The sequence below is a fragment of the Micromonospora sp. NPDC048930 genome (assembly GCF_043197935.1).
Lineage (GTDB): Bacteria > Actinomycetota > Actinomycetes > Mycobacteriales > Micromonosporaceae > Micromonospora.
The window spans coordinates 600,366-658,036 of sequence record NZ_JBICUB010000001.1 but is presented as its reverse complement, the minus strand read 5'-3'; the positions used below and the strand labels follow the sequence as shown (position 1 = coordinate 658,036).

Here is a 57,671-nt window from a genome sequence, read left to right as displayed (position 1 = left end):
GATCACCCCGCGCCAGGACCTCGTGCTGAGCTATGACACCTGGACCGACTGGCTGCACGACTGCGGGATGAGCCGTTACTACGGCGGGGTGCACTTCATGCCCGCCATCCGGGCCTCCTGGGAGATCGGCCAGAAGATCGGCGACCACGCGTACGAGTTCGTGCAGCGGCACATCAACGGTGAGGCGGTGCTCCGGACTCGAGGCTGATCCGGAGCGCGGCCAGCGTCCGTCGCATCCCCTCGCGGTTGTGCCGGGACCGGTCGCGGACCCCCGACGTCAGGGCACTGACCCGGCGTCGGGCCGGTCCGCGCCGGTCCCACCAGGACTGGACGACCTCCGTCCCGGCGCCGTCCGGGGCTGAGGTCAGCTCGAACCGCCAACTGGAGACCAGCGTGCCGCCGAGCCGGACGTCGAACCCGAAGCAGCGGCCCGGCTCGGCGGCCGTCACCGTGCACCGGGTCGTCCAGGAGCGCCAGCGGCCCTGCCGGTTGTGGCCCCGGAAGGTGCTGCCCACGGCGAGCGGGGAGCCCGGGTCGTCGAGCGTGGCGCCGACGCACTCCGGGCTCCATTCACCCATCCGCCGGACGTCGCTGACCGCCGCGTACACCGCGGCGGCCGGCGCCCGGATGATGATCCGCTCCTGGACGACCTCCGTCATGCCGCCGCGCGGAGCTCGTCGGACAGGTAGCTCTGCGCGTTGTAGATGGTGCGGGCCGGGTCGAGGATGCGTCGCCGCCCGTGCATCACCCGGGTGTTGTCGATGAGCGCCACGTCCCCATCCTGCCAGGCGAGGTCCTCGGTGAGGGCCGCCGTCTTCTCCTCCACCTCGCGCATCAGCTCGGCGGAGAACTCGGTGCCGTCGGCGAAGGTGATCCGCGGCTTCTCGTAGTTGTAGGACGGACCCAGGATGCTGTTGGCGAACGCGAGGCGGGAGCCGAACAGGGTCGGGTGCGCGGCCGGCACCTGGAACTCGTAGCGGATGGCGCCGTCGTCCAGCGGCTCGATCAGGGTCTTCCCCGGCCCGGTGGCCAGCGCCCGCATGTCGTCCACGGTGATCTCGTCAACCGGCTTGGCGTCGCCGAGCTGGTGCTCGACGAACGCCTTCCAACGGTGCTCCTCCACCCGCCGGCTGTACGCGATGTCCTGCGCGGCGAACTGCGCCCGGGTCTCCTCGCTGAACCCGTCCCAGACCCGGTAGCCGTCGCAGACCGTGGTCTCCGACCCCTCGGCGGCCGCCTTCTCGCAGAAGAACCAGGTCAGGTCGGGAGCGAACGGGCTGTTGCCGTTCTCGATGTGCAGGCCGACCGCGTCCGTGCCGGCGTCCACCTTCTGCGCCACGTCCCCGCCGTGGAACTCGCGGGCCGGGTCGAGGGTGATCCGGCCGGAGACCGAGTGCACCAGCGCGGAGAAGAGCGCCAGGTCGGCGCGGAAGCCGCGGAACACGATGAAGCCCGACTCGCGCAGCAGCCGGACCGTGACCAGCGGGTCGAGGTCGCTGAGCGCGGCGGTGGCCGGGGCGGTGCAGAGCAGCCCGTTGCCGGTGCCGTAGCGGCTCATGGCGAAGGTGGTGGTCAGCATTGCCGTCATCTCCCGAGGGTGGTCTCGAAGGGGGTGGGCGTCGCGGCCGGCCGGTCGGCCGGCGGGTCCAGCGGCCGGCAGGGCAGCCGCCCGTCGGCGATGGCCGCCCTGATCTCGTCCCGCCGGGGCCGGCCGGTCACCGTGAAGTACCGGCCGTACAGGTCGTCGGCGGCGGGCAGTACGCAGGCGGCGGAGACCCGCTCCACCGCGGAGAGCCGCTCCGCGCCGAGGGCGGCGAGGTCGCGTCGGGCGGCCGCCTCGTCGATCCCGTCGGCGACCAGGAAGAGGCCGTGCAGCGTCTGCATCCCGTCGCCGACCACGGCGCCGGCCCGGACGAACGGCAGCGTGGCGTACTGCGCCTCCACCCACTCCGGGGCGATGTTGCGTCCGGCCGAGGTGACGATCACGTTCTTCTTCCGGCCGACGATGCGGATGTGGCCGGTCTCCTCGATCTCGGCCAGGTCGCCGGTGTGCAGCCAGCCGTCCGGGTCGACCAGGCACGCCGACGGGTCGGTGCCGGTGTAGCCGGCGAACAGCGACGAGCTGCGTACCAGCAGTTCGCCGTCGTCGGCCAGGCGCACCTCGACGTGGTCCAGCGGCTGCCCGACGGTGCCGATCCGCCGGTTGCCCGGGACGTTCCAGGAGACGGTCGAGCTGTTCTCACTGAGCCCGTAGCCCTCGTACACGGTCAGCCCGTGCCGGTCCAGGCGGTGCAGCGTGCCGACGTCCACCGGGGCTCCGCCGCAGCAGATCAGCGGCGCCTCGTCCCGGCCGAAGAGTTCCCGGACCACCGGGCGGCCCTTCGCCGCGGCCCGGTCCGCCCGGTCGGCCAGCTCCTCGGCCAGGGCGGGCGTGGCCACCAGCGCGGTCGGCCGGGCGGCCGGGGTGTAGCGCAGCACCGCGCCGGCCGCGAACGACGACGTGCCGACGAGCGGCTCGTCCGGGGGCAGGAGCATCACCGTGCCGCCGTGGCAGATCACCAGGTAGATCGCGGCGACCTGCTCGATCAGCAGGCTGAACGGGACCAGCGACAGGTAGCGGGTGTACGCGCCGGCCGGCATGACCCGGTCGAGCGACCGGATCAGCGCGTCCAGGCCGGCGCCGCGGATGCGGACCCCCTTGGGACGGGAGGTGGTGCCGGAGGTGTGCACGACCTTGCAGATCGCCTGCTCGTCCCGCCAGGGGGAGTCGGGCCTCGGCGCGGCCGCCACGGCCGCCTCGGCCACCAGGTCGGCCAGCTCCACGGGGACCACCCGGCAGCCGGCGGGCAGCACCCGGTCGGCGCCCCACTCCGCCAGCCGCCGCCCGCCCGCCTCGTCCACCAGGCAGATGGTGGCCTCCGGCAGCAGGCTGGCCGCCTGCTCGGCGGAGAACGCCAGCGGCACGGGCACCTCGACGGCGCCGGAGAGCAGCAGCGCGAGGTCGGCGACCACGAACTCGGCGGTGTTGCCGGTGAGCACCCCGACCACCGGCCGGGTCCGCGCGAGCCGGAGCCGGGCGGCCAGTACGCGGGCGGCGCCGACGCCGTCCCGGTAGGACAGCACGGCGCGCGGCCGTCCGTCGTGGTCCAGCGCCTCGACCAGGGCGCGCCCGTCGGCCGCCAGGCGGGTGAGCCGTTCCTCAACGAGCATCGGTCATCGCCTCCCGGGGCGGCGTGCGGCGCAGCGCGACGTCGAGGTTGAGGAACTGGTAACGGCCGGTGCAGGCGCGCACCAGCTCGCCGATCCGGTCCAGCGGCACCAGGCCGGTGGTCGGCGCGTGGTCGTAGTAGGTGCCCCAGCGTCGCCGCTCGCCCGGCGTCATCCACGTCGGCCGGGCCCGGCCCAGGGACAGGAACGGCACCCCGAACTGCGGCAGCGCCGCCGCGAGCGGGCCGGTCGCCGTGCAGAGCGCGTAGCGCATGCCCTGGCACCAGGCCAGCAGCGGCAGCAGCCGGATCAGCTCCGCGCCGCTGCCGCCGACGGCCACGAAGGACCCGACCTCGACCACGTCGTCGCGGGACACCGGCGCCCCGGCGACCCGCTGGAGCGCCTCCTCCAGCGGTTGGTCCAGGTAGCGCTCCGAGAAGAAGCCGCGGGACGAGTTGAACGTCATGCCGCCGCAGGCCACGATCTCCTCCGGCCGGTCCGGGCGGTGCCGCGCGGCCAGCACGAAGCAGTCCGGCGACGGGTCGATCAGGGCGCCGTAGATCTCGGCGTACCCGGCGCGGACGAACGCGGCGGCCGCGTCCCACTCCGGCGACGGTGGGCTGGTGACGCGGACCCGCAGGGGGTCCGCGCCGATGGTCGCCGGCCGCGCGGGGGCGGCGGCGGCTCGGGTGATCGTCATGCCGCCTGCCAGTCCATCCGGATCGGGGATCTGTTCATCCGCAGCAGCAGCCGCGGGGGCAGCCGGTACTGCCGGCGCAGCACCGCGGTCGCGGCGCGGGTCAGCGCGCGGGGTTGCCGGTCGAGCCAGGTGAGCGTCTCCTCGAGCGCGGCGAGGGCCTGGTCGATCTCCTCGGCGGTGCAGGTCAGCGGCGGGTACATGCGCAGCACCGGCTCGGCGATCTGCTCGTTGAGCGAGTGCCCGGTGTGCACGCCCCGCTGCCCCATGCCGATCGACACCATCAGCTCCACCGCGGGGTTGGCCGTCCGCAGGCCGGTCATCAGCCCGATCCCGGGCGCCGCCCGCAGGTGCTTCGGATGCCGGCGTACGGCGTCCGCCAGGCCCTCGGTGAGGCGCGGGCCCAGCTCGGCGGCCCGGGCCGGCAGGTCCCGCTCGCGGACCTCCTCGATGGTGGCCGCCGCGGCGGCCACCGCGACGCCGGTGACCGCCGCGCCCGAGGTCAGCAGGGAGGGGTGCCAGCGGGGGTGCCGGGCGGCGTCGTCCGCCACCGCGGCGCTGAGCGCGCAGACGCCGATCGGCACGAACCCGCCGGTGAGCGCCTTGGACAGCAGCATGACGTCCGGCCGCACCCCGTCGCGCTCGACCGCGAACATCCGGCCGGTACGGCCGAACCCGGTCTGGATCTCGTCGGCCACGAAGAGGGTGTCGGTGGCCGCGCAGGCCTCGGCGACCGCGCGGACGTACCCGGGTGGCGGGACGGTGAGGTGCGCCCCGCCCAGCACCGGCTCCAGGAACACCGCCGCCACCGAGCCGTCCGCCACGGCCGTGCGCACCGCCCCGGCGTCGCCGTACGGCACGACGACGAGGTGGTCGCCGAGCGGTTCGAACGGGGCCCGGTGGTTGCCCTGGCCGAGCAGCGACAGGGCGGCCAGGGTCTTGCCGTGGTAGCTGCCGTCGGCGACGACGATCCGGTGCCGGTCGGGCCGGGCGAGCCGGACGGCCCGCAGCGCCGTCTCGGCGATCTCCGCGCCCGAGCAGCCCAGCACGAAGCGGTCGAGCCCGGCGGGCAGGATCTCGCGCAGCGCCCGGAACAGCGCGGCGGTGGCCGGGTGCACCGCGCCGGGCGGGGTCGCGGGCGCCTGGCGCAGCGCCTCGGTCACCGCCGCGGCCACCCGCGGGTTGCCGTGGCCGACCAGGAAGACCCCGTAGCTGGCGGCGAGGTCGAGGGCGACGGCGCCGTCCTCCGCGTACACCTGGCTGCCGCTGGCGTGGCTCTCCACCGCGCGCCCGGCGGCGGCCAGCATTGTCGCGGCCGTCGGATTCCAGTGCCGGCCGAGCGCGGAGAAGATCCGCTGCCGGTCGTCGAGCGAGGTCATGCGGGTACCTCCCGCCCGGCGTCGGGCCCGGTCGGGGCGAGCCGGTCACCGGCGGTGGCGACCCGGTCGAGGAGCTCGGCCACGTCCTCGGGCGTGGCGGTGAGCGGGGGCAGCACGGCGACCACGTCGCCGTCCGGCGGGCGCACCAGGACGTGTTCCCGGGCCAGCTCGGTGACCAGCGCCCGGGCGGCGGCGGGCCCGGCGGCCCGCAGCCAGACCAGCGCGCCGTCGGCCCCCACCTCGGTCACCGCCCCGGCGCCGGCCAGCGGCGCCAGCCGGGACCGGGCGAGGCTCTCCACCTCCCGCTGCCGGTCGGCCAGCCGCTCGTCGGCGCAGGCGGCCAGCACGGCGGCGACGGCCGCGGCGGAAAGCGGGTTGGCGCCGAAGGTCGACCCGTGCAGGCTCGGGTTGCGGCGGGCGTAGACCCGGTCGTAGGTGGCCCGGCTGGTGATCACACAGCCGACCGGCACCGCGTCGGCGCCGAGTGTTTCGCCGAGCACCAGGGCGTCCGGCATGACCGGCAGCCGCTCGGCCGCGACGCCGACGCCGAGCCGGGCCGGCCCGGTGAGCCGTTCGTCGAGCACCAGCAACGCCCCGCTGCGGTCGCAGGCCGCCCGGAGCCGGCGCCACCAGTCGGGGGACAGGTCGGCCAGTCGGCGGCCGGGGGCGGCCGGCGCCACCACCACTGCCGCGATGTCGTCGCGGATCCGGGCGACCAGCTCGTCGGGGCGGTCGCGCGGCACGGCGACCGGGCGCAGCGGCTGGTCGGGCAGGAGCGGGAAGCCGTGCGTCAGTGACAGCCCGTGCAGGAGGGTGCCGTGGTCGGCGCCCGCGAAGCCCGCGACGAGGCGCCGGCGCCGGTGGGTGCCCTTGGCGAGCTTGAGCGCGGAGTCCAGCGCCTCGGCGCCGCTGTTGCAGAGGTAGGAGACGGTCAGTGGGTCGGGGCAGAGCCGGTGCAGCGCGGTCACCGCCTCGGCCAGCGGCCGGCTGACCAGGATCCGGCTGGACAGGGCGGTGCGCCTGGCCTGCGCGACGAGTCGTTCGGTCACCGTCGGGTGGCCGGGGCCGAAGCCGGCCGAGGCCGCGTCGAGCCAGGAGGAGCCGTCGGCCGCCTCGATCCGGGCGCCGACCTGGCGCCGGATCACCGGCGCCTCCGGTCCGGGGGCGCCGAGCAGGTGCCGGCGGACGACGGCGACGTCGTCGAGGTCCGGCGCGTCGCGGGTACCCAGGTGCGAATTGGTCGTCATGAGGTCACCAATCACGGCCGCCGACTCGAGCGAAAAGGGCAGGGTGGCGCGGACATAGGCGCTGCGGAATGGACGCGGGGTGCGCCGACGGCCCCGTCGACCCGCTTCAGCATGTCGTCCGAGCCGCGAAAAGTCTTCGCGCAAATTGCTGTCTTCGGGGTGTCCGGCGGTGCGGATCCGGCCGCCGGAGCGCTTCCTCGGCAGTGGACGGATTCGCAGGTGGTCGGCAATGTGCGTGGTCGCGGCCGGATCGATGTCGGCGCGGCGGCGACAGGCGTGCGTCGCCTTCCGGACAACTGAGCGACAGCTGCCGGCCGATCGGCGTACGCTACCCCTTTCTCGGGGTCGGAAAAAAGCCGACAGAGTATGTTCGTCACGCGGGTTAAGTAGTCTCGGATCGTCCGGCCGCCCATTATGGTTGCTGCCATGAATGGGATTTCGGGAGCCGTCCACCGTCCCGGCGACGCCGGCTACGACACGCACCGCTCGGGCTACAACCGGGTCATCGAGCACAAACCCGCGCTGGTGGTCGAGGCGGCGGACGCCGACGACGTGGCCGCCGCGGTGCGCCTCGCCGCCGCCGAGGAGCGGCCGGTCGCCGTGCAGGCGACCGGGCACGGTCCGGCGGTGCCGGCCGACGACGCGGTACTGGTCCACACCGGACGGATGACCGGGGTACGGGTCGACCCGACCGCGCGTACCGCCCGGCTGGCGGCCGGCGTGCGCTGGCGCGACGTGCTCGCCGTGACGGTCCCGCACGGCCTCGCGCCGCTCAACGGCTCCAGCCCGGTGGTCGGCGCGGTCGGTTACACCACCGGCGGCGGGATCGGCATGCTCGGCCGGCGGTACGGCTTCGCGGCGGACCACGTGCGGGCGGTCGACCTGGTGACGGCCGACGGCCGGCTGCGCCGGCTCACCGCGACGCAGGAGCCCGACCTGTTCTGGGCGGTGCGCGGCGGGAAGGGCAACTTCGGCGTGGTCACCGCGCTCGAGGTCGACCTGTTCCCGGTCACCCGGCTCTACGGCGGCGGCCTCTACTTCGGCGCCGAGGCGGTACCCGACGCGCTGCGCGCGTACGCCGAGTGGACCCGGACCGTGCCGGACGAGATGACCTCCTCGGTGCTGATGGTCCTGGTGCCGGACATCGAGGCCGCGCCGGCGCCGCTGCGCGGGCGGTACGTCATGCACCTGCGGATCGCCTGGTGCGGTGCGCCGGAGGAGGGGGAGCGGTTGGTCGCGCCGCTGCGGGCGGCCGCCCCGGCGCTGATGGACAGCCTCGGGGTGCTGCCGTACGAGCGGGTCGGCTCGATCCACCACGAGCCCACCGACCCGGCGGCGAGCTACGGGCGGAACGTCACGCTGCGCGCCCTGGAGCCGGACACGGTGGCGGCGCTGCTGGCGGCGGCCGGGCCGGACGCGGGCGCCCCGTACGCGGTCGAGCTGCGCCACCTGGGCGGTGCGTACGCCCGCCCGCCGGCGGTGCCGAACGCGGTCGGCGGCCGGGACGCGGCGTTCAGTCTCTCCACGATGTCGCTGGCCGACGGCGCCGACCTGGACGCGTTGCGGGCGGCCCACGAGGGCCTGCACGGGCGGCTGCGGCCGTGGCTGGCCCCGGGCCTGTTCAACTTCCTCGGCGTGCACGACGCCACCGAGGAGACGGTGCGGGCCGCGTTCGACCCCGTCGCGTACGAGCGCCTGGTGGCCGTCAAGACCGAGCACGACCCGGGGAACCTGTTCCGGATCAACCACAACATCCCGCCGCGTACGTCCGCGTAATGTGCCACGGGAATTAGCGGGAAAGGGTTCACCTCCCATTTCCCCTGCGCTCGGCAAGCTTTTCGTAAACTCTGCCGACAGCAATGTTGCCGGCAGATGTCCGGTCCGGTCGAATGCCGCATACTCCGCATGCGACGTTTGTCGGGAGTGCGACACAAATTGCCCGTAATCGATGGCTACGCTGCGCAGGTGACCCCTCGCGCACAGCAATATGGGAGTGGTTGCGGGTGAGCCGTGCCTGGCAGAGTCTTCTCCGATCCTGCCGATGCCGCCGGCGTCCCGGGTCGACGTTCCGCCGTCGCCACCGCCGACCCGTCCCGCCGCGCATCGCCGAAAGGAAACGCAGGGACACAATTAAATAGGACCAGAATCAACAACACGTGATTGGGTCGCCCGGTTCCGGACCGGGATCCTGCCGGTCCCCGGACGACCCATTCGACAAGCCCACCGGAATGACGTTCCGGACGGCCGGCCGAGTGCCCGCACAGGTCGACCGTCCGGGCGTGGGGAGGCAGTGGGCAGCAACGACGGTGGTGGTCTGCCGCCGGGCCCCGCGGGCCGGGTCGTCACCCGGACCTCGGGACCCCGCGCGGACGCTGGGGGAGGCGTTCGGTGCGACAACTGAGGGAATCACTGTGTCTGGCCGTGCTCGGGCCCATGCGCGCCTGGCGGCACGGGGACGAGATCACGCTCGGCCCGCCGAAGCAGCGGGCCGTGCTCGGCCTGCTGGCCAGCCGGGTCAACGACGTGGTCGGCTTCGAGGAGATCATCGACGCGGTCTGGGGCAGCGAGGTGCCACCGACCGCGGCCAACGGGGTGCACACCTATGTCGCGGGTCTACGCCGGGTGCTGGAACCGGGGCGCAGCCGCCGCGAGCTCGGCGACGTCCTGGTCTCCACCGGTGGCGGGTACGCCCTGTTCATGGACCCGGACGACCTGGACACCACCCTATTCGCGGCCCGGCACCGCCAGGCCCGCCGGCTGCGCGAGGCGGGGGAGGGCGCGGAAGCGGCCGAGGTCTACCAGGCGGCGCTGCGGCTGTGGCGCGGCGAGGCGTACTTCGGCGTGCCCGGGCCGTTCGCCGCGGTGGAGCGGACCCGCCTGCAGGAGCTGCGGCTGACCGTGGTGGAGGAACTGGCCGAGCTTCTGCTCGACCTGCACCGGCCGGCCGACGCGGTCACCGTGCTCTCCGAGGCGGTGGCCAAGGAACCGTTGCGCGAGAAGCTCCGCGGCCTGTTGATGCTCGCCCTGTACCGCAGCGGCCGGCAGGCCGACGCGCTGAGCCTCTACCGGGAGACCCGGCAGCTGCTCCGCGAGGAGCTGGGCATCGAGCCGGTGCTGGAACTGCGCGACCTGCACAACCAGATCCTGGCCGGGCACCCCGACCTGGACGACCCGGCGCCGCCCGAGCCGCCGGCCGAGGTGCCGGCCGCGCCGGAGCCGCGCCTGGGCGACCTGCGGCGTCCGGCCCAGCTGCCCTGCCGGACGCGCGGCTTCGCCGGTCGGCACGCCGAGCTGACCCGCCTGCGCGACGTGGTCGAGCGGGACCGCCAGCACCGGGGCGCGACCACCGTCGCCGTGCTCGAGGGAGGACCGGGCACCGGCAAGACGGCGCTGGCGCTCGAGCTGGCCCACGAGATCGCCGCCGGCTTCCCGGACGGGCAGCTCTTCCTCGACCTGCGCGGCTCCGCCCCGGGTGGCGCACCGCCACTGTCCCCGCTGGACGCCCTCACCTTCGCCCTGGACAGCCTCGGCATCGACCGCCGGCGCATCCCCGACGAGCTCCCGGCGGCCAGCGCGCTCTACCGCAGCGTGCTGCACGAGCGGCGGATGCTCGTGGTGCTCGACGACGCGGCGGACCCGGAGCAGGTCCGCCCGCTCATCCCGGGCGGGCCGGCCTGCGTCCTGGTGACCAGCCGGCGGCGGCAACGCGGACTCGGGGCGCGCGACGGGGCGTACCGGTTGACGCTCGGGCCGGTGTCCACGGCCGAGGCCACCGACCTGCTCGCGAACCTGGCCGGCGCCGGCCGGCTGACCGGCCGGCCGGACGAGGTCGCCGAGCTGGCGGAGCTGTGTGGACGGCTGCCCCTGGCGCTGCGGATCGCGGCCGTCACGCTGGCCGCCGAGCCCACCCTCACCCCCGGCGAGCTGGTCCGCCGGTACCGGCTGCCGCACACCCGCCTCGACCATCTCGCGGTACGCGGCGACTCGAGCACCGACGTCCGCGCCGCGCTGGCCGTCTCCTACCAGGGGCTGCCGCCCGAGGCGGCCCGGATGTTCCGGATGCTGGGCTGCTGCCCGAGCACTGCGGTCACCACCCCGATGGCGGCCGCCCTCGCCGGGCTGACCCGCGCCGAGGCGCACCACCAGCTCCAGATCCTCGTCGATCACCACCTCCTCGAGGAGGTGACCGGCTGCCTGCACCGCTTCCCGGCACTGGTCCGGGTCTACGCCACCGAGTGCAGCGAGACCGAGACCCGGGCCAGCCGGATGGCGGCCCTCGGCCGGATGCTCGGCCTCCAGCGCCGCGAGGAGGCCCTCCGCCAGTACGAGGAGAGTGCCGCCTGAGCCCGTGCAGACATCGCCCAGAAAACCTCCAGACCAGCGACGGCAGACTCGGCACACCCGGCGGCGCCGCCGAGCTGCGCGCCACCCGATGGTCTCGCTTCCCGACAGCAGCCCTGAGGAGAGTCCGTGAGCATGATCGGTAGCCATGCCATCGTCGTAGGTGGCTCCATCGGCGGGATGGCCGCGGCCACCGCCCTCGCCCGCCGGTTCGACCGGGTCACCGTCATCGACCGGGACAGCCTCCCGACCGAACAGGCCCGGGACCGCCGCGGCGTGCCGCACGGCATGCACGCGCACGCGCTGCTCATCAGCGGCCGGCTCGCCCTGGAGGAGCTGTACCCGGGCCTGACCGAGGAGCTGATCGCCGGCGGGGCGGTGCCCTTCGACCCCGGCGCCGACCTGCTGTTCCACCAGATGGGCGCGCTGCGGGTGCGGTTCCGCAGCGGCATGCTCGGGATCAGCCAGACCCGGGCGTTCCTGGAACTGACCGTACGCCGGCGGGTCCTGCGGATGCCCAACGTGACCGTCCACGACCAGCTCGCCGTCTCCGGCCTCACCGGCGTCAGTGGCCGCGTCACCGGGGTGGAGCTGGACGATGGCCGTACCCTCGCGGCGGATCTCGTGGTCGACGCCACCGGCCGCAGCGGGGGCCGGTCCGACCGCTGGCTGGAGAAGCTCGACTGCCCGGCGCCGGAGAACGCCGTCGTCCGGATCGACGTCGGCTACACCAGCCGGATCTACCGCCGCCAGGCCGGGGACCTGCCCGACGGCGCGCTGCTCGCCCTGATGGCTGCGGTGCCGCCGCACGACAAGAAGGCCGCCGCCGCCTTCGCGGTCGAGGGTGACCGGTGGGTGGTGACGATCGGCGGTTGGCACAAGGAGCACGCGCCGGGCGACCCGGCTGGCTTCCTCGCCTTCGCCGAGGGGTTGCCGTCGCCGGCCATCGCCCACCTGATCAAGAAGGCCGAGCCGCTCAGCGACCTGGAGACCCGGCAGTTCCCGGCCGCCCGCCGCCGGTTCTTCGAGCGCCTCGACCGGCTGCCCGCCGGGTACGTCGCCCTCGGCGACACCATCTGCAGCTTCAACCCGCTGTACGGGCAGGGGATGACCGCCGCCACCCTGGAGGCGCTCGCGCTCGGCCGCAGCCTCGACCAGTTCAGCAGCGCCTCGGCCGAGATGGCCCGGCACTACTACCGGGCCGCGGCGAAGGTGCTGGAGACGCCGTGGCGGATGGCGACGGGCGGCGACTTCGCCTACCCCGAGACCACCGGCCCCAAGCCGTTCGGCACCGACCTGATCAACCGGTACGCCCGCGAGGCGATGCTGGCCAGCCACACCTCGCCCGAGGTGCACAAGGTGCTGCTGGAGATGCAGCACCTGCTCTGCCCGCCGTCGGCGCTGTTGCGGCCGGCCACGGTGCTGCGCTCGCTGGTGGCGGCCCGCCGGTCGCCGGCCCGGGCCGAGGTGGTCGCGCAGGCCGCCACGCCCGTCCGCTGAGCCCACCCGGCGGGCCGGCGCCGCCCGGTCGCCCGCCCGCGGGGTCGCGACCCCGCGGGCCCGTCAACCGTCCCGTGAGGAGCTGCCGTGCCACCGACCCCGCCCCGGTCACGTCGCTGGTGGGCCCTGGCCGCGGTGGTGGCCTGCCTGCTGCTGATCGGTCTCGACACCACGACCGTCTTCCTGGCGTTGCCGGAGCTGATGACCGCGCTGCCGGCGTCGGCCGGTCAGCTCCAGGGCGTCTTCGTCGGCTACCTGCTCACCTTCGGCCTGCTGATGGTGCCGCTCGGCACCCTCGCCGACCGGCTCGGCCGGCGGCGCGTACTCCTGGCGGGCCTGCTGGTCCTCGGGCTCGGCGCGGGCGGCGCGGCGCTGGCCGACAGCGTCGCCGCGCTGCTGGTCGCCCGGGTGGCCATGGGCGTCGGCGCGGCGGTCGTCATGCCGACCGCGATGGCGATGCTGCCGGTGCTGTTTCCGCCGGAGGAACGGGGACGGGCGTTCGCGGTGGCCTCGGCCGCGGTGAGCCTCGGCCTCTGCCTCGGCCCGCTGGTCGCCGGCGCCCTGCTGGAGCGCTACTGGTGGGGCTCGATCTTCCTGGTCGACCTGCCCATCGTGGTGGTGGCCGTGCTGCTCGTGGCGGTGCTCTTCCCCGAGTCCCGGGTGGCAGCGGGCCCGCCGGTCGTGGCCGGCCCGCGGCTGAGCCGCCCGGTCCTGGTCCTGGCGCTGGTCTACGTGCTCATGACCGGCTTCCTGTTCGTGCTGACGCCCTACCTCGACGGGGTGGGTTCGGCCCGGGGACTGGCCGCCGGTCTGCGGCTGCTGCCGCTGGTCGGGGCGCTCCTGGTGGGCGCGGGCCTCGGCGAGCGGCTCGGCGCCCGGGTCGGCCCCCGGGCACCGGCGGTGGCCGGGGCCCTGCTGCTCGGCGCCGGTCTGGCGCTGTTCGCCACGGCGGGCACCGCCACCGCCGCCGCCCGGGTCACGGTGGGGCTGGTCGCCGTCGGGGCGGGCCTCGGCGCGATGCTGACCAGCGCGCTGCGGGCGGCCACCGCCGAGACCCCGGACGACCTGCTCGGCGTGGTCCGCTTCACCACGGCCGTGCGCCAGGTCGCCGGGGCGGTCGGGGTGCTGCTCGCCGGCACGGTGCTGACCCTGGCGTACCGGGACGGCTCGTCGGGGCTCGGCGCCCACCTCGGCGCCGCCCTGCGCCGGGCCCAGGAGGCGGGCCCCGCCGGTGCCGAGCTGCGCGCCGCGGCGCGACTGGCGTACGTGGACGGTCTGCACGCGGCGGCGCTGGTCGGGGTGGGGCTGGCCCTGCTCGCGGCCGGCATCGCCGCCACCGGCCGGTTCGGGCCGCGCACCGATGCGCCGGTGCCGGGGGCGCGCCCGCCGGCGCTCGCCGCCGCGGAGTACCCCGGCTGACCGTCCACTCGCCGTACTCCTCCGTCCGGCCCGTCCGCGCTTCGACCGTCGCGGGCGGGCCGCGCCGCGCCCGGGGCCGCGCCGTGTTCGATCGGGAGCCGCGGCCGCACGTCGCCGGTGGGGCCACGGTTTCCCCGCGGGTCGGGGCGGATGCCGGGTGCAGGCTGCACGATGCATCGTGCAGCGGGGCGCCGCCGGTCCCGCCGGCGGGATTCCGCCGGACGCCCTGCGAGACAGATTCCGTCCATCATGGACGATCGTTTCGGTGCACCTGCGCAGGGTCTCTGACCTGCTCAAATGCCGCCGGAGTGTCGGTGTCGCAGGTGGCCGTCGGCCTCCGCAACGGGGGACCCGCAGGGTCGAGGGAAGCCCTTAAGAACGCGTCCAGAGGGTCTGCAGAACGGCCTGCGCAGACTGACCTGGCGCACCCGGGAACCAACTCGTCGGACCGCGCGGGGCCGGTTTTCAGGCATCGGTCCGCCCGGGTCGCCCGCCCCTTTCGTGGCCCGATCAAGGGAGAGTTGCGAATGTCGTCCAATCTCTACGGCATCCCAGACGACTTCGACGTCGTCGTCATCGGAGGCGGCCCCGCCGGCGGCACGTTGTCCGCGCTGCTGAGCGAGCGCGGCCGGCGCGTCCTCGTGCTGGACCGCGAGCGCTTCCCCCGCTACCACATCGGGGAGTCGCTCATCCCCGGCTTCATGCGCCCGATGGAGGAGCTGAAGCTCCTCGAGCGGATGGAGCAGCGCGGCTTCGAGAAGAAGCACGGCGGCACCCTGGTCTGGGGCGCGCAGAAGATCCCGTGGGGCTTCTCGTTCATCGAGGGTGGCCCGTACAGCTACTCGTACCACGTCCGCCGGGCCGACCTGGACTCGATGATCCTGGACCGGTCGCGGGAGCTGGGCACGCACGTGATCGAGGAGGCCACGGTCAAGGAGGCCATCGAGGAGGACGGCCGGATCGTCGGCGTCCGCTACACCATCCGGGGCTCCGAGGAGGTCCAGGAGGCTCGGGCCCAGCTGGTGATCGACGCCTCCGGCCAGGCCCGCGTGCTGGGTCGCAAGCTGAGCAACGTCAACTGGCACGAGGACATGCGCAACGTCGCGGTCTGGACGTACTTCGACAACGCCGACCGGCTGCCCGGCGACGAGTACACCAACATCCTCATCGAGGGTCTGGAGGGTGGCTGGTTCTGGGGCATCCCGATCGACAAGGGCACGATGAGCGTCGGCTACGTCACCGCCTCGGCGGCGGCGGCCGCCTCGGACGAGTCCCTGGAGGACCTGTTCCGGGCCCAGCTCGCACGCTCCACCCAGCTCAAGGAGCTGCTGAAGAACGCCCGCCAGTCCAGCGGCTTCCGCTCCGCCCGCGACTGGTCGTACACCTGCGACCGGTTCTACGGCCCGGGTTGGGCGCTGGTCGGCGACGCCGCCGCCTTCGTCGACCCGCTCTTCTCCACCGGCGTGGCGCTGGCCACCCTGGCCGGCAGCGCCCTGTCGAAGATCGTCGACAAGGTGCTGGAGCACCCGGAGATCGAGGAGGCCGCGCTGGAGCGGTACGCGACCGCGTACCGCGCGTTCTTCGACGAGATCCGCACCTTCGTCGGGAAGTTCTACGACCGCACGCGGTACAAGGAGTTCTACTGGGAGCAGGCCCAGACGATCGTCGACCCGAAGCGCGAGCGCGACCCGCGGGAGGACTTCGTCACCCTGGTCTCCGGCCTCAGCGGCCGTCACCCGCTGTTCAACATCAACGTGGACGACCTCATCGCCGAGCGCGCCGAGACCGCCGCGGTCGGAGCCTGACCCACCCACGCGGCAGCCGCTGTCCGGCGGCTGCCGCGTGGCCCCGCACCCGGAGCCGAATGGGGCCTGATGTCCAGCCACACCATCCAGATGTTGTTCGTCGACCTGGCGCTGATCCTGCTGCTCGCCCGCGGGTTCGGCGTGCTCGCCGTCCGGCTCGGGCAGCCGCCGGTGGTGGGGGAGATCTTCGCCGGCATCCTGCTCGGACCGACCCTGTTCGACGGCTGGATCGCCGCGAACCTGTTCCCGACCGCCGTCCGGCCGCTGCTCTCCGGCATGGCGGACGTCGGGGTGGCCCTGTTCATGTTCGTGGTCGGCCTCGAGCTGGAACGCGGCGTGCTGCGCGGCATGGGGCGCAACACCGCCGTGGTGGCGGCCGGTTCCACCCTGCTGCCGTTCGTCCTGGGCCTCGGGCTCGGCTGGTATCTGCTGCGCGGCCACGGCCACGGCGACGCCGCCGCCTTCATGATCTTCATCGGCCTGTCGGTGTCGGTGACCGCGTTCCCCGTACTAGCCCGGATCATCGCCGACCGCGGGCTGTCCCGGACCACGGTCGGCACCTTCGCCCTGGCCACCGCCGCGGTGGTCGACGTGGTGGCCTGGGTCGCCCTGGCCGGCGTGCAGGCCGCCATCGGGGGCGAGGACGGGCACTGGCGGGTGCTGCTGCTCCTGCCGTACGTCGCCGTGATGTTCCTCGTCGTCCGTCCGCTGCTGCGGCGCCTGGTGACGGGCGGCGACCCGGACAACCCGGTCAGCGTGCCCCGGCTGGCGGCGGTGCTCAGCGGCGCCCTGCTCTCGGCCGCGGCCACCGAGGCGATGGGCATGCACTTCATCTTCGGCGCGTTCCTGTTCGGCCTGGTGATGCCGACCGGCGGCGCGGCGGAACGCAGCGAGGCCATCCAACGGCAGACCGGCCAGCTCACCGCCGTCCTGCTCCCGGTCTACTTCGTCGTCGCGGGGCTCAAGGTGGACCTCGGCGGGGTGGGACTGGACGGGCTGTTGGACTTCGGCGCGATCCTGCTGGCCGCCGTCGCCGGCAAGCTGGGCGGCACCTATCTCGCGGCGCGTGTCCAGGGCGTTCCGGCCCGCGCGTCGCTGGCGCTGGGCACGTTGATGAACACCCGCGGACTCACCGAACTGATCATCCTGGGCGTCGGGCTGCGGATCGGCCTGCTCGACGGCTCCCTCTACTCGCTGATGGTCGTCATGGCGCTGGTCACCACGGCGATGACCGGCCCGATGCTCGCCTGGATCTACCGCCGGCCGGTCGAGATCACCGTCCCGGCGAGGGTGCCGGATCTGATGCCGGCTGCCCGGTCGTCGGCTTAGGAGGAGGAACAGATGCACCTGGTCGAACGTGGGCCGGAGCTGACCGCCCTGGCGGAGGTGTTGACCGCCTCCGCCGCGGGCACCGGCGGGGCCGTCCTGGTCAGCGGCGGCATCGGCTGCGGCAAGTCCGAGCTGCTCGACGCCGTACGGGGACGGGCCGAGCAGGACGGCTTCGTGGTGCTCGCCGCAGTGGGCTGCTGGGCCGAACGGGAGTCGCCCGGCGGCGTCCTCGGGCAGCTGCTGCGCTACGCCGGCGCGCCGTGGGCGTCGGCCGACCGGATCGCCGACCTGCTCGACGGGCTCGGCGCCGCCGGACCGGTCCCGGAGGCCGAACCGCGCACCCTCGACGCCACCACCAGCGCCGCCCTGCACCAGCTCTGCACCGAGGTGCTGCACGTCGCCGAGCGGGTGCCGGTCCTCATCTGCGTCGACGACGTGCAGTTCGCCGACGCGGTCTCCCAGCACTGGCTGATCCAGCTGCTCGGCCGGCTGCGCAACACCCGGGTGGCGGTGGTCGCCGCCGAGTGCGTGCTGTCCCGGCCGACCAACCCACGACTGCGCGCCGAGTTGCTGCGCCTGCCCAGCTACCGCCGGATCCCGTTGCAGCGGCTCTCGCCGGCCGGGGTGGCCACCGTGCTGCACCGCCACCTGGACCCGGACACCGCCGCCGCGCTGGTGAGTGAGGTGCACCAGGTCAGCGCGGGCAACCCGTTGCTGGTCCGGGCGCTCGTCGAGGACCAGCGCGCCGGCGACCGGCCGCCGGCCGCCGGGGCCCGGATCCGGGTCGGTGAGGCGTACGGGGACGCGGTGCTCAGCTGCGTGCTGCGCGGCCGGCCGGTGCTGATGCGGGCGGCCCAGGCGCTCGCCGTGCTCGACGAGGGCGCCGACAGCGACGCGCTGGCGGTCCGGCTGCTCGACGACGAGGAGCCGGCCACGGTCCGGCGGGGGCTGGACGCGTTGGACACCGCCGGCCTGCTGGACCGGGGCGCGCTGCGGCACCCGGTCGCCACCGCCGCGCTGCGCGCCAGCGTCCCGGCGCACGAGCGGGCCCGGCTGCACCGGCGTATCGCGGAACTGCTCTACTCCGACGGCGCACCGCCGACCCGGGTGGCCCGCCACCTGGTCGCCGCCGACCGGGCGCTGCCCGACTGGGCGCTGCCGGTGCTGCGCGCCGCCGCCGAACGGCACCTGGTGGAGAACCGGGCCGCCGACGCGTACGCCTGCGTGGAGGTGGCGCTGGGGATCTGCGCCGACGAGAGCCTGCGCGTTTCGCTGAAGGCCCTGCTGACCAGCGCGGCCTGGCTGCTGAACCCGTCGATGAGCGTCCGGCACCTGGGTGAGCTGGCCGAGGCGCTGCGGGAGGGGCGGCTCGGCGACCGGCACGCCCTGATGCTGGCCAAGTACCTGCTCTGGCACGGCCGCTTCGACGAGGCGGCGGAGGCGATCGAGCGGATCGTCGCCCGGGGCGAGGAGAACGACCCGGCCGGCTCGGCCGAGCTGCGCGCGACCCGGGAGATCCTCGCCGCGTCGTACCCGGCGCTGGTCTCCGGGCGGCTGCGCCCGCCCGAGCGCACCGCCCGCCCCACCCGTGATCCCCGGGTACGCAGCGCCGCGGCCCTGTCGTCGCTGCTCGCCGGCGGCGACGAGGACGAGGCGGTGGCCGACGCCGAGGCGTGCATGCGGGCGATGCGGCTGACCAAGAAGACCCAGGAAGCGCTGATGTGCGCGGTGGCCACCCTCCAGTTCGCCGACCGGCTGCCGGCCGCGGCGAGCTGGTGCGACCACTGGCTGGCCGAGGCGCGGGCCTGGCAGGTGCCGCTCTGGGAGGCCGAGTTCGCCTCGCTGCGCGCCAGCATCGCGCTGCGGCAGGGCAACCCGCTGCTGGCCCGGCAGCTCGCCGAGGCGGCGCTCAAGCAGGTGCCGCTGGAGAGCTGGGGCGTCTGCATCGGCGGGCCGCTGGCCAACCTGGTGCAGGCCGCCACGGACACCGGCGACCACGAGGCGGCGTCGACCTACCTGGAGATGCCGGTGCCGGAGGGCATGTTCAAGAGCCGGTTCGGCCTGTACTACCTGCACGCCCGGGGCCGCTTCCAGCTGGAGAACGGCCGACCGCACGCGGCGCTCAACGACCTCACCACCTGTGGCCAGCTGATGACCTCCTGGGGCTTCGACCGGCCCGCGCTGGTGCCCTGGCGGGCCGAGGCGGCCCAGGCGTACCTGCTCGCCGGTGACGTGGCGCGGGCCCGGACCCTCGCCCGCGAGCAGTTGGCCCTGGTCGGTCCCCGGGCCTCGCGGACCCGCGGCATGTCGCTGCGGGTGCTGGCCGCGGTCAGCCCGCCGGGGGAGCGCGCCGACCTGCTCACCGAGGCGGTCGAGGTGCTGCGCGGCTGCGGCGACCAGGCCCAGCTCGCGCAGGCGCTGGGCGACCTCGGCTGCCTGCACTACCAGGCCGGCCGCCCGGCCCGGGCCCGCCCGCTGGTCGAGACGGCGGCCCGGCTGGCCCGGGCGTGCGGCGCCCGGCCGATCCTGCGCCGGCTGCCGCTGGAGGCGGGACCGGCCCGGCCCGAGCCCGCCGACCCGGCCGAGCAGGTGAGCCGGGTGGCCGCGCTGTCGCTGCTGTCCGGCGCGGAACGCCGGGTGGCGGCGCTGGCCGCCCGCGGCCACACCAACCGGGAGATCTCCCGCCGGCTGTGCATCACGGTCAGCACGGTGGAGCAGCACCTGACCCGGACGTTCCGCAAGCTCGGCGTCAAGACCCGGGCGGACCTGCCCGAAGAGATCGTGCTGGACATGGCGGTGGCGGGATGACGCCCGCCGGCCGTCGGGCCCCCGCACACCGTTTCCCGACGAGAAGGAGGTGAGAAGATTGCCGCTCGACAGCTCCGGATCGGGACGCGACGACCGGTACGATGTGGCGATCCTCGGCAGTGGTATCGCTGGCGGCATGCTCGGTGCGGTGCTGGCCCGCAACGGCGTCAAGGTGCTGCTGCTGGACGCCGGCGCCCACCCACGGTTCGCGATCGGGGAGTCCACCATCCCCTTCACGTCCGGGATGACCCGGATCATCGCCGACCGGTACGGCGTGCCGGAGATCAAGCCGCTGTCCAGCTTCCGCGGCGTGCAGAAGCACGTCTCCCGCAACTGCGGCCGGAAGCAGAACTTCGGCTTCGTCTACCACCGCGAGGGTTCCCCGCAGGACCCGAAGCAGATCAACCAGCTGGTCGTCCCGTCGATGCTGCGGACCGAGTCGCACCTGTTCCGCCAGGACGTCGACATGTACCTGTTCCAGGTCGCGGTGAAGTACGGCGCGCACACCAGGCTCAACACCCGCATCGTCGACGTGGAGATCGACCCGGACGAGGGCGCGGTGCTGCGCTCGGACCGGGGCGAGGAGTTCCGGGCCAGTTACGTGGTGGACGCCGGCGGGTTCCGCTCGCCGCTGGCGGACAAGTTCGAGCTGCGCGAGGTCCCGACCCGGGCCCGGGTGCACTCGCGCAGCGTCTTCACCCACCTCATCGGGGTACGCCCGTACGACCAGTCGCCGGCCGCCGCGCGCGGCCACGACCAGCCGAACCCGTGGCACCACGGCACGCTGCACCACGTCTTCGACGGCGGCTGGATGTGGGTGATCCCGTTCGACAACCACCCGGACTCGCTCAACCCGCTGGTGAGCGTCGGCCTGACCCTCGACCCCCGGGTGCACCCCAAGACCGACCTGCCGCCGGAGGAGGAGTTCCGGCGGTTCCTGAACCGCTTCCCGGACATCGCCTGGCAGTTCGAGGACGCCAAGCCGGTCCGGCCGTGGGTCTCCACCGGCCGGTTGCAGTACTCGGCCAAGCAGATCGTCGGGGACCGCTTCTGCCTGACCTCGCACGCGGCCGGCTTCATCGACCCGCTCTACTCGCGCGGCATGACGAACACCCTCGAACTGATCAACATCATGGCCTGGCGGCTCATCGCCGCCGCCCGGGACGGCAACTGGTCCACCGAACGGTTCGAATACCTGGAGACCCTCCAGCAGGGACTGTTCGACTTCCACGACGACCTCGTCTACAGCTCGTTCGTCGCGTTCCGCGACTACGATTTGTGGAATGCGGTGAACCGCACCTGGCAGCTCGGCACCATGCTCGGGAACGTCGTCATCGAGGACGCCTACTTCCGCTATTCCCGCAGCGGCGACGACAAGGTTTTCCTCGCCCTGGAGGACAGCCGCCACCCGGGCTCGCCGTTCCCGGTCAGCGAGAAGTTCAGCGAGTTGGGCATCTTCACCCGGCAGACCTGCCAGGCGGTGGAGGCCGGCACGCTGACCGCGAAGGACGCCGCCGGGCAGATCTTCGCCAAGATCGCCTCGGCGGACTACCTGCCCCCGTCGTTCGGCTTCGGCGACCCGCAGAACCGCTGCTTCAGCGCGTCCCCGTCGAAGATGGCACGCAACGCGGTGTGGAGCCGGAGCAAGGCGCCGAAGGAGATCGGCGGCATGATGACCCGGGCCACGGCCGGCCTGGTCCGGATGCGGCTGCGCCCCTGACCGCACCCCTACGCGGCGTGGCGGCGGTCCCGGTGTTCCCCACCGGGGCCGCCGCCGACGTGTGTGCGGGATCACTCCACATTGGTCAACGTCGCTGCGTACGGGCGTCGCGATAGGGGTCGGCCTCGGGTGCGGACCGGTCGAATCGGGGTTACCGCCCATTCGCCGCCCGCGTAGATTCTGGTGGGCGGCGACAATTCCCGCCACCCGTGGAATTCCCACACCGCCGGGCGACGAACGGTCGTACCCCGCAATTTCTGCATTCTCCCGCCGCGGTCCCGTCGACGAAAAGGCAGTGAATGGACGCGATGGCAGACTTCGACACGGCAGACCAGATCGCGATCGTCGGCATGGCCGGGCGGTTCCCGGGCGCCGACGATCCGGAGGCCCTGTGGCGACTGCTGACCGGCCGCGGCGACGCCATCGTCGGCGTACCGGCGCAGCGGTGGGACGCCACGGCCCAGCTCGACCCGGAACGCGAGATCCAGGCCGTGGGGGGCTTCCTCGACGGCGTGGACCGGTTCGACGCCGCCTTCTTCGGCATCTCGCCCCGCGAGGCCGAGGACATCGACCCGCAGCAGCGGCTCATGCTGGAGGTCACCTGGCGGGCGCTGGAGGACGCCGGGCAGCCGGCCGCCGGCCTGGCCGGCACCCGTACCGGGGTCTACGTCGGGGCGTCCTGGCACGACTACGAGATCGCCCGCCGGGAGCGGGGCGCCCCGACCAGCCAGCACAGCCTCGTGGGCAACGCCCTCGACGTGATCGCCGCCCGGGTGTCGTACGCGTTGAAGCTGCGCGGCCCGAGCCTGACCGTGGAGACCGGCTGCTCGTCGTCGCTGGTGGCGCTGCACCTCGCCGCGCAGGCGCTGCGGTCCGGCGAGATCGACGCCGCCGTCGTCGGCGGGGTGAACCTGATCCTCGCGCCCGACGTCTCCGTCGGCCTCACCCACTTCGGCGGGCTCTCCCCGAGCGGCCGGTGCGCCGCGTTCGCGGCCGAGGCCGACGGGTTCGTGCGCGGCGAGGGCGTGGCCGCCGTCCTGGTGAAGCGGCTCGACCGGGCGCTGCGCGACGGCGACCGGGTGCACGGCGTGCTGGTGCGCTCCGTGGTCAACAACGACGGCGGCGGGGAGAGCCTGGTCACCCCCAGCCCGGAGGGGCAACGCGAGCTGCTCCGCCTGGCGTACGGCGACGGCGCCGTGCCCCTGGACCGGCTCGGCTACGTCGAGGCGCACGGCACCGGCACCGGCCGGGGCGACCCGATCGAGGCCGGCGCCATCGGCGAGGTGCTCGGCCGGGCCCGTACCGTCGGGCCGCTGCCGGTCGGCTCGGTGAAGACCAACATCGGTCACCTGGAGGCGGCGGCCGGGATGGCCGGCCTGTTCAAGGTCCTGCTCGCGCTGCGGCACCGCACAGTGCCGCCCAGCCTGCACTCCGCCACGCTCAACCCGGAGATCCCGTTCGACCAGCTCAACGTGACGGTGGTGCGGGAGCCGCTGGCGCTCCCCGCCGACGAGCCGGTCTATCTCGGGGTCAACTCGTTCGGCTGGGGCGGCACCAACGCCCACGTGGTGGTCGGCCCGGCCCCCGCGCCGGCCGCTGGCGCGGTCGCCGAGCCACCGGACACCGGCCTGCCCGCGGTGGTGCCGGTCTCCGCCCGCCAGCCGGCCGCGCTCGCCGCCCTCGCCGGGGACCTCGCCGACCGGGTGCCCGAGACCGAGGCCGACCTGCCCGCCGTCGCCGGGACCCTGGCCTGGCACCGGGACCACTTCCCGCACCGCGCGGCGGTGGTCGCCGACCGGCCCGCCGCGCTGCGGGACGGGCTGGCCCGGCTCGCCGCCGCCGGGCCGGACGCGCCCGAGGACCCCGACCTGCCCACCGGCCGGGCCGTGCCGCACCGCCGTACCGCCTTCGTCTTCCCCGGCCAGGGCTCCCAGTGGCGGGGGATGGGCCGGGAGCTCCACAAGCGCAGCCCCGTCTTCGCCGACGTGGTGCGCCGCTGCGCCGAGGCGCTGCGCCCACACGTCTCCTGGGACCTCACCGCCGTCGTCGCCGACGAGGCGGGCGACGAGTGGACGACCCGGATCGACATGCTCCAGCCGACGCTCTGGGCGATGTCGCTCGGGCTGGCCGAGCTGTGGCGGGCCAACGGGGTGCACCCGGACGTGGTGCTCGGCCACAGCCAGGGTGAGATCACCGCGGCCACCCTGGCCGGCGCGCTCTCCTATGCCGACGCCGCCCTGCTGATGGCCCGGCGCAGCGCCATCGCCCGGCGGGCCTCCGGGCGGGGCCTGATGCTCGCCGTGGACCTGGACCGGGACGGCGCCCGGGAGGCGTTGCAGGGCTTCGAGGAGACGGTGGCCCTGGCGGTGCACAACGGCCCGCGCTCCTGCGTGCTCTCCGGCGACCGCGACGACGTGCTGACGCTCAAGGAACTGCTGGAGGCCGAGGAGGTCTTCTGCCGGCTGGTCAACGTGGACTACGCCTCGCACAGCCCGCAGATGGCGGCGCTCCGCGACGACCTGCTCGCCGCGCTGGAGCCGGTCCGCCCGACGGCCGGCGCCGTGCCGCTGCTCTCCACCGTCCAGGTGGGACTGCTCGGCGGGACGGAGCTGGACGCCCGGTACTGGGTGGAGAACCTGTGCCGGCCGGTGCTCTTCGCCGACGCCATGCGGCAGGCCTTCGACGACGGCGTCACCCACGTCGTCGAGATCAGCCCGCACCCGGTGCTCACCCCCGCCGTCGAGCAGCTCGCCGCCGAACGCGCCGAGCCGGTCGCGGTGCTCTCCACCCTGCGCCGGGACCAGGGCACCGCCGAGGACATGGCCCGCGCGCTGGCCCGGTCGTACGTGGCCGGGCTGGCGCCGTTCGGCGGGCTGCCCAAGGGCCGCCGGGTGGACCTGCCCGGCTACCCGATGCGGCCGGAGAAGTACTGGCCGGCGGCCCGGCCCCGCCGTGCCGGCGGGCGCGGCTTCGAGGTGGCGCTGTCCCCGGCGCCCGGGCAGGTGGACACCTGGCACGCGCCGGTCGGGCTGACGCTGGGCGAACAGCCGTGGCTGGCCGACCACCGGGTGCACGACGCGGTGGTGCTGCCCGGCGCCGGCATGCTGGCGTTGCTGCTGCTGGCCGCGCGGGCGCGGACCGGAGGCCGGCCCGGCAGCCTCGAGGACGTGGTCTTCGACCGGGAGGTCACCTTCGCCGGCGACGACGCGCGGCTGACCGTCGAGTGGCGCGACGACGTCACCGAGGGCGGCAGCGTACGCCTGCTGCACCTGCCCGACGGCGCGGCCGGCTGGACCGCGGCGGCCGGCGGGCGGGTCTCCTACCGGCCGGCCGACGGGCCGGTCCCCGACCACCCCGCCTGGGCCGACGCGGCGGCCCCGACCGACCCGGACGCCTTCTACCAGGACTGGGCCGGTCGCGGCCTGAACTACGGCCCCGCGTTCCGCCCGGTCCGCGACCTGCGGGTGCACCCGGACGGCGCGGAGGCGGTCGGTGAGGTGGTCCTCGCCGACCGGCTGCGCGCGGGCAACCGGCCGTACGCGCCGCACCCGGCGCTCCTCGACGGCGCCCTCCAGGTGGCGCTCGCGCTCTGCCCCGGCGACGAGGCCGTGGTGCCGGTCGCCGTCGACCGGATCCTGCTGCACGCCGACCTCGACGACCCGCCGACCGCCGTCCGGTCGCACGTGGTCCGGCACGATCCCGAGCACTACGACGTGCACGTCTTCGACGCCGCACGGCGGCCGGTGCTGTCCCTGCGCGGGTTGCGCCTGCGCCCGCTGCCCCGGACCGCCGCCGGCACCGACGACGCCGCGCGGCTGCACCGGCTCAGCTGGACGGCGGCCGAGCCGCCGGCCGTGCCGGCGGACCCGGGCCGGTGGCTGGTCTGCGGCCCGGCCCCCCGCGGTGACCTGGTCACCGCCCTGCGGGCGGCCGGTGCCGACCCGGTCGACGACGGCAACGACTCGCTCGCCACCGATCCCCGCGCGGAGGCCGCCGGTGTGGTCTTCGTCGCGCCGGACGCCGAGGCCGGGCTCGGCGCGCAGCGGCAGGGCCTGCTCCGGCTCACCGCCGTGGCCCGCGCCTGCGCCGGGCGCAGCGTCCCACCCCGGCTCGCCGTGGTCACCACCCGGGCGCAGGCGGTCACCCCGGACGACCGGCCGGACCCGGGCGCGGCCCTCTACTGGGGCTACCTGCGGGCGCTGCGCCGCGAGCACGGCGAGCTGGACCCTCGGGTGATCGACGTGGACCCGGCGGACCCCGACCGGGCCGCCCGGTGCGCCGCCGAACTGCTCGGCGGGGAGGACGACCAGGTGGTGCTGCGCGCCGACGGCCGCCGGGTGGGCCGGCTGGCCCGCGGCGAGCTGCCCGAGGAGGACGGCGTCGAGCTGCCCGTGCCGCGTACCGCGGCACAGCCGTTCCGGGTCGTCCCGACCCGGCCGGGACGGTGGGAAGGGGTGGTCCCGGTCCCGCTGGCCCGGCGCGCCCCCGGCCCCGGCGAGGTGGAGGTGGAGGTCACCGCCACCGGGCTCAACTTCATCGACGTGATGAAGGCCGTCGGCACGTACCCCGACCCGTCCGGTGGGGCCGACCTGCTCGGCGGCGAGTGCGCCGGCCGGGTCGTCGCGGTCGGCGACGGCGTCACCGAACCCCGGCCGGGGGACCGGGTGGTCGCCTGCGCCTTCGGAGCGCTGGCCAGCCACGTCACCGTCCGGGCCGGACACACCCGGCCGGTGCCCGCGGAACTCACCGACAGCGACGCCGCCGCCCTCCCGCTGGTCTACGCCACCGCGTGGTACGCACTGGCCGACCTCGGTCGGCTCGCCCCCGGCGAGACGGTGCTGGTGCACGCCGCCGCCGGCGGGGTGGGCCTGGCCGCCGTGCAGGTGGCCCGCGCGCTCGGCGCCCGGGTCGTCGCCACCGCCGGCAGCGAGGCCAAGCGCGCACACCTGCGGGCGCTCGGCGTCGCCGACGTCTTCGACTCCCGCGACCTGGGCTGGGCCGCCCAGGTCCGGGCGGCGACCGGCGGCCGGGGCGTGGACGTGGTGCTCAACTCGCTGACCGGCGCCGCGATCCCGCTCGGCCTCGACGTGCTCGCCGAGGACGGCCGGTTCATCGAGATCGGCAAGAAGGACATCTACGCCGGGCGGCCGATCGGCCTGGACGCCTTCCGCAAGGGCATCACCCTGGCCGCCGTCGACCTCGCCGGGCTGATGGACCGGCGACCCGACCGCTTCGCCCGGCTCTTCGCCGACGTGTGGCAGCGGATCGCCGACGGCACCCTCCCGCCGCTGCCCACCCGGGTCTTCCCGTACCCGGAGGCGGCCGAGGCGCTACGCGAGATGTCGCACGGCAGCCACATCGGCAAGCTGGTGGTGGCTGACCCGACCACGATCGAGACGGTCACCGCGGTGCCGCTGCCCGCGGGACGGTTCCGCGACGGGACGTACGTGATCAGCGGTGGCCTGGGCGCGCTCGGCCTGGCCCTGGCCGAGTTCCTGGTCGGGCACGGCGCCGGCGGGCTGGTGCTGCTCGGCCGGTCCGCGCCCGGCCCCGCCGCGCAGGCCCGGGTCGCGGCGCTGCGCCGCACCGCCGCCGTCGAGGTGCTCCGCTGCGACGTCGCCGACGAGACCGCGCTGCGCCGGGCGCTGGACGGGGTACGCGCCGCGCTGCCGCCCGTGCGCGGGGTGTTCCACGCCGCCGGCCTGCTCGACGACGCCACCGTCGGCACCCTCACCGCCGAGCAGGTGGCCCGGGTGCTCGCGCCCAAGGTGGACGGCGCGCTCGCCCTGGAGGCGGTCACCGCCGACGACCCGCTGGACCTGTTCGTCCTCTTCTCCTCGGCCGCCGCGCTGATCGGCAACGCCGGCCAGGCGGCGTACGGGGCGGCGAACGCCTGGCTGGACGCCTTCGCCGAGGCCCGCCGGCGCGCCGGACGGCCCGCGCTCAGCGTGCAGTGGGGACCGTTCGGCGACGTCGGGCTCGCCGCCGCCGACGAGAACCGGGGCGCCCGGCTGGCCGAGCGGGGCATGGAGAGCTTCACCACCGGCGAGGCGTGGCCGGCGCTGCTGCGCATGCTCGGCCGCGACGAGCCGGTGGTCGGGTACGTGCCGCTGAACCTGCGCCGCTGGTTCGACGCGTACCCGGACACCGCCGGACTGCCGAGCTGGCAGTGGCTGCGGTCGGCGGCCCGGGACGGCGACGCCGCCGGTCCGGCGCACGGCTTCCGGGGCACCCTGCTGCAGACGCCGGCCGCCGAGCGGGCCGCCCTGGCCGAGGCGAAGGTGCGCGAGCTGGCCGGCCGGGTGCTCCGGCTGGACGCCGACCGGGTCGACCGGGAGACCCCGTTCAAGGACCTCGGCCTCGACTCGCTGATGGGCCTGGAACTGCGCAACCGGCTGGAGCAGGCGTTCGGGCTGCGGCTGTCGCCCACCCTGCTGTGGACGTACGGCAGCGCCCGCGCCCTGGCCGGCGCGCTCTGCGAGCAGTTGGCCCGGGCCGCTGAACCGGCCGAGCCGGACGGGGCGGGCGCCGACCAGCCCGCGCCGACCGGCTGAACCCCGGCACCGCCCGCCCGACCGCATCCGCCCCGAGGAACCGAGGTCATGGACGACACCGACAACGCCGCCGCCAAGCGGCAGGACGCCCAGCTCAAGCGGGCCCTGGCCACCATCCGGACGCTTCGCCGCAAGCTGGACGAGCAGGGCGGCGACCAGCCGGTCGCCATCGTCGGGATCGGGCTGCGGCTGCCCGGCGGGATAGACGACACCGAGGCGTACTGGGACGCGCTGGCCGCCGGTCGGGACCTGGTCGGGCCGATGCCCCCGGTCCGGCAGGGCCCGTTCGCCGCCGAGTGGGCGCAACTGCCGCAGCGCGGCGGCTTCCTGGACGAGGTGCTCGACTTCGACGCCGACTTCTTCGGCATCAGTCCCCGCGAGGCCCGCGCCCTCGACCCGCAGCACCGGCTGCTGCTGGAGGTCGCCTGGGAGGCGCTGGAGAACGCCGCCGTCCCGGCCGACCGGCTCGTCGGCCGCCCCGCCGGGCTGTACGTCGGCATCACCGGCCAGGACTACCGGGACTGGCTCCCCGGCGAGCCGGACGCCTACTGGGCCACCGGCAACGGACACTGCTTCGCCGCCGGCCGGCTCGCGTACAGCCTGGGGCTGACCGGACCGGCCATGGCCGTCGACACCGCCTGCTCGTCCTCGCTGGTCGCGGTGCACCTCGCCGTGCAGGCGCTGCGCCGCGGCGAGTGCGAGGTGGCGATCGCCGCCGGGGTCAACCTGATCATGTCGCCCCGGTCGACCCGGCTGGTCGTGCAGACCCGGTCGCTGGCCCCGGACGGGCTGTGCAAGGCGTTCGACGCCCGGGCCAACGGCTTCACCCGGGGCGAGGGCGCCGGCGCCCTCGTGCTCAAGCCGCTCGCCCGCGCGGTCCGCGACGGCGACCGGATCCACGCGGTGATCCGGGGCACGGCGGTCAACCAGGACGGCCGGTCCAGCGGGTTCACCGCGCCGAACGTGCTCTCCCAGGTCGCCCTCATCGAGGCGGCCCTGGCCGGGGCCGGCGCCGGACCCGCCGACGTCGGCTACGTGGAGGCGCACGGCACCGGCACCGCGCTCGGCGACCCGATCGAGATGGAGGCGCTGGCCACCGTGCTCGGCCGGCGCAACGGCGGCGCGCCCCTCGCGGTCGGCTCGGTGAAGACCAACCTCGGGCACCTGGAGGCCGCGGCCGGCGTTGCCGGCCTGGTCAAGGCGGTGCTCTGCGTTCAGCGCCGGCAGGTGCCGCCGGTGGTGCACCTGCGTACCCTCAACCCGCGCATCGACCTGTCCGGCACCGGGATCGTGGTGCCGGACCGGCTGATCGACTGGGCCGCCGGGGCCGGCCGGCTCGCCGGGGTCAGCTCGTTCGGGATGAGCGGCACCAACGCCCACCTGCTCGTCGGCGCGGTGGAGCCGGACGAGCTGACCGAGCGGCCGGCCGCGCCGAGCGGCCCGGTGGCCGGCTTCGTGGTCTCCGCCCGGACCCCGGAGGCCCTGCGGGAGCTGGCCGGCGCGTACGCCGAGCGGCTGCGGCGACTGTCGCCCGAGGACTATCCGGCCTTCGCCGCCACCGCCAACGCCGGGCGCAGCCGGCTGCCGGTGGCCGCCTGGATCGCCGCCACCGACCCGACCGCCGCGGTCGCCGGCCTCGCCGCGCTGGCCTCCGGCGCCCCGCCGGTCGAGGCCGACCCCGCCGCCCTCGACGGGGCGCAGCCGCGGGCCGTGCTCGACCTGCCCGGCTATCCGTGGCAGCGGCAGCGGCACGCCCCGGAGCGGCCCACCGCCGGGGCGGCCGACGGGCCCCGCCCCGCCCCGCACACCCACCAGGTGGTCTGGACCGCGCTGGACCGGCCGGCCCCGGACCCGGGCACCGGCCCGCTCGTGCTGGCCGGGGACGACGCCGCGCTCGTCGCCGAACTGGCCGCCGCCGCGGCGGCCCGCGGGCTCGCCGGCACGCTGCTCGCGCCGGAACCGGGGGACGCCCCGCCGGGCTGGGGGGCGGCGGCGCTGCCCGGCGACCCGGGGGAGTGGACCACGTTCTGGGCCGGCCACCCCGGCGGGACCCTGGTGCTCGTCCCGGCCGCGCACCCCGTCCTGCCCGACCGGGACGGGGACGCCGTCGACGCGGAGGTCGACGCCGCCGACCTCGACGGGGACGCCGCCGACCCGGTCGATCGGGCGGCGGCCACCGTCGCGGCGGTGACCACGGCCGTGGCGGCCCTGGCCGACAGCGGGGTCGCCGGCCGGCGAGCGGTGCTGCTCACCCGGGGCGCCCGCCGCACCGGGCCGGCGGACGAGGTCGCCGCCACCGACCACGGGCCCCTGCACGGCCTCGCCCCGGTGCTGGGGCTGGAGTTCGGCGCGGCGTTCGGCGGGGTGGTCGACCTGCCCGCCCGGCCCGCCCTCGACGACCTGGACGCCGCGCTGGACCTGCTCACCGCGCCGCCCGGCCCGGTGCTGGAGGACCTGGTCGCGGTGCGGGCCGGCCGGCTCCTCGCCGCCCGGCTGCGGGACGCCGATCCCACCCCCTCCGGGCTGCGGGTCCGCGCCGACGCCACCTACCTGGTCACCGGGGCGCTCGGCGCGGTCGGCCGGGAACTCGTCACCGACCTGGTACGCCGGGGCGCCCGCCGGTTGCTGCTGGTCGGCCGGCGGGCCGAGGCCGAGCTGGACGCCGCCGCCCGGGACCTGCTGACCCGGCTGCGCGACGACGGGATCGGGGTCGGCTACGTCGGCGGTGGGTGCGACACCGCCGACTCCCGCCGGCAGGTGACCGCCGCGCTGCGCGGCATGCCGCCGCTGGCCGGGGTGCTGCACGCCGCCGGCACCATCGCCCGGGTACCCGCCACCGAGCTGGACGCCGGGCGGATCGCCGCCGCCCTGCGGGCCAAGGTGGGCGGCGCCTGGTGGTTGCACCGGCTCACCCGGGACCTGCCGCTGGACTTCTTCGTGCTGGTCTCCTCGGTCTCCGCGCTCTGGGGCACCGAGGGCTACGCCGCGTACGCCGCCGCGAACGGCGGACTGGACGCCCTCGCCGCCTACCGCCGGTCGCTCGGGCTGCCTGCGGTCAGCATCGCGTACGGGCCGTGGGCGGTCTCCGGGATGGCCGACGGCGACTCGCGGGACCGGTTCGCCCGAATCGGGGTCGGCGCGCTGGACCCGGCCACCGGCTGCGCGGCGCTGCGGGACGAGACGCCCGGCCCGGAGGGCTACCTGGTGGCCTGCCCGCTGGACCGGCCGCGGCTGGAGCGCGTGCTGGGCGGGCTGCGCCCGCGCGGACTGTTCGCCGCCCCGCCGGCTGCTGCCGCCGGCACCGCGCTGGATGCCAGCGGTGGTGCCTCCGCCGCCGCCCCGGCCGGGGAGGAGCGGGAGCCGTCGGTGGTGGCGGAGCTGACCGGGCTGCCGGTGGCGGCCCGCCCGGCCGTCGCCCGTGGTCACGTGGCCCGGCTGCTGGCCGCGCAGCTCGGGCACCCGGAGGGCCACGTCGTCCGGGAGGACGCCGGCTTCTTCGACCTCGGACTCGACTCCATCATGGCGGTGGACCTGGCCCGCCGGCTCGCCGAGGCGTTCGAGGTGCCGCTCCAGGTGGCCGACGTCTTCGACCACCCGACCGTCCGCCAGTTCGCCGACCACCTGCTGGCCCTGCGCGACGGCCCAACCGTCGTCCCCGGCCCGGCCCTCGTCCCCGGCCCGGCGGCCGGCCGCACGCCCGACGGCACGGTGGGCGTCGGGCCGGTGGACCACGCCCGGATGCACGCCGCAGCCGTCGACGGTGGACCGACCGCCGCGGTCCACCCCGTGTCTCCGGCCATCCCGACGGAGCTCGCCCCGGCCGCCCCGCAGGTCGGGGAGCCGGCCGCCCCGGTCGCCCCGGTGACCGGGCCGGTGGCGTTCCCGGCCGAGCCGGCGGCGATCGTCGGGATGGCCGGTCGCTTCCCCGGCGCCGACTCGGTCGAGGAGCTGTGGGACCTGCTCCGCTCCGGCCGGGACGCGGTGAGCGAGGTGCCGCCGCACCGCTGGAGCCACCGCACGTTCCACACCGCCGACCCGGACACCGGCCCGCGGATCACCACCGACCAGGGCGGCTTCCTGCGGGACGTGGCCCGGTTCGACGCCGGGTTCTTTGGCGTACCGACCCGCGAGGCGGAGAACCTCGACCCGCAGCAGCGGCTGCTGCTCGAGTGCGCCTGGCACGCCCTGGAGGACGCCGGCATCGACCCGAAGCGGCTGGCCGGCACCCGGACCGGCGTCTTCGTCGGGGTGAGCAACGGCGACTACGCCCGGGTGCTGGCCGGCGCCGGGGTGGACCGGCTCGACGCCTACTACAGCACCGGCACCGCGCTCAACGCCGTCGCCGGCCGGCTGGCGTACGTGCTGGGGCTGGCCGGGCCGGCGCTCGCCGTGGACACCGCCTGCTCGTCCTCGCTGGTCGCCCTCCACCTCGCCGTCCGCGCGCTGCGCAGCGGGGAGGTCGACGCGGCCATCGTCGGCGGGGTCAACGTCATCGTCGACCCGCTCGCCTCGGTGGCGGTGAGCCGGGCGCACATGCTCTCCCCGGACGGGCGGTGCCGGACCTTCTCCGCCGACGCCAACGGCTTCGTCCGGGCCGAGGGCTGCGGGGTGCTCGTCCTCAAGCGACTCGCCGACGCCGGCCGGGACGGTGACGCCGTGCTCGCCGTGGTCCGGGGCAGCGCGGTCAACCAGGACGGCAGCTCCTCCGGGTTGACCGCGCCGAGCGGCCGGGCGCAGGAGCAGGTCATCGCCGCCGCGCTCGCCGACGCCGGCGTCGCCGGCGCCACGGTGGACTTCCTGGAGGCGCACGGCACCGGCACCTCGCTCGGCGACCCGATCGAGGTCGGGGCGGCCTGGCGGGTGCTCGGTCCGGGCCGGGCCGCCGACCGGCCGTTGCGGCTCGGTTCGGTGAAGAGCAACATCGGCCACTGCGAGTCGGCCGCCGGCATGGCCTCGGTGATCAAGACCGTGCTCGCCCTGCGGCACCACACCATCCCGGCCAACCTGCACTTCACCGACCCGAACCCGCACATCGACTGGGCCGGGATGGACGTGCGGGTGGTGGACACGCCGGTGGCCTGGCCGCGCGCCGACCGGCCCCGGCTGGCCGGGGTGTCCGGCTTCGGCTTCACCGGCACCAACGCGCACGTCGTGCTCGCCGACCCGGACCGAGGGCCGGCCGACGTCGAGGCCGGTCCGGCGGGGACCGGACCGCACTCCGGCGGAACCCCGAACGGCACCGCCCCGGACGGGACCGCGCCGGACGGCATCGCCGCGAACGGCGCCGCCGTGAACGCGGACGGCGCGATCGGCGCCGCCGTGAACGGCGCCGCGCCGGCCGCCCCGGGGCCGCTGCTGGTCCCGCTCTCCGCGCCGAGCCCGGACGGACTGCGCCGGCTGGTCGAGCGCTGGCGGGAGCGGCTCGCCGACTGCCCGGCCGAGGAGCTGCCCGACCTGGCCGCGCTGGCCGGCACCGGCCGGGCCCACCTGCCGTACCGGACGGTCCTGCTCGGCCGTGACCGGGAGCAGCTCCTCGCCGCCGCCACGCCGCCGGCCGACCCGGTCGCGGCGACCCGACCGCCCCGGATCGCGTTCCTCTTCTCCGGCCAGGGCAGCCAGTTCTTCGGCATGGGCCGCGAGCTGTACGCCACCGAGCCGGTGTTCCGCGCGGTCTTCGACGAGTGCGACCGCCGGCTCGCTCCGGCGCTCGGCGCCTCGCTGACCGAGCTGATCTTCACCGGCGACGACCGGGCCGCGATCAACGAGACCCGGGTGACCCAGCCGGCCCTGGTCACCCTGGAGGTGGCGCTGGCCGAGCTGTGGCGCTCCTGGGGCGTCACCCCGGCCGTGGTGATGGGCCACAGCGTCGGCGAGATCTCCGCCGCCGTCGTGGCCGGGGTGCTGGACCTGCCCGCCGGTCTCGACCTGATCGCCGAGCGGGCCCGCCTGATGCAGGCCACCCGGCCGGGCGCGATGCTCGCCGTGGTCGCCACCGAGGAGCGGGTGCGCGACCTGATCGCCGGCACCGGGCTGGACGTGGCGGCGGTCAACGGCCCCGAGGCCACCGTGGTCTCCGGCCTGCCGGAGGAGATCGAGGCCCTCACCACCCGGCTGCGCGCCGAGCGCGTACGGCACCGGGCGCTGAGCGTGTCGCACGCGTTCCACTCACGACTGCTGGACCCGGCGCTGGACGAGTTCCGCGCGGTCTGCGCCACCGTCCGCCACGCCACCCCGGCCGTCCCGGTGATCTCCAACCTGACCGGGGCAGTGGCCGGACCCGACACGTACGACGCCGACTACTGGGTGCGCCACGCCCGCCAGCCGGTGCGCTTCCACGCCGGCGCCGGGCAGCTCGCCGCGCTCGACGTGGACGTGTGCCTGGAGATCGGTCCCGACCGTACCCTGGTCAACCTGGTCCGGGCCGCGGGCCTCGCGCCGGCCGGCGGCCTGCTGTCGTCGCTGCGCCGCGGCTCACCGGACCGCTCCGCGCTGCTCGCCGCGGTCGCCGCGCTCTACCCGCTCGGCCAGGACGTGATCTGGTCGCGGGTGCAGCCCCGTCCCCGCCCGGGCACCCGCGTCGAGGCGCCGCGCTACCCGTTCGCGGAGACCCGCTACTGGGCGGCCACCGCGGGGGCCGGCGTCCCGGTGACGGCGGCCGGCCCGGCCGCCGACGCGCCCGCCTGGGGTACGCCGGTCCGATCGCCCGCCCTGCGCGGCCGGGTGTTCCGCACCGAGCGGAGCACCGAGTTCCCGCCGCACCTGACCGACCACCGGCTCTACGGGACCGTCTCGGTGCCCGGCGCGTCGCAGACCGCCACCGTGCTCTCCGCGCTGGCCGGCGACGGCACCCCGCCGACCCTCGCCGACCTGGTCTTCCCCCGGGCCCTGGTGCTGCACGACGGCGAGCGGTACGAGCTGCAGGTCATCGAGGCCGAGCAGGAGCACGGCGGCCGCACGGTGAGCGTGCAGAGCCTGGTCGACCCGGACCGGGACCGCTGGCAGGAGCACCTCTCCGCCCGGCTGCTGCCGGACCCGGCGGTCGAGCCCCGGCCGGTGCCCGACCTCGCCGCCTTCCGCGCCGCCACCGAACGCCACCTCGCCGGGGAGGACTTCTACCGACACTTCCGGGAGATGGGCTACCTGCTCGGCCCGTCGTTCCGGTGGATCGCCGAGGTGTGGCTGCGCGGCGACGAGGCCCTGGTCCGCTACGCCCGCCCCGAGCGGATGAACGAGGACCCCGCCGGCTGGGCCATCCACCCCGGCCTGCTCGACTCCTGCCTGCAGAGCACGGTCACCTTCGGCGTCGACCCGGACGGCACGGACGACGCGGCGGAGGCCGGCCGGGCCGGGCTGGCGATCCCGTTCGCCGCCGCCCGGCTCACCCTGGCCCGCCGGCCCGACCCCGACGGGGAACTCTGGGGCCACGTCCGGGCCCGCCGGGCCACCACCCGGCCGGACGGCACCCGGCAGGTGGACGAGGCGGACCTGCACATGTTCGACGGGCGCGGCCGGACCGTGCTGGCGGTCGACGGGTTCCGGATCCGGCACGCCCCCCGGGACCTGCTGGAGCGGTCGCTGCGGGACCGCGCCGTGCACGTCCACGAGCTGACCTGGACGCCGCCGGGGCCGGACCGGCCGGAGCCCGCCCCGGCGGCGACACCGCGCGCCGCCGTCCTCGGCGGCGACGTCGTGCCCGCGTTCGCCGACGCGGTCGCCGGGCTGGTCGAGCCGGACGACGAGTCGCCCGACCTGGTGCTGGACCTGCGGTTCGCGGCCGCCGAGCCGGGGGAGTCGGCCGAGGCCGCGCTGTCCGCCGTCCGCCGGCTCGCCGACGACCTGCGGGCCGCCCCCGCCGCCGCGCCGTACCTGGTGGTCTGCGCCGACGGCGCCGCGGCCGCCCCGGTCCGGGAGGCGCTGTGGGGGATGCTCGCCGCGGTCGAGGCGGAGCACCCCGACCGCCGCCTGGTCCGGGTCGTGCTCGCCGCCGACGCCGCCCCGGGGGACGCCGCCGCGCTGCTCCTCGACGAGGTGCGCCGGGGCCTGCCGGAGACCCGGCTGCGGCTCGCCGCCGACGGCGTCCGGGTGGCCCGGCTCCGCCCGCTGCCGGCACCCGACGCCGACCTGCCGGACGCCGTCACCGCCGGCAGCGCGCTGGTCACCGGCGGGCTCGGCGCGCTGGGCCTCAGCGTCGCCGGGTTCCTCGCCCGGCACGGCGTCCCCGCCATCACCCTGGTCGGCCGGTCCGCGCCGGACCCGGCCGCCAGCGCGGCGATCGACCAGCTCACCGCCGGTGGCACCCGGGTCCGGGTGGTCCGCGGCGACGTCACCGACCCCGAGGACTGCCGGCGGATGGTGGCCGAGGCGGAACGCGACGGTCCGATCGGCACCGTCTGGCACCTCGCCGGGAGTACCGCGGACGGCGCGTTCACCCAGCTCGACGGGGCGGCCTTCGACGAGGTCTTCGCCGGCAAGGCGGCCGGCGCGGACCGGCTGCTCGAGGCGATGGCCGACCGGCGGCCGGCCGCGCTGGTGCACTTCTCCTCGGTCTCCGCCGTGCTCGGCTCCGCCGGCCAGGCCAACTACGCCGCCGCCAACGGCTACCTGGCCGGCCTCGCCGCCCGGCTGCGCGACCGCGGCCTGCCCGCGGTGAGCATCGACTGGGGACCATGGACGCCCCGGGTGAAGGGCGGCCTCGCGGCCACCGAGGCGACCCGGCGGGCCATCGACCGGCTGGGCGTACGGGCCTTCACCGACGAGGAGGCGGAGAGCATCCTGCGCGCCGCGCTCACCGCCGGCCGGGAGCGGCTCGTCGCGGTGGCCGTGGACGCCCGGGCGTACGTCGAGCGGGCGGCCGGCCACCCCCGGGCGGCCCTGCTGCTCCCGCTGGCCGACCGGGGCACCCGGCCCGCGCCGGCCGCCCCGGCGGCACCGCGCGGCTGGCTGCGCGAGGAACTGGACCGGACCGCCCCCGAGGAGCGCGAGGACCGGCTCCGGGCGGCGGTGCGCGGGGTGGCCGGCGAGGCGCTGGGCGACCCCGGGGCGCTCGACGACGAGGCCGGCTTCGTCGACCTGGGCCTCGACTCGATCATGGTGATCGACCTGCGGACCCGGCTGTCGCACGCCCTCGCCGTGGACCTGCCGGCCACCGTCGCCATCGACCACCCGACCATCGCGCAGGTCGCCGCGTACGCGATCGACCTGCTCTACCCCGACGACGAACCGGCCGACGTCCCGTCGCGCGCCGGCGGCTGGTCCGGAACGTACGCCGACCCGGCCGACCCGGCCGGGACGGACGGCGACCTGGCCGACCTGTCGATCGACGAGCTGGTCCGGGCCGTCCGGGCGGACCTGGCCATGGAGGAGTGAGGGACGTGACCATGGACGCCACCGAGCTGCGGCGACTCGTGGAGGACCAGCTCCGGCTCTCCCGCCGGCAGCAGGCCCGGATCCGCGAGCTGGAGCGGGAGCAGCGACCGCCGCTCGCCGTCGTCGGGCTCGGCCTCCGCTTCCCCGGCGACCTGCGGACACCGGAGCAGTTCTGGGACTTCCTGCGCGGCGACGCGCACGCGGTCACCGGCATCCCCGACGACCGGCCCGGCCTGCGCGCCGCGTACCAGCCGGGGCCGGTCCGACCGGGACGCTCCTACGTGGACCGGGCCGCCTTCCTGAGCGACATCGGCCACTTCGACGCGGACTTCTTCGGCATCTCGCAGCGCGAGGCCGAGCTGCTCGACCCGCAGCAGCGGCTGCTGCTGGAGACCGCCTGGGAGGCCCTCGAACGGGCCGGGATGGCCGTCCGCCGCACCGACCGGCTCGACGTCGGCGTCTACCTCGGCATGATGGCCTCCGAGTACGGCGAGCGGCTGGCCGTACGGGAGGACAAGACGCCGCTGGACCCGTACTACGCCACCGGCGGCGGGCTCTGCTTCGGCGCCGGCCGGATCAGCTACGTGATGGGCTTCGCCGGCCCGGTGGTCAGCGTGGACACCGCCTGCTCCTCATCGTTGGTGGCGATGCACCTGGCGGTCCGCGCGCTGCGCGCCCGGGAGTGCCGGTACGCGCTGGTCTGCGGCTCCAACCTGCTGCTGTCGCCGAACCTGATGGTGTCGCTGTGCCAGAGCCGGGCACTCTCCCCGGCGGGCCGCTCCAAGTCCTTTCTGGCCTCGGCCGACGGGTACGGCCGGGGCGAGGGCGTCGGCGTGCTGGTGCTGATGCGCCTCGACGAGGCGGAACGGGAGGGCCGGCCGATCCTGGCCGTGGTCCGGGGCAGCGCGGTCAACCACGACGGGGCCGCCTCCGGGCTGACCGTGCCCAGCGGCCCCGCCCAGCAGGAGGTGGTGCAGGCGGCCCTCGCCGACGCCGGGGTGGGTGCGGCCGACCTCGGCTGGGTGGAGGCGCACGGCACCGGCACGCTGCTCGGCGACCCGGTCGAGGTGGGTGCCCTGGACGCCGCCCTCGGCGCGGCGGTCCGGGAACGCGGCGTCCCGCTCGGCATCGGCAGCGTCAAGGCGCGGCTCAACCACCTGGAGGCCGCCTCCGGGGTGGCGGGGCTGATCAAGACCGTGCTCATGCTGCACCACGGCGAGATCCCGGCCGCCGCCGACGAGGCCGACGGCCCGCTCAACGAGCACATCCCCTGGGACCGGCTCGGCTTCACCGTGCCCCGGCGGACCGCGCCCTGGCCGGCGCGGCTGCCGCGTCGGGTGGCCGGGGTGAACTCGTTCGGGATGAGCGGCACCAACGCGCACGTGGTGCTCGAGGCGTACCGGCCGGCGGAGGCGGCCGCGCCGGCCGCGCCGGACGGGCCCGAGCTGCTCACCCTCTCCGCCCGGGACCCGCAGGCCCTGGCCACCCTCGGCGGGGCCGTGGTGGCGCGGCTGCGCGCCACCGACCCGGCCGACCTGCCGTCGCTCTGCCACACCCTGCGCGCCGGCCGCGCCCCGCTCGGGCACCGGGTGGCGGTGGTCGGCGCCACCGCCGACGAGCTGGCCGTCCGGCTGGCGGCGACGGTCCGGCAGCCGGCCGGCCCGGCCGGCCGGCTACGCCCGGTCACGTTCTGGGCCGCCCCCGACCACACCGCCCTGGAGGTGGCGCTGGACGCGATCCGGGCCCGCTGGCCCCGGCTGGTCCCGGCCGACCCGGCCGGTGAGGCGCCCGACCGCTGGGTGGCGCTGCTCGGCCGGCTCGGCGTCCGGGTCCGGTCCCGGCGGGACACCGGCCGGCCGGCCGCGGCGGGCCGCCTGGAATGGCGCGGCGAGGACGGTACGCCGCAGGTCGTGCCGCTGGTCACCGCCGTCCCCGAGGCGGCCCCCGCCCTGCTGCTGGACGCCCTCGCCGCGCTCTTCGCGGCCGGGCTCGACGTCCGCTTCGACGAGCTGCGCCCGGCCGGCGCCCGGTTCCTGCCGGACCTGCCCACCTATCCCTTCCGGCGCCGGCGGTTCTGGGTCGACGAGCCGGTCGGCGCGGCCGGCGGCGCGGCGGCGGAGACCGGCGGCGGGGACCTGGCCCCCCTGCCCACCGACCGCGCCGGCATCGAGGCGTACCTGATGACCGAGCTGCGCGACGTGCTGCACGCCGAGGAGGAGCTGGACCCGAGCCGGTCCTTCCTGGAGACGGGCGGCGACTCGTTCGTCTCCACCCTGTTCATGACCCGGATCGAGGAACGGTTCCAGATCGCGCTCACCCCCGAGGACCTGCCCATCGACCGCCCGCTGGCCGCGCTGCTGGCGACGATCGCCGACCACATCACCGGCCGCCCGGTCGCGGCCGGGGGACGGGAGTGACCCGATGAGTGCGTTCCTCCGACCGCGGCCGGTCCCCGACCCCGACCTGCGCCTGGTGGCGTTCCACCACGCCGGCGGCTCCGGCAGCGCCTACTTCCCGCTCAGCCGGGGCATCCCGGAGGAGTGGGACCTGCTCCTGCCCGACCTGCCCGGCCGGGGCCGCCGGCACCGCGACGAGCCGCTGCGGGACATCCCCGCCATCGTCGCCCGGGTGGTCGAGGACCTGCTCGACTGGGCCGACGCGCCGCTGGCCCTGTTCGGGCACAGCCTGGGCGCGGTGGTCGCGGCGGAGACCGCCCGCGCGCTCGGCGCCCACGGGGTCGAACTCGTCTGGCTCGGCGTCTCCGGCCGCCCCGCCGCCGGCTACCGCGGCCCGAAGGCCACCCTGCCGTACGACGTCTCCGACGAGGAGATGCTGCGCCACCTGTTCGCGCTTGGCGGCATGCCGGACCGGATCCACGAGGTGCCCGAGTTCCGGGCCCAACTGCTCCGGCTGGTCCGCGCCGACCTCGGCGCGCTGGCCGGGTACGCCCCGCCACCCGCCCGCCCGCCGCTGACCGTGCCGATGACCGCCTTCGGGGGCACCGAGGACGACTGGGCGCCGCCGGCCTCGATCGCGGCCTGGGCGGGGGAGACCACCGGGCCGTTCCGGCGGCTACTCTTCCCTGGCGGGCACTTCCACTTCCTCGGTGCCGCGTTCGGGTCCTTCACCGCCGCGCTGGTGGCGGAGGTCCGCGCCGCGACCCGGTCCACCTCCCGGCCCCGGCCCACGCCCGGCGTGGTGGCCGCCGGAGCCGTGTCACCCCCGGTGTGAGGAGCGCACGATGAACACCAAGGACCAGCTCGTTCCGGCCGAGACCGCACCGGTCGACATGCGACCCCTGATGGCCAGCTTCCCGTCCGGCGTCACGGTGACCACCGCGCTGCACACCGACGGCCGGCCGTGGGGGATGACCTGCACCTCGCTGTGCAGCGTCTCGCTCGACCCGCCGATCCTGCTGGTCTGCCTGCGCTGCGGCAGCCCCACCCTGGAGGCGATCGCGGCCAGCCGCTCCTTCGCGGTGAACCTGCTGCACGACCAGGCCCGGGTCTTCGCCGAGCTGTTCGCCTCCGGGGCGGCTGACCGCTTCGAGCGGGTCCGGTGGACTGCCGGCGCGGCGGCCGGCGGCCCGCACCTGCTGGACGCCGCGCACACCATCGCCGACTGCGAGGTGGTCGACGACAGCGTGGTCGGTGACCACGCCGTGGTGATGGGCCGGGTCCGGGCGGTCACCCGGCTGCGCCCGCAGCGGCCCCTGCTCTACGGCCTGCGCCGCTACGCCACCTGGGCGGACCTGGTCGACGGCAGCTACCTCTCCTCCGACGCCCAGGCCTTCGACTGGTCCTGACCGCCGCTCCGGATTCCCGGCCCGCCGCTGCCATCGACCCGAGGGAGTCGGTCGGGCGGGCCGGGCAACCGTCCCTTACTCGGTGAAATTCCGGATGGGCGAGCAGGGCCCCGGCGTGGGGTCGTCCGCGCCGTCCACCGAACACACCTTCATCGCGTAGGTGAGTAGTTCCACCACATTGTATTGGAACGATGTGTAGCTGCCCGCCCCATTGCCGTTGTACTTGGTCGCGATCAGCGACTTGTCGGTGGGGGAGGTGTACACGTACAGGTACCCCTTCGCGCCGTGGCCGTCGGCCAATTTGTCGTAGACCCGAAAATAGTCGCCGTCGTCGACGTGCTGCATGCTGGCGACCACGGTCGTGCTGTTCACCAGCGAGACCCACGTGTCACCGGCGAATGCGGGAGTGCTGGTGCCCAGCACCACGAGAGCGGGTGCGGTCAGCAGGGCTGCGACCCGAATGGGCCAGCTTCTTGACATTGACGTTCACCTCTCGCATTGAGCCGCCGCACGGCGGCCGGGTGCCTGGAATGCTAGGGGTGATATTGACGGCCGCAACGATTCGGAAGCTCTTCTTGAGCTCGATTTGAGCTTTCCGGAGTTTTCGATGTGGGCATCGGGCGCCATTGTTCCGGGCCGCCCCGAATTTCAGGACGATACGCCGAGCGCGTCCGGTGTGTCGGCCGGTTCCGTGTCGGCGGCGAAGCGGGCGATGCGCTCGGCCAGCCGGGCCGAGGAGGCGGCGGACACGATCGAGTGGTGGTCCTCCGGCCAGCGTTCCACCGTCAGCTCCGGGCAGACCGCCCGCCAGGCGGGCACCGGGTCCGGACGGTCCACCCGGTCGGCCACCACCAGCAGCACGGGCGCCACGCCCGGGGCGGGCCGGTGGGCGGCCAGCGCGGCCAGGTTGTCCCCGTGCACCCGCACCAGCCGGCGGTACCCGGCCTCGTCCAGCTCGGCGGGGAGCAGGCCGGCCGCCCGGGCCGCGGCCTGCGCCGCCCCCGCCAGCCCGGCCTCGGGGGCGGTGGCCAGCGCGGTGGCCACCGGCTCCGGCAGCCGGCCGCCGGCCAGGTCGGCGAGGAACTCGACGTGCCGCTCCCGCTCGTCGGCCGGCAGCCGCAGGGTCCGGATGTCGCTGTCGACCAGGACCACCCGGGCCGCCTCGCCCTCGTCGCGCAGCTGGGCGGCCAGCTCGTGGGCCAGCACGCCCCCCATCGACCAGCCGGCGAGCAGGTACGGCCCGTGCGGCGCCAGCCGGCGCAGCTCGGTCCGGTACCCGGCGGCCATGTCGGCCAGGCTGGGCGTGCCGGCCGCGTCGTCGCCGGCGAGGGCCCGGCTCTGGAAGCCGTACACCGGGCCGGCCCAGGCGCGGGCCAGGTCGGCGTAGCGGGCCACCGAGCCGCCGACCGGGTGGCACAGGAACAGCGGCTGGCCGGTGCCGTCGGCCAGCGGTACGACACACCGGACGGTGCCGTCGCCGGCGGCCAGCCGGGCGGCCAGCCCGCGTACCGTGGGGGCGTCGAAGATCTGCCCGAACGGCACCTCCGTGCCGAGGTCGGCGCGGAGCCGCTGCACCAGCCGCAGGGCGAGCAGCGAGTTGCCGCCGAGGGCGAAGAAGTCGTCGTCCGGCCGGACCGCCGGCACCTCCAGCAGCTCCGCCCAGATCCGGCAGATCTGCTCCTCCACGGGGCTGGGGCAGCCGGCGTCGTCCGGGGTGCCCGGCGCGTCGTCGCGTGCGGCGGCCTCGGCGGCCGCGAGGGCCCGGTCCAGGTCGACCTTGCCGTTGCCGCTGAGCGGCAGCCGGTCCAGCAGGTGGATCCGCGCCGGCACCAGGTACGCGGGCAGCCGTTCCCGCAGGTATGCGGCGAGCGTCGCCGGGTCCGGCGCGGGATCGTCGGGCACCACGACGGCGACCAGCCGCCGCTGCCCGCCCGGCACCTGCTGGGTGGTGACCGCGCAGTCGCGTACCTGCGGGTGGGCCCGGGCGACGGCCTCGATCTCGCCCGGCTCCACCCGGAACCCCTGCACCTTGACCTGCCGGTCCTCCCGGCCGAGGAACTCGATGGTGCCGTCGGGCCAGTACCGTCCCAGGTCGCCGGTGCGGTAGAGCCGCGCCCCGGTGGCCGGGTCGGTGACGAACCGCTCGGCGGTGCGCTCGGGGTCCCGCCAGTAGCCCTCGGCGAGCCCGACGCCGCCGATGTAGATGCCGCCGACCGCCCACGGTGGACGCAGCCGGAGCCGGTCGTCGAGCACCCGCATGGTCTGGTTCGGCAGCGGCCGGCCGTACGGGATGCTCCGCCAGGCCGGGTCGACCGTGCCGATCTCGTAGCTGTTGGACCAGATCGCCGCCTCGGTCGCGCCGCCCAGCGCGGTGACCCGGGTGCCCGGCCAGGTGGCCCGGAGCCGGTCGGGCAGGGTGGTCGGCACCCAGTCCCCGCTGAGCAGGAACGCCCGGATCGGCGGCCGGTCGGCGGCCGGCCGGGTGGCGACCACCTCGTCCAGCATCTGGGCGAGCGCCGGCACCGAGTTCCAGACGGTCGCCCCGTGCCGGGTCGCCGTGTCCGCCCAGCCGAGCGGGTCGGGTCGGCTCCCGCCGGCGGGCAGCACCAGGGTCGCGCCGGCGGCCAGGGTGCCGAACACGTCCCAGACGGAGAGGTCGAAGCTGAGCGAGGAGATGCCGAACACCCGGTCGTCGGGGCCCAGCCCGAACCGCTGGTTGACGTCCAGCACCGTGTTGAGGGCGGCTCGGTGCGCCAGCGCGACCCCCTTGGGCCGCCCGGTGGAGCCGGACGTGTAGATGACGTACGCCAGGTCGCCCGCCGTGCCGGCCGGCGCGACCGGGTCCGTGGACGGCGGCAGGCGGTCCACCTGGATCGCCGGCACGTCCCGGCCGGCCAGGTCGGCCGGCCGGTGCGACTGGACGAGCGCCACCCGGGCCGCGCACTCGTCCAGCAGGTGGCCGATCCGCTCGGCCGGCAGGGCGACATCGACCGGGCAGTACGCGGCGCCGGCGCGCAGCACCCCGAGGACCGCGGCCACCTGCTCCCAGCCCTTGGCCATCACCACCGGCACCAGGTCGCCCGGCCCGACCTCGTGCCGGCGCAGCGCGGTGGCCACGGCGGCCGAGGCGTCGGCCAGCTCCCGGTAGGTCAGCGTCCGGTGGTCGGTGACCACGGCCGGGTGGTCCGGCCGCTCGGCGGCCCGGCGCAGGAAGCCGTCCTCCAGCCGTCCGGCCGGCGGCGGCCCGGCGGGTGCGTTGTCCCGGGCCACCACCGCCCGGTGGGCCGGCGGCACCGGCTCGGGCGGCGCACCGGCCTCGCCGAGCGCCCGCACCAGCCGCTCGTACGCCGCGAACGCCGCCTCCGGCAGCCCGGCCGGGAAGGCGTCGTCCACCACGTCCCAGATGCAGTCCACACCCCCGTCCGGGGCGTCCTGGAGCTGGTTGTCGACCAGCACCTGCGGGGTCCGCAGGTGGCTGTCGACCTGCCGGCAGACCGGCCGCCCGGGCGCGGCGCCGGCCGGCCGGCGCGGCGCGAGCATGCTGTTGAACACGTACGGCAGGGCCGCCCGGCTGGTCCAGCCGCGCCGGGCGGCCAGCTCCCGGGTGACCCGGACCGCGGTGACGTCGCTGTGCGCCATGTCCCGCCAGAGCTGGCGCTGCACCTGCCGCGCCCGCTCCCAAAAGTCCTCACCCGCGGCGAGGTCCACCTCGAGCGGCAGGGTGGCGCTGAGCTGGCCGACCACCCCGGACAGTTCCGGGTGCAGGGTGGGCAGGTTCTGGTGCAGCACGTTGAGGCAGAACCGGGGCCGGCCGGCCCAGCCGCCGAGCACCTCGGCGAAGGCCTGGAGCAGCGCGGTCGGGGGCAGCACCCGCTGCTTTCGCGCGGCGGCGCAGAGCCGGTCCCACTCCGCCCCGCTCAGGTGGCAGACGCGGCGGACCAGGCGGACCGGGTCGATGCCGGCCAGCGGGCGGGCCAGCGGCAGCTGCGGCGCGTCCGGCAGGCTGTCCAGCCGCCGCTCCCAGTACCGCCAGTGCTCCCGGTACGGCTCGCTGTCCTGCCAGGCCACCAGGTCCCGGACGCTCTCGGCGAAGGTCCGGGCCACCGGCGGCAGCGCGATCCCCGGATCCTGGTAGAGCTGCCACCACTCGCCGAGCAGGTGCCGGGTGCTGGCGGAGTCGAGCAGCAGCAGGCTCATCGCCAGGTGCAGCCGCCACCGGTGCCGGCGCAGCCGCTGGGCGACCACCTCGAACAGCGGCCACCCGGTCGGGTCGACCCCCTGCTCGGCGATCCGCTCCCGGACGGCGCGCAGCGCGGCCTCCCGCCCGGCCGGCGGCAGCCCGGTCAGGTCGGTCACCGCCAGCGGGAACGGGGTCACCCGGGCGTCGGGCAGCACCCGTTGGCCACCGTCGGCCAGGATCACCGTGCGCAGGTGCTCGTGCCGGTCGATCAGCCGGTCGACCGCCGCCCGGGCCCGGTCCGGGTCGAAGTCGACCACGTCCAGCTCGACGTACATGGTGGGCCGGAAGCCGCCGAGCTCGATCAGCGGGCTGCTGCCGACGAGGTAGCCGGCCTGGAGGTCGGTCAGCGGGAAGGTGCGCCGCGACTCGGGGTCCGTCGTCACTGGGGCCTCCGGCGGGTACGGGTGTCGGTAGGGGTTCTCCGGGTGCTTACCGGCCCGCGTGGCCGGGGGATCTGGCCTGGTCGGCGGCGATTGGCGGGCCCCGGGGCCGGGCCGGATCCGCCTAGAGGGTGCGCCTGTCGGGGCGTACTGTCTTCGCGCAGATTGCTGTTCCCGCAGCGCGCCGGCACCGCCGGCCACGACCCCGGCGACGGTCGGCGGCCGGGCGGGCGGCGTCGTGTCCCACGGCGGGCGCCGAGGCCGGCGGATTGTCCACCCGGGACGCCGCCGGATCACCTCCCAGATTGCCCAGATTCGGCGCTTGTGACCGGCTTCCCGGGCTGCCTATCGTGCGCTCACCGCCCGATCGCCGAGGGAGCGTACGCCGATGACTCTCACCGCCTCCGCCGCGCCACCGGAGACCGCTCCGACCGCCCCCGGCCCGGGCGCCCCCGGGGCGGCCGACGTCGTCGCCCGGCACCTGGCCGCCGCGCCCGCGCTGGAGCAGGCCGTCTGGGCGGACGCCCGATCCGCGCCGACCCGGCTGCGGGCCGCCGCCGGCCTGCTGCTGGCCGCGGTGGTCGCCACCGGACTGGACTGGGCGCCGTCGCTGGCCTGGCTGCGCGGCGACGCCGCGCCCGCCGACCCGGGCGAGGGTACGACGGCTCCAGGTCACGGCGCGGCGTCGGACGCGCCGAGCTGGAGTTCTCGCAGGGTGCCGGACGACGAGGCCGGACCGGCCACCGAGGGACGGGTCGCCGCGGAGGCGGCCTTCCTGCGCAACGAGGCCGAGTGGACGAGCTGGTACCGGCGGACCCGGGAGGAGGCCCAGGCCCCCGGGACCGGGCTGGGGGAGTGGCGCCGGCACCTCGTCGACACCCTCGCCGAGCTGCGCCGCCTGGAGCGCGCCGGGCAGCTCGACGCCGCAGCCGAGACGGTCCTGCGGCGGCTCGTCGGGCGGCACCAGGAACGGATCGGGCTGACCGCCGGCGAGCGCGCCCAGGCCACCTGGCTGGTCTCCCTCGCGGTGCTCCGCACCGCGCCCCGCGGCCCGTTCTTCGCCGACGGCCCCGACGCCCTCGACCGGCGGCTGCACGAGGAGGCCAAGTACGCGCCCACCACCATCCTCGACCAGATGCCCGACCTGGTCGGCGCCGGCACCGACGGCCGCCAGCCGCTGCCCGTACGTGGCACGCCGCTGCCGCTGGCCGGGCCGGGCGCGGAGCTGCCCGGGCTGGCCGAGGTGCTGCTCGCCCGGCGCAGCGCGTACGGCACGTACGCCGGCCCGCTCACCGTCGAGGACCTGGGCCGGCTGCTCTACCACTCCGCCGCGGTCACCGGGGAGAAGACCATGGGCGGCGCGGACGCGCCGCTGCGGGTCCGGCCCCACCCGAGCGGCGGCAGCCGCTACCCGCTGCGGCTGCTGGCCTACTGCCACGACGTCCAGGGCGTGCCGCGCGGGCTCTACCTGCACGACCCGGACGGGCACGCGCTGCTCCCGCTCGACGCCCGGGACCTGACCGGCGAGCTCATCCCGGCGGTGCCGGCGACCGATCCCCGGCTGCCCGCCACCAAGGCCGGCGGCAAGATCGACGCGGCCGGTTGTCCACTCTGGCTCTTCCTGGTCGCCGACCTGACCTACCAGCGGCTGCACTACGGCCTGCGCTCCTACCGGCTGGTGCTGCTGGAGGGCGGGCACCTGGCGCAGAACCTCTCCCTGGTCTCCACCGGGCTGGGGCTGTCCAGCGTCGGGCTCTGCGGCTTCTACGACGACGCGCTGCACGCCGCGCTCGGCCTCGACGGGGTGAACTCCGCCGTCCTCTACACCTACCTGGTCGGCCGGGTGTCCAACCCGGCCACGCCGGGCTGAGCCGGCCGGCGCCCCGCCACGACACCGACGGTTCGTCACCGCGTCGGTACCCGGTGACATGATGGGGCGCATGCAGGTTGGCATCCTCGGGCCGCTCACCGTGGCCGCCGACGGCCGGCAGGTCGAGATCGGCGGCGCCCGGCTGCGCCGGCTGTTGATCCTGCTCGCCCTCGAGGTCGGCCGCACGGTGACCGTCGAGGCGCTGACCGACGCGCTCTGGGCGGACACCGCCCCGACCGACCCGACGAACGCCGTCCAGTCGCTGGTGTCCCGGCTGCGCCGGGCGCTGCCGGTCACCTCCGCCCTGCACTCGGCGCACGGTGGCTACCGGCTGGAGCTGCCCCGGGAGGCGGTGGACGCGTACCGGTTCGAGCGGCTGGCCCGGGAGGGTCAGCGGGCGCTGCGCGCCGGCGACCCGGCCACCGCGACCACCCGCCTGGCCGAGGCGCTGTCGCTGTGGCGCGGCCCCGCCCTCGCCGACGCCACCGACACCCGCTACGCCGCCGCTGCCGCCGCCCGGCTGGAGGAGCTGCGGCTCTCCGCGCTGGAGGACCGGGCCGAGGCCGACCTGGTCTCCGGTCGGGCCGACCAGCTCGTCGCGGAGCTGGAGGAGTTGGCCGCCCGGCATCCGCTGCGGGAGCGCACCCGCGCCCTGCTGATGCACGCCCTCTACGCCACCGGCCGGCAGGCCGAGGCGCTGCGCTCCTACGAGGACTTCCGGGCCCGGCTCGCCGAGGAGCTCGGCGTCGACCCGTCCCCCCGGGTACGCGACCTGCACGTGGCCATGCTCCGCCGCGACCCCGCGCTGACCCCGGCCGTCGTGCCGCTCGCCGTGGCCCCGCCGGCCGGGGTGCCGGAGGCTGCTGCCCCGGCGCCGGCCGGTCCGCCGCCCGCCGCCGCGCCCGAGCCCCCGGGCGCGGCCGCCCGGCCCGGCAACCTGCGGGCCCCGCTGACCACCTTTGTCGGCCGGTCCGACGAGCTGCGGCGCCTCGCCGACCAGCTCCGGGACGGCCGGCTGGTGACCCTGGTCGGCCCGGGCGGCGCCGGCAAGACCCGGCTCGCCACCACCCTGGCCGGTTCGCTGGCCGACGCCCACCCCGGCGGCACCTGGCTGGTGGAGCTGGCGGCGGTCACCGACCCGGACGACGTACCGCAGGTGGTGGTGCGGGCCCTCGGCCTGCGCGAGGCCGGCCTGCTGGACGGCCCGGCCCCCCGGGACCTGCTCGACCAGCTGGTCGAGGCGTTCTCGGTCGCGCCGGCGCTGCTGGTGCTGGACAACTGCGAGCACCTGGTGGACGCCGCCGCCCAGCTGGTCGACGAGCTGCTCGGCCGCTGCCCGGGGCTGCGGGTCGTGGCCACCAGCCGGGAGCCGCTGGGCATCGTCGGCGAGGCGCTCTGCCCGGTGCCGCCGCTCGCCCTGCCCGCCCCGGCGGCCACCGTCGCCGAGGCCGCCGAGTCCCCGGCGGTGCAGTTGTTCGTCAACCGGGCGGCCGCGGTCCGGCCCGGCTTCGCGGTCACCCACGCCAACGTCGCCGCGGTGGTCGAGGTCTGCCGGCGGCTGGACGGCCTGCCGCTCGCCATCGAGCTGGCCGCCGCCCGGACCCGGACGCTGCCGGTAGAGGAGCTGGCCGCCCGGCTCTCCGACCGGTTCCGCCTGCTCACCGGGGGCAGCCGGACGGCCATGCCCCGGCACCGCACGCTGCGCGCCGTGGTGGCCTGGAGCTGGGACCTCCTGGAGCCCGACGAGCGCCGGCTGGCGCAGCGGCTGGCCGTCTTCCCCGGCGCGGTCACCCCGGAGAGCGCGGCCCGGCTCTGCGAGCTGTCCCCGGCGATCGCGCCCGGCGCGCTGGACCTGCTCGCCGCGCTGGTGGACAAGTCGCTGCTGCAACGGCTGGACGGCCCGCGGCCGCGCTACCGGATGCTGGAGACCATCCGGGAGTACGGCCTGGAACGGCTGGCCGAGGAGGACGAGGTGGGCGCCGCCCGGCGGGCGCACGCCGAATACTTCCTCGAGCTGTCCGAGCGGGCGGAGCCCCGGCTGCGCGGGCCGGAGCAGGTCGCCTGGCTACCCCGGCTGGCCGCGGAGCGGGAGAACCTGCTCGCCGCGTTCCACTTCGCCTGCGACACCGGCGACGCGGCGGTCGCGGTGCGGCTGGCCGCCGCGGTCAGTCCGCTCTGGACGGTGCAGGGCAACCATGCCGAGGCGGCCGCCTGGCTGCGCGCGGTGCTCGAACTGCCCGGCGACGCGCCGCCGGCGGCCCGCCGGGCGGCCACCGCGGCCTACCTGTTCAACACCGTGCTCTCCGGCGGCCGGGTCGGCGGGGACCTGCCGATCGAGGCGCTGCTGGCCCGCCTGCCCGGCCGCGGTGGGCCGGACGACCACCCGGTCGCCGCCCTGCTCGACCCGGCGCTGGCCTTCCTCCGCGAGGACGCGGCCGCCGGCCTGGCGGCCATCGCCCGGCTCCGCGGCCACCCGGACCCGTGGGCGCGCGGCATGCTCCTGCTGATGGCCGCCCTGCTGCACGGCCAGGACGGCGACACCGACGCGATGCGGGCCGACCTGGCGCAGGCGGCGGCCGCGTTCCGCGAGACCGGGGACCGCTGGGGGCTGGCCATGGCGCTCACCTTCGAGGCGCACGTCCACCTCGTGCTCGGTGACTTCCCGGTGGCGATGGCGTCCGCCGAGGAGGCCGGGGACCTGCTGCACACGCTGGACCCGGCGGCCGACGCCGCGTTGCAGCGCGTGCTGCTCGCCGTCGCGCTGATCTGGCACGGCGACCTGTCCCGGGCCAGGGACGAGCTGCGCACGCTGGTCGCCCCGGCCGCCCGGCCGGTCGCCGCCCGCTACCTGGTGCTGGCCCACCTCTGGCTGGGCCACCTCGCCCGCTACGACGGCGCGCTGGACGAGGCGGCCCGGGCGTACGAGCGGGCCCGCGCGGACCTGGAGCGCATCACCTTCGACGCGGCGCTGTACCGGGCCATGCACCGGTGCGCCTCGGCGCAGCTGGCGGTGGCCAAGGGCGACCAGGAGGCTGCCCGGGAGCATCTCGCCGCCGCGTTCGCGCTGGCCGCCGAGCCGGGCTACGTGCCGGTGCTGGCGGAGATCGGGGTGGCCGCGGCGGCGGCGTGCCTGGCGTGCGGCGAGGCGGAGTTGGCCGCCGAGCTGCTCGGGGCGGCCAGCGCCCTGCACCGCGGCCCGGACTCGTTCCACCCGGACGCGACCGAGCTGGGTCGCCGGCTCGCCGAGGTGCTGGGCGGGGACGCCCACAGCGCCGCCGTCGAGCGAGGGCGGGCCCGCGACCGGGCCGATGCCCTCGCCCTCATCGACGCTCAGGTACGCCGTCGGTAGGCGCGTACCGCGAGGGGCATGAAGAACGCGAGCAGCCCGAGCGACCAGAGCAGGGTCCGCATCACCGGCCCGGCCACCGGCCCGCCGAGCAGCAGGCCCCGGCACGCCTCCATGGCGTGACTGGCCGGGTTGATCTTCACCCAGGCCTGGAGCCAGCCGGGCAGGGTGTCGGTGGGTGCGACCATGTTGGTGCCGAACGCGAGGGGGAACATGGTCAGCGTGACGATGCCCTGCACCCCGGCGGCGTCCCGGGACACCACGCCGGCCAGCACGTAACCCCAGCTCAGGCAGAAGCCGAAGAAGACGGTCAGGGCGCCGGCGGCGAGCGCCTGGAGGAAGCCGGTCTCCACCCGGAAGCCGAGCAGGTAGCCGAACGCGAACACGGTGACCAGCGAGATCACGTACCGGATCAGGTCCCCGAGGACCGAGCCGATCAGCGGCGCCGATCGGCCGATGGGCAGGCTGCGGAACCGTTCGAAGACCCCGGTGCGGATGTCCGCGTTCAGGCTCACGCCCGTGATCATGATGCCGGAGATGATCACCGTCATCACCAGCGCGGCGGGGAAGATGAACTGGAGGTACTCCTGGGTGTTGCCGGAGACCGCACCGCCGAACAGGTAGACGAACATCACCAGGAAGATCACCGGGATGAGCACCGCGTGGGCGAGACCCTCCGGGGTGCGGCGCACCTTGATCAGGCTCCGCCGGGCCAGCGCGAGGCTGTGCCGCAGCAGCCCGTACGGGCGCTTGACCGGCTCGGTCACCGTGCCGGTGGACTGGCTGGGGACACTGGTCGCGGTCACGCCGCCACCTCCTGTTCGCGCTCGGGCTCGGCGGTGTGCCGGCCGGTGAGGGTGAAGAACACCTCGTCCAGGCTGGGCAGCCGCAGGGACAGCTCGGTCACCGCGATGTTCGCGGCGGCGAGCTGGCGGACCACCTCGGTGAACGCCGTGTCGCCGACCACCGGCACGGTGAGCACCCCGGGGCCGACCTGCTCGGGCACGTGCCCCGCGACGCTGCTCAGGATGGCCGCGGCCTCGCTCACCTGGGCCGGGTCCGCCGCGCGCAGCTGGATGGTCTGCCCGCCGACGACCTGCTTCAGCTCGTCCGGGCTGCCGTTGGCGATGACCTTGCCCCGGTCGAGGACCACGATGTCGTCGGAGAGGGTGTCCGCCTCCTCCAGGTACTGCGTGGTGAGCAGGACGGTGGTGCCGTCGCCGGCCATCGTCCGGATCATCCGCCAGACCTCTTCCCGCTTGGCCGGGTCGAGCCCGGTCGTCGGCTCGTCGAGGAAGATCACCGCGGGCCGACCGATCATGCTGGCGGCCAGGTCGAGCCGGCGCCGCATGCCCCCGGAGTAGGTGCCGACCCGGCGGCCCGCCGCCTCGGTCAGCTCGAACCGCTCCAGCAGCTCCGTGGCCCGGGCGGTCGCCTCGGCCTTGCGCAGGTCGAGCAGCTGGCCGATGAGCACCAGGTTCTCCGCGCCGGTCAGGTCCTCGTCGACCGAGGTGTCCTGCCCGGCGATGCCGATCAGTCGGCGCACCCGGGCCGGCTGGCGCACCACGTCCACCCCGCCCACCGTCGCGGTGCCCGAGTCCGGGCGCAGCAGGGTGGCGAGGATCCGTACCGCCGTGGTCTTGCCCGCGCCGTTGGGCCCCAGCACGCTCAGGACCGTGCCCTGGCGGGCCGCGAAGTCGACGCCGCTGAGCGCTGTGTTCGTGCCGAAACGCTTGACGAGGGCCTCGGCCTGGAATCCGTACCGCATGCCGTCGATGCTGGCAGCGGCCGCTGGCAGAGCCCGCACAGATCGCTGTCACCCGGCGTCACGCGACGGCGTGCCCCGGACGTGGCACGGGGCCGTGGCCGACCTCGGCGGTCGGCCACGGCCCCGTTCCTCGGGGGGTGAGCAGGGTTCAGGCGGTGTCCAGGTCGCGCCGGCGGAAGGTGGCCAGGCCGGCCGCCCCGAGCAGCAGCACCAGCGCCCCCAGCCAGACCAGCGGCATGGCGGTCACGTCGCCGCCGGGCAGCCGGGGCAGGTGGGTGAACGGGGAGACGTCCATGACCCACTGGTTCAGCTCGAGCACCGGGCCGAGCTGGGCGATCAGCAGGATCGCCCCGACGAACAGCCAGGCCACCAGCGTGGCGCCGGGCAGCAGCCCGAACAGGGCCGCAGCCAGCGCGGCGGGCAACAGCGCGGCGGGCAGCTGCACCAGCGCCGCGCCGAGGATCCGGGGCAGCTCGCCACCGACGTCCCCGGAGCGGGCCCCGTGCACCAGCCCGACCACCAGGCCCGCGGTGAGCAGCAGCACCACCACGCCGACCGCCGCGACCAGCACGTGGCTGAGCGCGTACCGGGTGCGGGTCACCGCTGCGGCGAGCACCGGCTCGGCCCGCAGCCCGGACTCCTCCGACCGCAGCCGCAGCACCGCCGAGACCGCGTACGCGGCGGCGGCCAGGCCGAGGATCCGCAGCACCCAGACCAGATAGCTGTCGACCAGCACGTCCGCGCCGCCGAGCTGCCGGATCGCCTTGGCGGCGGTGTCGTTGTTGCCGACCATGTCGGTGATGTCGTGGGCGAGCGAGCCGAGCACCGCCGCCCCCACCGCCACGCCGGCCGTCCAGGCGATCAGGCCGCCCCGCTGGAGCCGCCACGCCAGGGCGAGCGGGGTGGCCAGCCCGGGCCGGGCCGCGGCGGGGCCGAGCCGGGCCGCCAGCAGGCCCGCGCCGATGTCCCGCCGCCGGCTCAGCGCGACCGCGGCGCCGGTGAGCACCGCCCCGGTCACCACGGCCAGCCCCAGCACCCACCAGCGCTCCCCGGCGTACGGCCGGAGCTGGTAGAACCAGCCGGTGGGGGAGAGCCAGGCGAGCTGCCGGGCGGCCCCGGTGCCGTCGTTGGCCACCGAGGCGGAGTCGGCGATGCCGCGCAGCAGGAAGGTGCCGCCGAAGACGGCGAGGGCGATCCCGTTCGCCGTGCGCGCCGCCTCCACCAGCTGCGCGGTGACCGCCGCGACGGCGGCGAAGACCCAGCCGACCATGGTGACGCCCAGCCCGTACGCCAGCGAGCCGGCGCCGGACAGCCCGGCCCCCATCAGGCCGGCCGCGATGCCCAGCCCGATCAGCAGGTCGGCGACGCCGACCACGAGCAGGGCGGCGGCCAGCCGGGCGTGCCGGCCGACGGCCGCGGCGGTGACCAGCTCCGCCCGGCCGCTCTCCTCCTCGGTGCGGGTGTAGCGGATGACCAGCATGATGCTGGTGATCGCCACCAGCAGCAGCACCCAGACCGCGCTCTCCTTGACCACGATCCCGCCGAGGTGCTCGACGCCGATGCTCGGCCCGCTGAACACCGCGGCCGCCGGGTTGCTGCCAACCCCCTCGGCGTACTCGCGCTGCTTCTCCACCGCGGCGTACGCGTCGGCGATCGACCCGGCCGGGCCGGCGGCCAGGCTGATCGCGAGCAGCACCCACACCGGCAGGCCGATCCGGTCCCGGCGCAGGGCCAGCCGGGCCAGGCGCCCGGTGCCGACCAGCTCACTCATCGGGCACCGACCTTCTCCCCGCTGCGGTGCGGGCCGACGTCGTAGTGGCGCAGGAACAGCTCCTCCAGCGTGGGCGGCTGGCTGACCAGCTCGCGCGCCTCGTACTCGCCGAGCCGGCGCAGCACCCCGGGCAGCGCGTCCGGGTCGACCTGGAGGGTGACCCGGTCGCCGTCCACGGTGACGTTGTGGGTGCCGGCCAGCTCGCCGAGCCCGGCGGCCGGGCGGCCCAGCCGGGCCTGGATGGTGGTGCGGGTCAGGTGGCGCAGCTCGCTCAGCGAGCCGGTCTCCACGATCCGCCCCGACCGGATGATGCTGACCCGGTCGCAGAGCTTCTCCACCTCGCCGAGGATGTGGCTGGCCAGCAGCACGGTGCGGCCCTCCCGGCGGACCTCGCTCACGCACTGGTTGAACACCTCGGACATGAGCGGGTCGAGGCCGGAGGTCGGCTCGTCCAGGATGAACAGCTCCACGTCCGAGGCGAACGCCGCGACCAGCGCCACCTTCTGCCGGTTGCCCTTCGAGTAGGCCCGGCCCTTCTTGCGCGGGTCGAGCTGGAAGCGGTCGAGCAGCTCGGCCTTGCGGCGCGGGTCCAGCCCGCCACGCAGCCGGCCGAGCAGGTCGATGGTCTCCCCGCCGGACAGGCGCGGCCACAGGCTCACATCACCCGGCACGTACGCCAGCCGCTTGTGCAGCCGGGTGATGTCCCGCCAGGGGTCGCCGTCCAGCAGCCGCACCGTGCCCGCGTCGGCGCGCAGCAGGCCGAGCAGGATCCGGATCGTGGTCGTCTTGCCCGCGCCGTTGGGGCCCAGGAAACCGTGCACCTCACCGCTGCGCACGGACAGGTCGATGCCGTCCAGCGCCACCGTCTTGCCGAATCGTTTGACCAGGCCCTGGGCCTGGAAGGCGTCACTCATGCGGCGAGGTTCGCAACCGCTGCTGGCAGACGTCGCACAGATCGCTGTCACCCGGTCACTGGATCTCCGACATCCAGTCGGCCGCCCGTTCGCCCAGCATCACGCAGGTCAGGTTGGGGGTGGCCCGGGGCACGGCGGGCAGCACCGAGGCGTCCACCACCCGCAGCCCGTCCACCCCGTGCACCCGCAGGAACTGGTCGACCACCGCACCCCGGTCGTCGGCCGGGCCCATCCGGGCCGTGCCGGTCGGGTGCCAGGAGGGCGCGACGAAGGTGCGTACCGCCCGGCGCAGCAGCGGCTCCTCGGCTACCATCCGGTCGGTCCAGAGCAGCACCCGCTCCAGCAGCCCACCCATCGCCGGGGCGCGCAGCAGCGACCAGATCAGCCGGGTGCCGGTCATCAGCCGCTGCTCGTCGCGGGGCTCCCGGGCCAGGTGGAGCCGGATCTCCGGCGGGCTGTCCGGGGCCGCGTCCCGCAGCCGGACGGTGCCGCGCGAGTCGGTGCTCATCAGCATCACCGCCACCGACACGCCGGGCCGCCCGCGCAGCATCGGGCCGAGGGTGGGCACGTCCTCCGGGGAGACGTTGCAGTTGAGGAAGACCATCAGGTCCGGGTCGACGCCGTCGCTGGCCGCCCGCGCCACCACCGAGTGCCAGGGGTCGCCGGCCCGGCACAGCCCGGCCCGGGGCACCGCCCAGATGCCCAGCAGCGGGTGGTCGCTGAGGTTCGCCCCGACCCCCGGCAGGTCCACCCAGGGCCGTACGCCCAGCGCGGCGAGCCGTTCCGCCGGCCCGATGCCGGAGCGTTGCAGCAGCAGCGGGGTGTTCACCGCGCCGGCGCTGAGCGTCACCCGGTCGGCCCGGACCCGGACGGTCCGCCCGTCCCGGCGCACCTCGAGCCCGGTGACCCGGGGCCCGTCGCCGAGCAGCCGCAGCGCGGTGGTGTCCGGCCAGACGGTCAGGTTCGGCCGGCCCCGCGCGGCGGCCAGGTACGTCTCGGCGGTACCCATCCGGCGGCCGTGCCGGGAGTTCGTCGGCAGCGGCCCCACCCCCGGCGTCGGATTGCCGTTGAGGTCGGCCACCGGCGGCAGCCCCTGCTGCCGGCAGGCGTCGACGAACGCGTCGCTGATCGGGGTGGTGGCGGTCAGCCGGCGGATCGGCACCGGGCCCCGGTCGCCGTGCTCGGGCCCGGTCACGTCGTGGTCGGTCTCCATCCGCACGAAGTACGGCAGCACCTTCCACCAGGCCCACTCCGGGTTGCCCGCGGCGGCCCACTCGTCGAAGTCGGCGGGCAGCCCGCGCAGCGCGATCGCGCCGTTCACCGCCGAGGAGCCGCCCACCACCCGGCCCACCCGGTACGGGACCGGCCGCTCCCCGTCGGCGGTCTCGTACGCCCAGTTCAGGCCGGACAGGGTGGGGCGGCCGAGCTGCTCGGGAGCGCTGTCCGTTCCGGACCGGTCCGGGCCGGCCTCGATCAGCAGCACCCGCCGCCCGGTCTGTTCGGAGAGGCGGGCGGCCAGGGTGGCGCCGGCGGACCCGGCGCCCACCACCACGTCGTCCCAGCCGACCTCCGGGCTCACGCCTGCTCTCCGAGCAGGCCGCGGACGGTCTCGGCCAGCTCGGCCACCGTCGGGCTGTCGAAGAGCATCGGCAGGCCCTCGTCGGCGTCCGGCTCGATGCCGAACTCCTCGCGCAGCCGGCCCAGGATCCGGACCGCGTGCAGCGAGTCGGCGCCCAGCTCGAAGAAGTTGTCGGTCACCCCGAAGTCGTCGCGGCCCAACGCCTCCTGCCAGATCGCCAGGATGGTCTGCTCCACGTCGTCGCCGGGAGCGGCCCGGTGCTCCGCCGGGTCCGGCCCGGTCCAGGGCGTCGGCAGCGCGCCCCGGTCCACCTTGCCGTTCGCGCTCAGCGGGATGCGGTCCAGCACCGGGTAGTGGTGCGGCACCATGTACTCGGGCAGCACCCGGGCCAGCCCGGCGCGCAGCATCTCGGCGGGCGGCGGCGCGGCCGGGTCGGCCGGCACCACGTACCCGACGAGCTGGCGGCGGCCGGTGCCGGGGTTGGTGTCCACCACGGTCACCGCCTCGGCCACCCCCGGCTGCCGGGACAGCGCCGCGGTGATCTCGCCCAGCTCGATCCGGAAGCCGTTCAGTTTCACCTGGTCGTCGTCGCGGCCGAGGAACTCGATGGTCCCGTCCGGCAGCCA

At 75.8% G+C, this 57,671-nt stretch carries 31 protein-coding genes (2 of these 31 cut by a window edge); 17 read left to right on the top strand and 14 right to left on the bottom strand.

Features of this window, described 5'->3' with window-relative positions:
* Positions 1-208, top strand: the 3' end of a protein-coding gene (locus tag ACGFI9_RS02885; protein WP_393174197.1) for a DUF6851 domain-containing protein. The gene continues 1,337 nt to the left of window position 1, outside the view; 208 of the gene's 1,545 nt are visible here — the last part of the coding sequence; its start codon lies off the left edge, out of view; it ends in the stop codon at positions 206-208.
* On the opposite strand, the gene ACGFI9_RS02880 is transcribed toward ACGFI9_RS02885, so the two are convergent.
* The 6 genes from ACGFI9_RS02880 to ACGFI9_RS02855 are packed head-to-tail and all read right to left on the bottom strand — an operon-like array spanning position 174 to position 6,530.
* Positions 174-659: an SRPBCC family protein gene (locus tag ACGFI9_RS02880; RefSeq protein ID WP_393174195.1), complete on the bottom strand. Its 486-nt coding sequence runs from the start codon at positions 657-659 to the stop codon at positions 174-176. The genes ACGFI9_RS02885 and ACGFI9_RS02880 overlap by 35 nt on opposite strands.
* Positions 656-1,588, bottom strand: coding sequence for a TauD/TfdA family dioxygenase (locus tag ACGFI9_RS02875; protein ID WP_393174193.1), 933 nt, complete (start codon positions 1,586-1,588; stop codon positions 656-658). Before ACGFI9_RS02875 ends, ACGFI9_RS02880 begins: the two co-directional genes overlap by 4 nt.
* Complete coding sequence (locus ACGFI9_RS02870; RefSeq protein WP_393174191.1) at positions 1,585-3,210, bottom strand: AMP-binding protein; 1,626 nt, start codon at positions 3,208-3,210, stop codon at positions 1,585-1,587. Before ACGFI9_RS02870 ends, ACGFI9_RS02875 begins: the two co-directional genes overlap by 4 nt.
* Entirely contained in the window at positions 3,200-3,907 is a 708-nt protein-coding gene (locus ACGFI9_RS02865; RefSeq protein WP_393174189.1) for a thermostable hemolysin, read from the bottom strand. Before ACGFI9_RS02865 ends, ACGFI9_RS02870 begins: the two co-directional genes overlap by 11 nt.
* Positions 3,904-5,283 carry an aspartate aminotransferase family protein gene (locus tag ACGFI9_RS02860; RefSeq protein ID WP_393174187.1) on the bottom strand — a complete coding sequence of 460 codons (1,380 nt, stop codon included), beginning with the start codon at positions 5,281-5,283 and terminating at the stop codon, positions 3,904-3,906. Before ACGFI9_RS02860 ends, ACGFI9_RS02865 begins: the two co-directional genes overlap by 4 nt.
* Positions 5,280-6,530 (bottom strand): aminotransferase class III-fold pyridoxal phosphate-dependent enzyme, encoded by a 1,251-nt coding sequence (locus ACGFI9_RS02855; protein ID WP_393174185.1) that lies wholly within the window; start codon positions 6,528-6,530, stop codon positions 5,280-5,282. The genes ACGFI9_RS02860 and ACGFI9_RS02855 overlap by 4 nt, the downstream gene beginning before the upstream one ends.
* A 111-nt stretch (positions 6,531-6,641) precedes the next feature.
* Here ACGFI9_RS02855 and ACGFI9_RS02850 point away from each other — a divergent pair, with 111 nt between their 5' ends.
* From ACGFI9_RS02850 to ACGFI9_RS02785, 14 genes are all read left to right on the top strand, one after another.
* Positions 6,642-6,830 (top strand): hypothetical protein, encoded by a 189-nt coding sequence (locus tag ACGFI9_RS02850; protein WP_393174183.1) that lies wholly within the window; start codon positions 6,642-6,644, stop codon positions 6,828-6,830.
* Between the two features lie 126 nt (positions 6,831-6,956).
* Entirely contained in the window at positions 6,957-8,306 is a 1,350-nt protein-coding gene (locus ACGFI9_RS02845; protein WP_393174181.1) for an FAD-binding oxidoreductase, read from the top strand.
* A 612-nt stretch (positions 8,307-8,918) separates the two neighbouring features.
* On the top strand, positions 8,919-10,874 hold the full coding sequence (locus tag ACGFI9_RS02840; protein ID WP_393174179.1) for a BTAD domain-containing putative transcriptional regulator: 1,956 nt from the start codon (positions 8,919-8,921) through the stop codon (positions 10,872-10,874).
* A gap of 132 nt (positions 10,875-11,006) precedes the next feature.
* Complete coding sequence (locus ACGFI9_RS02835; protein WP_393175213.1) at positions 11,007-12,371, top strand: FAD-dependent oxidoreductase; 1,365 nt, start codon at positions 11,007-11,009, stop codon at positions 12,369-12,371.
* A gap of 87 nt (positions 12,372-12,458) precedes the next feature.
* Complete coding sequence (locus tag ACGFI9_RS02830) at positions 12,459-13,790, top strand: MFS transporter (RefSeq protein ID WP_393174177.1); 1,332 nt, start codon at positions 12,459-12,461, stop codon at positions 13,788-13,790.
* A 527-nt stretch (positions 13,791-14,317) separates the two neighbouring features.
* A complete protein-coding gene (locus tag ACGFI9_RS02825; protein ID WP_393174175.1) occupies positions 14,318-15,595 on the top strand; it encodes an NAD(P)/FAD-dependent oxidoreductase in 1,278 nt (425 codons plus the stop codon).
* A 69-nt stretch (positions 15,596-15,664) separates the two neighbouring features.
* Positions 15,665-16,924 (top strand): cation:proton antiporter, encoded by a 1,260-nt coding sequence (locus tag ACGFI9_RS02820; protein ID WP_393174173.1) that lies wholly within the window; start codon positions 15,665-15,667, stop codon positions 16,922-16,924.
* Positions 16,925-16,936: 12 nt separating this feature from the next.
* Positions 16,937-19,732, top strand: a complete 2,796-nt coding sequence (locus ACGFI9_RS02815; RefSeq protein WP_393174171.1) for an ATP-binding protein — start codon at positions 16,937-16,939, stop codon at positions 19,730-19,732.
* A gap of 49 nt (positions 19,733-19,781) precedes the next feature.
* A complete protein-coding gene (locus tag ACGFI9_RS02810) occupies positions 19,782-21,452 on the top strand; it encodes an NAD(P)/FAD-dependent oxidoreductase (protein ID WP_393174169.1) in 1,671 nt (556 codons plus the stop codon).
* 308 nt (positions 21,453-21,760) lie between these two features.
* Complete coding sequence (locus ACGFI9_RS02805; RefSeq protein WP_393174167.1) at positions 21,761-28,006, top strand: SDR family NAD(P)-dependent oxidoreductase; 6,246 nt, start codon at positions 21,761-21,763, stop codon at positions 28,004-28,006.
* A gap of 48 nt (positions 28,007-28,054) precedes the next feature.
* Positions 28,055-37,372 carry an SDR family NAD(P)-dependent oxidoreductase gene (locus ACGFI9_RS02800; protein ID WP_393174165.1) on the top strand — a complete coding sequence of 3,106 codons (9,318 nt, stop codon included), beginning with the start codon at positions 28,055-28,057 and terminating at the stop codon, positions 37,370-37,372.
* An 11-nt stretch (positions 37,373-37,383) separates the two neighbouring features.
* Entirely contained in the window at positions 37,384-39,789 is a 2,406-nt protein-coding gene (locus ACGFI9_RS02795) for a beta-ketoacyl synthase N-terminal-like domain-containing protein (RefSeq protein ID WP_393175211.1), read from the top strand.
* Between the two features lie 4 nt (positions 39,790-39,793).
* Complete coding sequence (locus ACGFI9_RS02790) at positions 39,794-40,603, top strand: thioesterase II family protein (protein ID WP_393174163.1); 810 nt, start codon at positions 39,794-39,796, stop codon at positions 40,601-40,603.
* Between the two features lie 10 nt (positions 40,604-40,613).
* The gene (locus ACGFI9_RS02785; RefSeq protein WP_393174161.1) at positions 40,614-41,177 is read left to right on the top strand and encodes a flavin reductase family protein; all 564 of its coding nucleotides are present in this window, start codon (positions 40,614-40,616) and stop codon (positions 41,175-41,177) included.
* Between the two features lie 75 nt (positions 41,178-41,252).
* Here the strand turns inward: ACGFI9_RS02785 and ACGFI9_RS02780 are convergent, their stop codons facing one another.
* Positions 41,253-41,657: a hypothetical protein gene (locus tag ACGFI9_RS02780; protein WP_393174159.1), complete on the bottom strand. Its 405-nt coding sequence runs from the start codon at positions 41,655-41,657 to the stop codon at positions 41,253-41,255.
* Between the two features lie 168 nt (positions 41,658-41,825).
* Entirely contained in the window at positions 41,826-45,800 is a 3,975-nt protein-coding gene (locus ACGFI9_RS02775) for an amino acid adenylation domain-containing protein (RefSeq protein ID WP_393174157.1), read from the bottom strand.
* Positions 45,801-46,185: 385 nt separating this feature from the next.
* Here ACGFI9_RS02775 and ACGFI9_RS02770 point away from each other — a divergent pair, with 385 nt between their 5' ends.
* The gene (locus ACGFI9_RS02770) at positions 46,186-47,667 is read left to right on the top strand and encodes a SagB family peptide dehydrogenase (RefSeq protein WP_393174155.1); all 1,482 of its coding nucleotides are present in this window, start codon (positions 46,186-46,188) and stop codon (positions 47,665-47,667) included.
* Positions 47,668-47,737: 70 nt separating this feature from the next.
* On the top strand, positions 47,738-51,016 hold the full coding sequence (locus ACGFI9_RS02765; RefSeq protein ID WP_393174153.1) for a BTAD domain-containing putative transcriptional regulator: 3,279 nt from the start codon (positions 47,738-47,740) through the stop codon (positions 51,014-51,016).
* On the opposite strand, the gene ACGFI9_RS02760 is transcribed toward ACGFI9_RS02765, so the two are convergent.
* The 6 genes from ACGFI9_RS02760 to ACGFI9_RS02735 all read right to left on the bottom strand — a co-directional run.
* On the bottom strand, positions 50,998-51,819 hold the full coding sequence (locus tag ACGFI9_RS02760) for an ABC transporter permease (RefSeq protein WP_393174151.1): 822 nt from the start codon (positions 51,817-51,819) through the stop codon (positions 50,998-51,000). The genes ACGFI9_RS02765 and ACGFI9_RS02760 overlap by 19 nt on opposite strands.
* On the bottom strand, positions 51,816-52,781 hold the full coding sequence (locus ACGFI9_RS02755) for an ATP-binding cassette domain-containing protein (protein ID WP_393174149.1): 966 nt from the start codon (positions 52,779-52,781) through the stop codon (positions 51,816-51,818). Before ACGFI9_RS02755 ends, ACGFI9_RS02760 begins: the two co-directional genes overlap by 4 nt.
* Positions 52,782-52,929: 148 nt before the next feature.
* A complete protein-coding gene (locus ACGFI9_RS02750; RefSeq protein ID WP_393174147.1) occupies positions 52,930-54,552 on the bottom strand; it encodes an ABC transporter permease in 1,623 nt (540 codons plus the stop codon).
* On the bottom strand, positions 54,549-55,466 hold the full coding sequence (locus ACGFI9_RS02745) for an ATP-binding cassette domain-containing protein (protein ID WP_393174145.1): 918 nt from the start codon (positions 55,464-55,466) through the stop codon (positions 54,549-54,551). The genes ACGFI9_RS02750 and ACGFI9_RS02745 overlap by 4 nt, the downstream gene beginning before the upstream one ends.
* A gap of 55 nt (positions 55,467-55,521) precedes the next feature.
* The gene (locus ACGFI9_RS02740; RefSeq protein ID WP_393174143.1) at positions 55,522-57,045 is read right to left on the bottom strand and encodes a GMC family oxidoreductase; all 1,524 of its coding nucleotides are present in this window, start codon (positions 57,043-57,045) and stop codon (positions 55,522-55,524) included.
* A protein-coding gene (locus tag ACGFI9_RS02735) for an amino acid adenylation domain-containing protein (protein ID WP_393174141.1) crosses the window boundary here: on the bottom strand, positions 57,042-57,671 show its final stretch. 2,763 nt of this gene lie beyond the right edge of the window; only the last 630 of its 3,393 coding nucleotides appear in the window; the start codon falls outside the window, past its right edge; the stop codon is at positions 57,042-57,044. Before ACGFI9_RS02735 ends, ACGFI9_RS02740 begins: the two co-directional genes overlap by 4 nt.

Coding starts and splice junctions, on each gene's coding strand:
- ACGFI9_RS02755 (WP_393174149.1), bottom strand. CDS start 52,781: ATGCGGTACGGATTCCAGGCCGAGGCCCTCGTCAAGCGTTTCGGCACG.
- ACGFI9_RS02800 (WP_393174165.1), top strand. CDS start 28,055: ATGGACGACACCGACAACGCCGCCGCCAAGCGGCAGGACGCCCAGCTC.
- ACGFI9_RS02855 (WP_393174185.1), bottom strand. CDS start 6,530: ATGACGACCAATTCGCACCTGGGTACCCGCGACGCGCCGGACCTCGAC.
- ACGFI9_RS02785 (WP_393174161.1), top strand. CDS start 40,614: ATGAACACCAAGGACCAGCTCGTTCCGGCCGAGACCGCACCGGTCGAC.
- ACGFI9_RS02765 (WP_393174153.1), top strand. CDS start 47,738: ATGCAGGTTGGCATCCTCGGGCCGCTCACCGTGGCCGCCGACGGCCGG.
- ACGFI9_RS02745 (WP_393174145.1), bottom strand. CDS start 55,466: ATGAGTGACGCCTTCCAGGCCCAGGGCCTGGTCAAACGATTCGGCAAG.
- ACGFI9_RS02870 (WP_393174191.1), bottom strand. CDS start 3,210: ATGCTCGTTGAGGAACGGCTCACCCGCCTGGCGGCCGACGGGCGCGCC.
- ACGFI9_RS02750 (WP_393174147.1), bottom strand. CDS start 54,552: ATGAGTGAGCTGGTCGGCACCGGGCGCCTGGCCCGGCTGGCCCTGCGC.
- ACGFI9_RS02845 (WP_393174181.1), top strand. CDS start 6,957: ATGAATGGGATTTCGGGAGCCGTCCACCGTCCCGGCGACGCCGGCTAC.
- ACGFI9_RS02820 (WP_393174173.1), top strand. CDS start 15,665: ATGTCCAGCCACACCATCCAGATGTTGTTCGTCGACCTGGCGCTGATC.
- ACGFI9_RS02780 (WP_393174159.1), bottom strand. CDS start 41,657: ATGTCAAGAAGCTGGCCCATTCGGGTCGCAGCCCTGCTGACCGCACCC.
- ACGFI9_RS02860 (WP_393174187.1), bottom strand. CDS start 5,283: ATGACCTCGCTCGACGACCGGCAGCGGATCTTCTCCGCGCTCGGCCGG.
- ACGFI9_RS02880 (WP_393174195.1), bottom strand. CDS start 659: ATGACGGAGGTCGTCCAGGAGCGGATCATCATCCGGGCGCCGGCCGCC.
- ACGFI9_RS02850 (WP_393174183.1), top strand. CDS start 6,642: ATGTCGTCCGAGCCGCGAAAAGTCTTCGCGCAAATTGCTGTCTTCGGG.
- ACGFI9_RS02865 (WP_393174189.1), bottom strand. CDS start 3,907: ATGACGATCACCCGAGCCGCCGCCGCCCCCGCGCGGCCGGCGACCATC.
- ACGFI9_RS02770 (WP_393174155.1), top strand. CDS start 46,186: ATGACTCTCACCGCCTCCGCCGCGCCACCGGAGACCGCTCCGACCGCC.
- ACGFI9_RS02825 (WP_393174175.1), top strand. CDS start 14,318: ATGTCGTCCAATCTCTACGGCATCCCAGACGACTTCGACGTCGTCGTC.
- ACGFI9_RS02805 (WP_393174167.1), top strand. CDS start 21,761: ATGGCAGACTTCGACACGGCAGACCAGATCGCGATCGTCGGCATGGCC.
- ACGFI9_RS02815 (WP_393174171.1), top strand. CDS start 16,937: ATGCACCTGGTCGAACGTGGGCCGGAGCTGACCGCCCTGGCGGAGGTG.
- ACGFI9_RS02875 (WP_393174193.1), bottom strand. CDS start 1,588: ATGACGGCAATGCTGACCACCACCTTCGCCATGAGCCGCTACGGCACC.
- ACGFI9_RS02790 (WP_393174163.1), top strand. CDS start 39,794: ATGAGTGCGTTCCTCCGACCGCGGCCGGTCCCCGACCCCGACCTGCGC.
- ACGFI9_RS02795 (WP_393175211.1), top strand. CDS start 37,384: ATGGACGCCACCGAGCTGCGGCGACTCGTGGAGGACCAGCTCCGGCTC.
- ACGFI9_RS02835 (WP_393175213.1), top strand. CDS start 11,007: ATGATCGGTAGCCATGCCATCGTCGTAGGTGGCTCCATCGGCGGGATG.